At 71.5% G+C, this 57,462-nt stretch carries 48 protein-coding genes (1 of these 48 cut by a window edge); 29 read left to right on the top strand and 19 right to left on the bottom strand.

The annotated features are described in order from the left end of the window. Positions 1-52 precede the first annotated feature (52 nt). A complete protein-coding gene (locus ACWDY5_RS03550) occupies positions 53-1,009 on the bottom strand; it encodes an electron transfer flavoprotein subunit alpha/FixB family protein (protein WP_449720784.1) in 957 nt (318 codons plus the stop codon). 21 nt (positions 1,010-1,030) lie between these two features. Next, positions 1,031-1,813, bottom strand: a complete 783-nt coding sequence (locus tag ACWDY5_RS03545; RefSeq protein WP_449720783.1) for an electron transfer flavoprotein subunit beta/FixA family protein — start codon at positions 1,811-1,813, stop codon at positions 1,031-1,033. A gap of 283 nt (positions 1,814-2,096) precedes the next feature. Here ACWDY5_RS03545 and ACWDY5_RS03540 point away from each other — a divergent pair, with 283 nt between their 5' ends. From ACWDY5_RS03540 to ACWDY5_RS03515, 6 genes are read left to right on the top strand one after another with little or no spacing between them, the layout of a single operon-like run. Further along, positions 2,097-2,921 carry a DegV family protein gene (locus tag ACWDY5_RS03540; RefSeq protein WP_449720782.1) on the top strand — a complete coding sequence of 275 codons (825 nt, stop codon included), beginning with the start codon at positions 2,097-2,099 and terminating at the stop codon, positions 2,919-2,921. Positions 2,922-2,978: 57 nt separating this feature from the next. After that, on the top strand, positions 2,979-4,628 hold the full coding sequence (locus ACWDY5_RS03535; RefSeq protein ID WP_449720781.1) for an alpha/beta hydrolase: 1,650 nt from the start codon (positions 2,979-2,981) through the stop codon (positions 4,626-4,628). A gap of 21 nt (positions 4,629-4,649) precedes the next feature. After that, a complete protein-coding gene (locus tag ACWDY5_RS03530; protein ID WP_449720780.1) occupies positions 4,650-4,958 on the top strand; it encodes a hypothetical protein in 309 nt (102 codons plus the stop codon). 38 nt (positions 4,959-4,996) lie between these two features. Beyond that, the gene (locus tag ACWDY5_RS03525; protein WP_449720779.1) at positions 4,997-5,743 is read left to right on the top strand and encodes a methyltransferase domain-containing protein; all 747 of its coding nucleotides are present in this window, start codon (positions 4,997-4,999) and stop codon (positions 5,741-5,743) included. Next, the gene (locus tag ACWDY5_RS03520) at positions 5,740-7,269 is read left to right on the top strand and encodes a 1,4-alpha-glucan branching protein domain-containing protein (protein WP_449720778.1); all 1,530 of its coding nucleotides are present in this window, start codon (positions 5,740-5,742) and stop codon (positions 7,267-7,269) included. Before ACWDY5_RS03525 ends, ACWDY5_RS03520 begins: the two co-directional genes overlap by 4 nt. A 33-nt stretch (positions 7,270-7,302) precedes the next feature. Continuing rightward, positions 7,303-8,559: a glycosyltransferase family 4 protein gene (locus ACWDY5_RS03515; protein ID WP_449720777.1), complete on the top strand. Its 1,257-nt coding sequence runs from the start codon at positions 7,303-7,305 to the stop codon at positions 8,557-8,559. A gap of 3 nt (positions 8,560-8,562) precedes the next feature. On the opposite strand, the gene ACWDY5_RS03510 is transcribed toward ACWDY5_RS03515, so the two are convergent. Then, positions 8,563-8,985: an excalibur calcium-binding domain-containing protein gene (locus ACWDY5_RS03510; RefSeq protein WP_449720776.1), complete on the bottom strand. Its 423-nt coding sequence runs from the start codon at positions 8,983-8,985 to the stop codon at positions 8,563-8,565. A gap of 121 nt (positions 8,986-9,106) precedes the next feature. On the opposite strand from ACWDY5_RS03510, the gene ACWDY5_RS03505 reads away from it, so the two are divergent. After that, positions 9,107-9,700, top strand: a complete 594-nt coding sequence (locus ACWDY5_RS03505) for an AAA family ATPase (RefSeq protein ID WP_449720775.1) — start codon at positions 9,107-9,109, stop codon at positions 9,698-9,700. Between the two features lie 8 nt (positions 9,701-9,708). After that, a complete protein-coding gene (locus ACWDY5_RS03500) occupies positions 9,709-10,959 on the top strand; it encodes a flavin monoamine oxidase family protein (RefSeq protein WP_449720774.1) in 1,251 nt (416 codons plus the stop codon). Here ACWDY5_RS03500 and ACWDY5_RS03495 read toward each other — a convergent pair. Then, complete coding sequence (locus ACWDY5_RS03495; protein WP_252485034.1) at positions 10,956-11,708, bottom strand: acyltransferase; 753 nt, start codon at positions 11,706-11,708, stop codon at positions 10,956-10,958. The two genes, ACWDY5_RS03500 and ACWDY5_RS03495, sit on opposite strands and share 4 nt — an antisense overlap. A gap of 204 nt (positions 11,709-11,912) precedes the next feature. Here ACWDY5_RS03495 and ACWDY5_RS03490 point away from each other — a divergent pair, with 204 nt between their 5' ends. The 4 genes from ACWDY5_RS03490 (at position 11,913) to ACWDY5_RS03475 (ending at position 16,488) form a co-directional block, all read left to right on the top strand. Continuing rightward, positions 11,913-12,752, top strand: a complete 840-nt coding sequence (locus ACWDY5_RS03490; RefSeq protein ID WP_449720773.1) for a ribokinase — start codon at positions 11,913-11,915, stop codon at positions 12,750-12,752. After that, the gene (locus tag ACWDY5_RS03485) at positions 12,749-13,708 is read left to right on the top strand and encodes a nucleoside hydrolase (protein ID WP_449720772.1); all 960 of its coding nucleotides are present in this window, start codon (positions 12,749-12,751) and stop codon (positions 13,706-13,708) included. Before ACWDY5_RS03490 ends, ACWDY5_RS03485 begins: the two co-directional genes overlap by 4 nt. A gap of 146 nt (positions 13,709-13,854) precedes the next feature. Next, entirely contained in the window at positions 13,855-14,769 is a 915-nt protein-coding gene (locus ACWDY5_RS03480; RefSeq protein WP_449720771.1) for a hypothetical protein, read from the top strand. A 132-nt stretch (positions 14,770-14,901) separates the two neighbouring features. Next, the gene (locus tag ACWDY5_RS03475; protein WP_449720770.1) at positions 14,902-16,488 is read left to right on the top strand and encodes a ricin-type beta-trefoil lectin domain protein; all 1,587 of its coding nucleotides are present in this window, start codon (positions 14,902-14,904) and stop codon (positions 16,486-16,488) included. Positions 16,489-16,513: 25 nt separating this feature from the next. On the opposite strand, the gene ACWDY5_RS03470 is transcribed toward ACWDY5_RS03475, so the two are convergent. The 4 genes from ACWDY5_RS03470 to ACWDY5_RS03455 form a co-directional block, all read right to left on the bottom strand. Then, the gene (locus ACWDY5_RS03470) at positions 16,514-16,702 is read right to left on the bottom strand and encodes a hypothetical protein (protein ID WP_449720769.1); all 189 of its coding nucleotides are present in this window, start codon (positions 16,700-16,702) and stop codon (positions 16,514-16,516) included. Positions 16,703-16,844: 142 nt separating this feature from the next. Then, positions 16,845-17,795, bottom strand: coding sequence for a class I SAM-dependent methyltransferase (locus ACWDY5_RS03465; protein ID WP_449720768.1), 951 nt, complete (start codon positions 17,793-17,795; stop codon positions 16,845-16,847). Continuing rightward, positions 17,785-18,564 (bottom strand): enoyl-CoA hydratase/isomerase family protein, encoded by a 780-nt coding sequence (locus tag ACWDY5_RS03460; protein WP_449720767.1) that lies wholly within the window; start codon positions 18,562-18,564, stop codon positions 17,785-17,787. The genes ACWDY5_RS03465 and ACWDY5_RS03460 overlap by 11 nt, the downstream gene beginning before the upstream one ends. A gap of 76 nt (positions 18,565-18,640) precedes the next feature. Beyond that, positions 18,641-19,405: an ABC transporter ATP-binding protein gene (locus tag ACWDY5_RS03455; protein WP_252485054.1), complete on the bottom strand. Its 765-nt coding sequence runs from the start codon at positions 19,403-19,405 to the stop codon at positions 18,641-18,643. A gap of 172 nt (positions 19,406-19,577) precedes the next feature. On the opposite strand from ACWDY5_RS03455, the gene glgX reads away from it, so the two are divergent. From glgX to ACWDY5_RS03430, 5 genes are all read left to right on the top strand, one after another. Continuing rightward, complete coding sequence (glgX, locus tag ACWDY5_RS03450) at positions 19,578-21,719, top strand: glycogen debranching protein GlgX (RefSeq protein ID WP_449720766.1); 2,142 nt, start codon at positions 19,578-19,580, stop codon at positions 21,717-21,719. A gap of 246 nt (positions 21,720-21,965) precedes the next feature. Further along, positions 21,966-22,496 carry a cysteine dioxygenase gene (locus ACWDY5_RS03445; protein ID WP_449720765.1) on the top strand — a complete coding sequence of 177 codons (531 nt, stop codon included), beginning with the start codon at positions 21,966-21,968 and terminating at the stop codon, positions 22,494-22,496. Then, positions 22,496-22,894, top strand: coding sequence for a rhodanese-like domain-containing protein (locus ACWDY5_RS03440; protein ID WP_449720764.1), 399 nt, complete (start codon positions 22,496-22,498; stop codon positions 22,892-22,894). The genes ACWDY5_RS03445 and ACWDY5_RS03440 overlap by 1 nt, the downstream gene beginning before the upstream one ends. A 307-nt stretch (positions 22,895-23,201) precedes the next feature. After that, the gene (locus tag ACWDY5_RS03435; RefSeq protein ID WP_449720763.1) at positions 23,202-24,347 is read left to right on the top strand and encodes a hypothetical protein; all 1,146 of its coding nucleotides are present in this window, start codon (positions 23,202-23,204) and stop codon (positions 24,345-24,347) included. 42 nt (positions 24,348-24,389) lie between these two features. Further along, positions 24,390-24,896, top strand: coding sequence for a TspO/MBR family protein (locus ACWDY5_RS03430; protein ID WP_449720762.1), 507 nt, complete (start codon positions 24,390-24,392; stop codon positions 24,894-24,896). Between the two features lie 210 nt (positions 24,897-25,106). Here the strand turns inward: ACWDY5_RS03430 and glgP are convergent, their stop codons facing one another. After that, on the bottom strand, positions 25,107-27,692 hold the full coding sequence (gene glgP, locus ACWDY5_RS03425) for an alpha-glucan family phosphorylase (RefSeq protein WP_449720761.1): 2,586 nt from the start codon (positions 27,690-27,692) through the stop codon (positions 25,107-25,109). 273 nt (positions 27,693-27,965) lie between these two features. Here glgP and ACWDY5_RS03420 point away from each other — a divergent pair, with 273 nt between their 5' ends. The 4 genes from ACWDY5_RS03420 to glgB all read left to right on the top strand — a co-directional run bounded on the left by ACWDY5_RS03420 (position 27,966) and on the right by glgB (position 35,365). Then, on the top strand, positions 27,966-29,936 hold the full coding sequence (locus ACWDY5_RS03420; protein WP_449720760.1) for a maltotransferase domain-containing protein: 1,971 nt from the start codon (positions 27,966-27,968) through the stop codon (positions 29,934-29,936). A 79-nt stretch (positions 29,937-30,015) separates the two neighbouring features. Then, positions 30,016-31,812 carry a maltose alpha-D-glucosyltransferase gene (gene treS, locus ACWDY5_RS03415; RefSeq protein WP_449720759.1) on the top strand — a complete coding sequence of 599 codons (1,797 nt, stop codon included), beginning with the start codon at positions 30,016-30,018 and terminating at the stop codon, positions 31,810-31,812. Then, positions 31,809-33,185, top strand: coding sequence for a maltokinase N-terminal cap-like domain-containing protein (locus ACWDY5_RS03410; protein WP_449720758.1), 1,377 nt, complete (start codon positions 31,809-31,811; stop codon positions 33,183-33,185). The genes treS and ACWDY5_RS03410 overlap by 4 nt, the downstream gene beginning before the upstream one ends. Then, the gene (glgB, locus tag ACWDY5_RS03405; RefSeq protein WP_449720757.1) at positions 33,182-35,365 is read left to right on the top strand and encodes a 1,4-alpha-glucan branching protein GlgB; all 2,184 of its coding nucleotides are present in this window, start codon (positions 33,182-33,184) and stop codon (positions 35,363-35,365) included. Before ACWDY5_RS03410 ends, glgB begins: the two co-directional genes overlap by 4 nt. A gap of 778 nt (positions 35,366-36,143) precedes the next feature. On the opposite strand, the gene ACWDY5_RS03400 is transcribed toward glgB, so the two are convergent. Beyond that, on the bottom strand, positions 36,144-36,737 hold the full coding sequence (locus ACWDY5_RS03400; RefSeq protein ID WP_449720756.1) for a transglutaminase-like domain-containing protein: 594 nt from the start codon (positions 36,735-36,737) through the stop codon (positions 36,144-36,146). 332 nt (positions 36,738-37,069) lie between these two features. After that, positions 37,070-37,813 carry a TetR/AcrR family transcriptional regulator gene (locus ACWDY5_RS03395; RefSeq protein WP_283661188.1) on the bottom strand — a complete coding sequence of 248 codons (744 nt, stop codon included), beginning with the start codon at positions 37,811-37,813 and terminating at the stop codon, positions 37,070-37,072. A 94-nt stretch (positions 37,814-37,907) separates the two neighbouring features. Between ACWDY5_RS03395 and ACWDY5_RS03390 the strand changes: the two genes are divergently transcribed. The 3 genes from ACWDY5_RS03390 (at position 37,908) to ACWDY5_RS03380 (ending at position 43,302) form a co-directional block, all read left to right on the top strand. Further along, entirely contained in the window at positions 37,908-39,587 is a 1,680-nt protein-coding gene (locus ACWDY5_RS03390; protein WP_449720755.1) for an FAD-dependent monooxygenase, read from the top strand. Between the two features lie 220 nt (positions 39,588-39,807). Beyond that, complete coding sequence (locus tag ACWDY5_RS03385) at positions 39,808-41,193, top strand: neutral zinc metallopeptidase (protein WP_449720754.1); 1,386 nt, start codon at positions 39,808-39,810, stop codon at positions 41,191-41,193. A gap of 648 nt (positions 41,194-41,841) precedes the next feature. Continuing rightward, complete coding sequence (locus tag ACWDY5_RS03380; RefSeq protein WP_449720753.1) at positions 41,842-43,302, top strand: neutral zinc metallopeptidase; 1,461 nt, start codon at positions 41,842-41,844, stop codon at positions 43,300-43,302. Positions 43,303-43,776: 474 nt separating this feature from the next. Here the strand turns inward: ACWDY5_RS03380 and ACWDY5_RS03375 are convergent, their stop codons facing one another. The 4 genes from ACWDY5_RS03375 to ACWDY5_RS03360 form a co-directional block, all read right to left on the bottom strand. Continuing rightward, positions 43,777-44,775 (bottom strand): tetratricopeptide repeat protein, encoded by a 999-nt coding sequence (locus ACWDY5_RS03375; RefSeq protein ID WP_449720752.1) that lies wholly within the window; start codon positions 44,773-44,775, stop codon positions 43,777-43,779. Positions 44,776-45,089: 314 nt separating this feature from the next. Further along, positions 45,090-45,809 carry a guanitoxin biosynthesis heme-dependent pre-guanitoxin N-hydroxylase GntA gene (gene gntA, locus ACWDY5_RS03370; protein ID WP_449720751.1) on the bottom strand — a complete coding sequence of 240 codons (720 nt, stop codon included), beginning with the start codon at positions 45,807-45,809 and terminating at the stop codon, positions 45,090-45,092. A 77-nt stretch (positions 45,810-45,886) separates the two neighbouring features. Further along, the gene (locus ACWDY5_RS03365; RefSeq protein ID WP_449720750.1) at positions 45,887-47,590 is read right to left on the bottom strand and encodes an acyl-CoA mutase large subunit family protein; all 1,704 of its coding nucleotides are present in this window, start codon (positions 47,588-47,590) and stop codon (positions 45,887-45,889) included. Between the two features lie 64 nt (positions 47,591-47,654). Then, positions 47,655-47,954, bottom strand: a complete 300-nt coding sequence (locus tag ACWDY5_RS03360) for an MTH1187 family thiamine-binding protein (RefSeq protein WP_283661193.1) — start codon at positions 47,952-47,954, stop codon at positions 47,655-47,657. Between the two features lie 87 nt (positions 47,955-48,041). On the opposite strand from ACWDY5_RS03360, the gene ACWDY5_RS03355 reads away from it, so the two are divergent. Further along, the gene (locus ACWDY5_RS03355; protein WP_252484008.1) at positions 48,042-48,545 is read left to right on the top strand and encodes a MarR family winged helix-turn-helix transcriptional regulator; all 504 of its coding nucleotides are present in this window, start codon (positions 48,042-48,044) and stop codon (positions 48,543-48,545) included. On the opposite strand, the gene ACWDY5_RS03350 is transcribed toward ACWDY5_RS03355, so the two are convergent. After that, positions 48,535-48,843 (bottom strand): DUF3817 domain-containing protein, encoded by a 309-nt coding sequence (locus ACWDY5_RS03350; protein WP_252484009.1) that lies wholly within the window; start codon positions 48,841-48,843, stop codon positions 48,535-48,537. The genes ACWDY5_RS03355 and ACWDY5_RS03350 overlap by 11 nt on opposite strands. Positions 48,844-49,074: 231 nt before the next feature. Next, entirely contained in the window at positions 49,075-51,786 is a 2,712-nt protein-coding gene (locus ACWDY5_RS03345; protein ID WP_449720749.1) for a BTAD domain-containing putative transcriptional regulator, read from the bottom strand. A 35-nt stretch (positions 51,787-51,821) separates the two neighbouring features. On the opposite strand from ACWDY5_RS03345, the gene ACWDY5_RS03340 reads away from it, so the two are divergent. After that, on the top strand, positions 51,822-52,988 hold the full coding sequence (locus ACWDY5_RS03340) for a trans-sulfuration enzyme family protein (RefSeq protein WP_449720748.1): 1,167 nt from the start codon (positions 51,822-51,824) through the stop codon (positions 52,986-52,988). Here the strand turns inward: ACWDY5_RS03340 and ACWDY5_RS03335 are convergent. Beyond that, entirely contained in the window at positions 52,985-53,755 is a 771-nt protein-coding gene (locus ACWDY5_RS03335; RefSeq protein ID WP_449720747.1) for a S1 family peptidase, read from the bottom strand. The genes ACWDY5_RS03340 and ACWDY5_RS03335 overlap by 4 nt on opposite strands. Before the next feature lie 134 nt (positions 53,756-53,889). Here ACWDY5_RS03335 and ACWDY5_RS03330 point away from each other — a divergent pair, with 134 nt between their 5' ends. The 3 genes from ACWDY5_RS03330 to ACWDY5_RS03320 are packed head-to-tail and all read left to right on the top strand — an operon-like array spanning position 53,890 to position 56,917. Further along, a complete protein-coding gene (locus ACWDY5_RS03330; RefSeq protein WP_449720746.1) occupies positions 53,890-55,179 on the top strand; it encodes an ABC transporter substrate-binding protein in 1,290 nt (429 codons plus the stop codon). After that, positions 55,176-56,096 (top strand): carbohydrate ABC transporter permease, encoded by a 921-nt coding sequence (locus ACWDY5_RS03325; protein WP_449720745.1) that lies wholly within the window; start codon positions 55,176-55,178, stop codon positions 56,094-56,096. The genes ACWDY5_RS03330 and ACWDY5_RS03325 overlap by 4 nt, the downstream gene beginning before the upstream one ends. Next, positions 56,096-56,917 (top strand): carbohydrate ABC transporter permease, encoded by an 822-nt coding sequence (locus ACWDY5_RS03320; RefSeq protein ID WP_449720744.1) that lies wholly within the window; start codon positions 56,096-56,098, stop codon positions 56,915-56,917. Before ACWDY5_RS03325 ends, ACWDY5_RS03320 begins: the two co-directional genes overlap by 1 nt. Here the strand turns inward: ACWDY5_RS03320 and ACWDY5_RS03315 are convergent. Then, on the bottom strand, positions 56,907-57,462 hold the 3' portion of the coding sequence (locus ACWDY5_RS03315; RefSeq protein ID WP_449720743.1) for an ABC transporter permease. Its footprint extends 176 nt past the window's final position; 556 of the gene's 732 nt are visible here — the last part of the coding sequence; its start codon lies beyond the right edge, outside the window; the stop codon is at positions 56,907-56,909. The two genes, ACWDY5_RS03320 and ACWDY5_RS03315, sit on opposite strands and share 11 nt — an antisense overlap.

Here is a 57,462-nt window from a genome sequence, read left to right as displayed (position 1 = left end):
GAGGTCAACTTCATCCTGTCGGGCTAAGCAGCCGGGCAGGTGGTGGAACGGTTCAGCCCTTGCGCTTGCCGATCTCGTCGGTGAGCTGCGGGGCGACCTTGAACAGGTCCCCGACGATGCCGAAGTCGGCGATCTCGAAGATCGGCGCCTCGGCGTCCTTGTTCACCGCCACGATCGTCTTCGAGGTCTGCATGCCCGCGCGGTGCTGGATCGCGCCGGAGATGCCCAGCGCGATGTAGAGCTGCGGGGCGACCGTCTTGCCGGTCTGGCCGACCTGGAACTGGTGCGGGTAGTAGCCGGAGTCCACCGCGGCGCGCGAGGCGCCGACCGCGGCGCCCAGGCTGTCCGCGAGCTGCTCGACCACGGCGAAGTTCTCCGCGCTGCCCACGCCACGGCCGCCGGAGACGACCACGGTGGCCTCGGACAGCTCGGGGCGGTCGCCGCCGACCACCGGCTCCCTGCCGGTCACCCGGGCGACCCGGTCACCGGCGGCGGGGACCTCGACGGCCTCCTCCGCGGCAGCGCCCTCGGCCGGGCTGGCCTCGATCGCGCCCGGACGCACCGAGATGATCGGCACCCCCGAGGTGACCTGGGACTTCACCGTGTAGGAGCCACCGAAGACGGACTGGGTGGCGGTGCCGTCGGCGGCCACGTCCACCGCGTCGGTGAGCACACCCGAGCCGACCCGGATGGCCAGCCGGCCGGCGATCTCCTTGCCGTCGATGGTGGCCGAGACCAGCACCGCGGCCGGGCTGACCCGGCCGACCAGCTCGGCCAGCACCGCGACCTTCGGGGAGACCAGCACGCTGGCGGCCTCCTCGGACTCGGCCACGTACACCTTGGCCGCGCCGTAGCCGGCCAGCGACTCCTTCAGCTTGGCCGCCGTGCCGGGCGCGCCGACCACGACCGCGCTGGGCTCACCGATGGAGCGCGCCGCCGAGAGCAGCTCGAAGGTCGACTTCTTGATCTCGCCGTCCACGTGGTCGACGAGGACCAGTACCTCGGACATGGGTCTTCCTCCTCCTGCTTCTCAGACGAGCTTCTGCGCGGACAGGTACTCGACGATCTTGGTGCCGCCGGTGCCGTCGTCCTCGACCTTCTGGCCGCCGGAGCGCGGGGGCTTCGGCGCGGCTTCGACGACCTTGGTGCTGGCGTTGGCCAGGCCGACCTCGCCCGCGTCGATCCCGGCGTCGGCGATGGACTTGGTGTCCACCGGCTTCTTCTTGGCGGCCATGATGCCCTTGAAGGACGGGTACCGCGGCTCGTTGATCTTCTCGGTCACGCTGACCAGCGCGGGCAGGTTCGCCTCGACGAAGGCCATGCCCTCGTCGGTGACCCGCTCGACCTTGACCGTGGTGTCGGTCAGCTCGACCTTGCTGGCCTGGGTGATCACCGGCAGGCCGAGCACCTCGCCCACCATGGCGGGCACCGCGCCACCGCGGCCGTCGCTGGACTCGTTGCCCGCGATGACCAGATCAACGCCCTCGATGGAGCCGACCAGCTTGGCCAGCGCCTTGGCGGTGGCCACCTGGCAGGAGCCGTGCAGCGCGGGGTCGCTGAGGTGAACGGCCTTGTCCGCGCCCATGGACAGGGCCTTGCGGATGGCCTCGGTGGTGCGCTCGGGGCCCATGGCGACCACGGTCACCTCGCCGCCGTGCGCCTCCTGGATGCGGAGGGCTTCTTCGACCGCGCGCTCGTTGATCTCGTCGAGCACGGCGTCGGCCGAGTCACGGTCCAACGTGTGGTCGGCATCGGTGAGCTTGCGCTCGGAATAGGTGTCAGGCACCTGCTTGACCAGGACGACGATGTTCATGGGTCCTCTTCGACCTCCGAGACCAAGGACGGCATCCACCTGTGCGGGAGGATCTTGGCGAACCTTCCCACGTCGAAAGCACCTTGTGCACGGTGGCCTCGACCACCTGCATGTTACCCGTGAGTAATCTGCCTGCAAGGCAGCCTCAGCAGGCCCGATTCGTGACAGTGCTCACCTCCCGGGTGCCCACAGGGGCGAGATACCGCACTGAAACCGCTTCCCTGGATGCAAACCTTTAATACGGCGTCTAGCGTGCTCTGCCATGTACCGGCGAGTAGCAGTGGTGACCGACTCGACGGCGTGCCTGCCGAGCGGGCTCGCCGAGCGCATGGGCATCTCCGTGGTCCAGCTACAGCTCCAGGTGGGTGACAAGGCCAGCGACGAGGCCTACCTGCCGCCGGATGAGGTGGCCCAGGCGATGCGCGACCAGATCCCGGTGAGCACCTCGCCGCCGCCGTCGGCCGCCTTCTTCTGGACCTACCAGGAGGCCGCGGCCAAGGGCGCGCAGGCGGTGGTGTCGGTGCACCTCTCCGGTGCGCTGTCCCAGACCCTGAACGCGGCCAGGGAAGCCGCCGCGCAGGCCCGCATCCCGGTGCACATCGTGGACTCGCAGTCCTGCGGGATGAGCCTGGGCTACGGCGCGCTGGCCGCGGCCGAGGCGGCGGGCAACGGCGCGAACGTGGCCCAGGTGCAGGGCATCGCCCAGTTCCGCTGCCACCACGCCAGCGAGTTCATCTACGTGGACACCCTGGACTGGCTGCGCAAGGGCGGCCGGATCGGCGCGGCCTCGGCGCTGATCGGCACCGCGCTGGGCATCAAGCCGGTGCTGACCCTGCACCGCGGCGAGATCGTGCCCTTCAGCAAGGTCCGCGGCACCGACCGGGCGCTGGAGAAGCTGGTGGAGGCCGCGGTGGAGCGGGCAGGCGACCGGCCGGTGGACGTGGCGGTGGAGCACTTCGGCTCGCCGGAGCGGGCGGGCAAGCTGCTCGAACAGCTCCAGTCCCGGATCAGCTACGGCCGGGAGTTCCTGTTGACGCAGGTCAGCTCGATAATAGGAGCACACGTGGGGCCGGGGGCCCTTGGCGTGACCATCTCCCCGCTGCGCTGACGGCAGGAAACTGCCAGCGGCGGCCGGGCCCGGCCGGGTGATCCGAGACTTCCTGGCATGCCGATCGCCGAGCCGTCCAGCCCGCTGTGGGCGCTGGTCCGCCTGCGGGTGCCGTGGCCGGACACCGACGAGGACCAGGTGGACGAGCTGGCCCGGCGCTGGACGAGCAGCGCGGGCAGCCTCGGCCAGACCATCGAGAAGGTCGAGCGCACCGGCGCCGAGGTGACCGGGGTGTGGCCGGACGCCGCCGGTCTGGCGATGTCCGGCAAGCTGCGCGACTCTGCCGAGTTCCGCCGGATCGAGGCCGAGATGACCAAGGTCGCCGGGGACGCGGGCCGGTTCGCCGCCGAGGTGCGCGGCACGAAGCAGGCGATCGCGCAGTACATCGAGGAGAGCACCCCCGGCTTCCTCAAGACCTTCCTGCTGACCGCTCCCGCGCTGGGCGTGGCGGCCCCGCTGATCTACGCCGGGCAGGTCGCCGACCAGGTGGAACAGCTGGTGGCCAGCGCGGCCGAGCGGATCAGCGGCGGGTTCAGCGCGAGCACGGTGCCCGAGCCGCTCGGCGGGCTCACCCCGCCCCCGCCCGGCGGCTCGCCGGAGGCCAACGCGGCCTGGTGGAACGCGCTGAGCAAGCCGGACCAGCAGGCGATCATCCGGGAGCACCCGGAGTGGATCGGCAACCTGGACGGCGTCCCGTTCGCGGCCAGGGACGAAGCCAACCGGCTGCGACTGGACATCGAGCGGGACCGGCTGCTGGCCGAGCGGGCCGAGCTGATCCGGCAGTACGAGACCGGGGACCGGCCGTTCCTGTACTGGGACCGGGAGCAGGCCTACACCGAGCACCAGAAGCGCCTGGCCGCCATCGACGCCAAGCTGGCCTCGGTCGAGGCGGTGCGCGAGGTGGCCGGGCGGGACGGGCGCAGCGTGCTGTTGCTCAACACCCAGGGTGAACGGGTGGAGGCGGCCATCGGCAACGGCGATGTGGACAACGCCAAGCACGTCGCGGTGTTCACCCCCGGCCTGACCAGCACGGTGGACGGCTCGCTGCGCGGCTACGACGAGGACCTGAACGGGCTGCGGGAGCGCAGCCTGGCGGTGCTCAAGCAGAACGGCCGCGAGGGTGAGACGGTGGCCACGGTGACCTGGATCGGCTACCAGGCGCCGCAGCTGACCGGGGACAGCCTGCTGAACCCCAGCCAGACCGTGGGGCTGGACCAGGCGGCCAGGGCGGGCGCGGACAAGCTGGCCCCGTTCCTGCGCGGCATCGACGCGGCCCGCCCGGTGGACCCGGAGCTGACCGCGCTCGGCCACTCCTACGGCTCGACCACCACCGGCCTGGCCCTGTTGCAGGGCACCGGCGTGGACCGGGCCGCGTTCTGGGGCTCCCCCGGCGTCGGCACGCTGGACCCGCGAGAGCTGGGCCTGTCCCCGGACCGGGTGCTGGTGCAGGAGAACCGGAACGACCCGATCGCGGACTTCGGCACCTTCGGCGGCGACCCGTCCCGGCTGCCCGCCATCCACGGCGAGCCCGGCACCGCCCCCTCGCCCTACCCGGGTGAGGCCCCGCGCGTCGTCGGCTCCGGCCACTCCGGCTACAACGTGCGCCACGGCACCTCCGAGCACAACATCTCCGCGCTGATCGTGGGCGAGCAGGACGACATCATCCGCGAGCGCGACCACGAGCCCGACTACCCGTACTGGAACTGACGATGCCCAGCTGGAGCTGATATGCACAGTGCCGACCTGGACCTGGCGGCCGCCGAGGCCGCGATGCGCTCGGTGGCCGGCACCGCCGACGCCTACGAGGCGGCCTGGCACGCCGACCGGGAGGCGCTGGCCGCCGCGACCGGCGCGCTCGGCTCCGGCGTGCTCGGCCAGGCGTTCCGGCCGCGCTACACCGAATCCGAGGCCGCATTGCGGGCCGCCGCGGACCGGGTGCCAGGGGTGTACCGGCGCTTCGCCAAGGCCGGGACCGACTCGGTGGCCGACTACCGGCTGGCCGACGCGGCCAGCGCGCGCGGGTTTGGCGGAGGCTGACCCTCGTACCTGGAGTTACTGACCGGTAGGGTACGGGGGTGACCGCCGAATCGCTGCCGCTCACCGGTGAGCGCACTGTCCCTGGCATCGCCGAGGAGAACTACTGGTTCCGTCGGCACGAGGCGGCCTACGCGGCGCTGCTGCCGCACTGCGCGGGCGCGACCGTGCTGGAGGCAGGCTGCGGGGAGGGCTACGGCGCGGACCTGATCGCCTCGGTGGCCGCGCGGGTGGTCGGCCTGGACTACGACGAGCTGACCGTGGCGCACGTGGCCAAGGCCTACCCGAGGGTGGCGGTGCTGCGCGGGAACCTGGCCGCGCTGCCGCTGGCCGACGGCGCGGTGGACGTGGTGGCCAACCTCCAGGTGATCGAGCACCTGTGGGACCAGCCGGGGTTCCTGGCCGAGTGCCTGCGGGTGCTGCGGCCGGGCGGGCGGCTGCTGCTGACCACGCCGAACCGGATCACCTTCTCCCCCGGCCGGGACACCCCGCTGAACCCGTTCCACACCCGTGAGCTCGCCGGGTCGGAGCTGGACGAGCTGCTGCGCGCGGCGGGTTTCCGGGTGGAGCTGCTGGCCGGGCTGCACCACGGGACCCGGCTGCGCGAGCTGGACGCCGCGCACGGCGGGTCGATCATCGACGCGCAGGTGGCGGTGGTGCTCTCCGGGCAGGCCTGGCCGGAACCGCTGCTGACCGACGTGGCCGGGGTGTCCGTCGAGGACTTCGCCATCCACACCGAGGACATCGACGCCAGCCTGGACCTGGTGGCCGTGGCGGTGCGGCCGTGAGCCGGGCGCCGATCGGCACCTTCAGCCTGGTGCTGCACAGCCACCTGCCCTGGCTGAGCCACCACGGCGTGTGGCCGGTCGGCGAGGAATGGCTCTACCAGGCCTGGGCGCACTCCTACCAGCCGCTGCTGCGCATGCTGGACCGCTTCGCCGCCGAGGGCCGCCGGGACGTGCTGACCCTGGGCGTGACCCCGGTGCTGGCCGCACAGCTGGACGACCCGTACGCGCTGCGCGCCTACCACCACTGGCTCGGCTCCTGGCTCAACCGCGCGCACTACGCCGGAACCCGTTGGCAGCACGGCGATCCGCTGCTGCGGGAGCTGGCCGCGGCCGAGCACCGGCAGGCTTCGGCCACCCTGGCGGAGTTCGAGTCGCGCTGGCGGCACGGCTTCTCCCCGGTGCTGCGACCGTTGGCGGACAACGGAACCATCGAGCTGCTCGGCGGCCCGGCCACGCACCCGTTCCAGCCGTTGCTGGACCCCCGGCTGCGCGAGTTCGCGCTGCGCCTGGGTCTGGCGGACACCGCCTCGCGGATCGGCCGTGCGCCGGCAGGGATCTGGGCGCCGGAGTGCGGTTACGCGCCCGGTATGGAGACCGGGTACGCGGCGGCCGGGGTGCGCCGGTTCCTGGTGGACGGTCCGGCCCTGCACGGCGACACCGCGACCGCGCGGCCGGTCGGCTCCTCGGACGTGATCTGCTTCGGCCGCGATCTTGAGGTGACCTACCGGGTCTGGTCGCCCAAGGCCGGGTACCCGGGCGATCCGGCCTACCGGGACTTCCACACCTACGACCACCCGTCCGGGCTGAAACCCTCGCGGGTCACCGGGAAACAGGTGCCGCCGGAGCAGAAACGCCCGTACGAGCCGGAACTGGCCGCCGCCGCGGTGGCCAGGCACGCCGCGGACTTCGTGGACACCGTGGTGCGGCGGCTGACCGAGCTGGCCGCGCGGGACGGCAAACCGGGCCTGGTGGTGGCCGCCTACGACACCGAGCTGTTCGGGCACTGGTGGCACGAGGGCCCGGCCTGGCTGGAGGCGGTGCTGCGCGCGCTGCCCGAGGCCGGGGTGCGGGTGAGCACGCTGCGCGGCGCGCTGGCCGCCGGTCACCTCGGCGCGCCGGTGGAGCTGCCGGCCTCCTCCTGGGGCTCCGGCAAGGACTGGCGGGTGTGGGACGGCGAACAGGTGGCCGACCTGGTCACCGACGGCGCGGACCTGCAACGCCGGGTACTGTCCACAGTGGACGGACACCTGGCCGGGACCACCCGTGACCCCGCCTTCGACCAGCTGCTGCGGGAGACCCTGCTGAGCCTGTCCAGCGACTGGGCGTTCATGGTGACCAAGGACTCCGCGGCCGACTACGCGCGGCGGCGGGCCAAGATCCACGGCGGGCACGCGCACGAGCTGGCCCGGCTGCTCACCGAGGGCGACCGGGGCCGGGCGTTACGACTGGCCGCCGAGCTGCGTGGACCGGACGGGCTGTTCGGCCACCTCGACGCGCGTGCGCTGCGAGTCCGAGCCGATGGGTAGGTTGTCCGCACACACGGGGAGGAACGGGTCCGCATGCGCGTGCTGATGTTGTCCTGGGAGTACCCGCCGGTCGTGATCGGCGGCCTGGGCCGTCATGTGCACGCGCTGGCGAAAAGCCTTGCCGCCCAAGGGCATGAGGTGGTCGTGCTGTGCCGCCACCCGGCCGGCACGGACGCGGTGACCCACCCCGGCGAGGACGTCCTCGGCGAGGGGGTCCGGGTGCTGCGGGTGGCCGAGGACCCGGCGCACCTGACCTTCGAGCAGGACCTGGTGGCCTGGACGCTGGCCATGGGGCACGCCATGATCCGCACCGGGCTGGCGCTGCTGCGGGACTGGCGGCCGCAGGTGGTGCACGCGCACGACTGGCTGGTCGCGCACGCCGCGATCGCCCTGGCCGAGGCCGCGGACGCGCCGCTGGTCGCCACCATCCACGCCACCGAGGCCGGTCGGCACAGCGGCTGGCTGTCGCACACGCTGAACCAGCAGGTGCACTCGGTGGAGTGGTGGCTGGCCAACTCCTCCGACGGCCTGATCACCTGCTCGGCCGCGATGCGGGACGAGGCAGCACACCTGTTCGAGGTGGAGTCCGAGCTGATCACCGTGCTGCACAACGGGATCGAGCCGCGCCGCTGGCGGGTGGACCAGGCCGAGGTGGCCGCCGCCCGCGCCAGGCACGCCCCCGACGGCGCGCCGCTGCTGCTGTTCTTCGGCAGGCTGGAGTGGGAGAAGGGCGTGCAGGACCTGCTGGCCGCGCTGCCCCGGATCCGCCGCTCGCACCCCGGCGCCCGCCTGGTGGTGGCGGGCAAGGGCATCCACGAGCCGCACCTGGTCGAGGCCGCCCGCAAGCTGCGGATCCGCCGCGCCGTGGACTTCGTCGGCCACCTCTCCGACCGCGACCTCTCCGCCCTGCTGCCCGCCGCCGACGCGGTCATCCTGCCCAGCCGCTACGAACCCTTCGGCATCGTCGCCCTGGAAGCCGCCGCCGCGGGCGCGCCCCTGGTCGCCTCCACCGCGGGCGGCCTCGGCGAGGTGGTCCAGCACGGCCGCACCGGCCTGTCCTTCACCCCCGGCGACCTGGACGGCCTGACCAGCGCGGTGCGCGCGGTGCTGGACGACCCGGCCGCGGCCAAGCGCCGGGCCAGGGCGGCCAAGGCCCGGCTGTCCACCGACTTCAACTGGGACCTGATCGCCGCCGACACCACCGCGGTGTACGCCGCCACCACGCGCGGGCCCCGGCCGGTGCTGGGCCGCCCGAAGATCCCGTCCGGGAACGTCTTCGGCCGGGAGTAGCGGCTACTCGCAGACCTTCCCGTCGTGGTCGGCGTCGCGGTACCAGTGGTACTCCGGGTCGATGCCCAGGTAGTACGGGCCGAGGCCGTGCGACTTGGCCTCCTTGCAGGTCCGGTAGCGGGGGTCGGTCTTGGGCGCGGGCGGCGGCGGTGGCGGTTTGGGTGTGGTCTTCGGCGGGGCCGGTGGCTTGGCCGAGGTGCGCGGGGCCGGTGGCGGGGCGGGCGGTTGGCTCGGCTGCGGCGGAGCGGGCGGCGGCGTGGGTGCCGCGGTGGTGGTGCTCATGGTGGTGGTCGTGGTGCTCGCGGCCGTGGTGACGGAGGTTTCCGGCAACCGCGGTGGTTGCACCGAGGGGGACGCGCCACAACCGGCCAGCAACGCGCCACCGGCGCACAGTCCGGCCAGCAGTCTGAATCGGGGAACAGACACGGTTCACCTCGCACCGCTCATCCCCGACGACGACAGGAACAGGCACCCTAAGCCGCCCTCCGCCGGGTGACACTGGGCCGACCGGGTGATGCCGGATCACGGTCCGGGTAGCTTCGACCTCATGTTGTTGTGGATCAACGGAACCTTTGGCGCTGGCAAGACCCAGGTGGCGCACGAGCTCCAGCGGCGGCTGCCCGGGAGCCACATCGCCGATCCCGAGTTCCTCGGCTTCGGGATGCACCGGATGCTGCCCCGGCAGCAGCGATCCGACTTCCAGGACATTCCGCTGTGGCGCACCGGGACCAGGGAGATGCTCGACCAGATCGCGAAATCGGTGCCAGGAGTGGTGATCGTGCCGATGACGCTGGTGAACCCCGGCTACTACGAGGAGATCATCAGCGGGCTGCGCGGGCTGGGCCACCAGGTCAGCCACTACACGCTGACCGTGCCGGACCGGGAGCTGCTGCTACGGCGGCTGCGCACCCGGGGCGAGACCCGCAACGGCTGGGCGGCGGCGCAGTACGACCGCTGCGCCACCGCGCTGGCCGACCCGCTCTTCGCCGAGCACGTGGCCACCGAGAACCTGACCGTGCCCCAGGTCGCCGAGGAGGTGGCCGGGCGGGCCGGGCTGCGGCTGCTGCCCAACCGGGACAATCCGGTCACCGCGCAGCTGCGGCGGTGGCGGGTGCAGCTCCGGCACCTCCGGTTCGACTGAGGAGTTCGATGTTCGACGCGGATGTGCTCGTGGTCGGGGCCGGCGCGGCCGGGCTGGGCGCGGCGCGGGCGCTGGCCGACGCCGGCAAGCGGGTGCTGGTGGTCGAGGCCAGGGACCGGATCGGCGGGCGGCTGTGGACCGACCGCGCGGCGATGCCGGTGCCGGTGGAGCTGGGCGCGGAGCTGGTGCACGGCAGCCGGGTCTCCACCTGGCCGCTGCTGCGCCGGGTCCGGACCAGGCCGCTGGGCGCCTACATCCGGCGCACCGCCGAGGCGCGGTGGATCTCGGAGAGCTCGCGGCGGGTCTGGCACATGCCGCACGGGCGGCCCGCGCACGACGGCCCGGTGCCCGACCCGCTGCCGGGTGAGGACGCGGAGAGCTACCTGACCAGGGTTGGCCTGCCCAGGGGCAACCTGCCGCTGGCCGTGCTGGCCATGGAGGCCGATCTCGGCTCGCTGCGGGAGCAACCGGCGGGCGAGGGCGTGCTGCTGGCCGAGGCGCTGCTCAACGGACGGCTGCCGGACCTGACCTGGCGGGAGGGCGGCGACTTCCGGGTGCTCGGCGGCTACGACCAGGTGCTCGCGCCACTGGCCGCCGGGCTGGACCTGCGCACCGGGGTGGTGGTGCGGCGGGTCGAGCACGGGCCGGACGGGGTGGCGCTGCACATCGCGGACGGCACGGTGCTGCGCGGGCGGCGGTGCGTGCTCACCCTGCCGCTGGGCGTGCTGTGGGCAGGCTCGGTCGAGTTCACCCCGCCGCTGCCCGAGGACCGCCGGCGCGCCCTGGAAAGGCTTTACCCCTTGCCGGTGGCCAAGATCCTGCTGGAGTTCCCGCGCCCGGTGCTGCCCAAGCGGGGCCACGCCTTCGCCGACTTCTCCGACGGCCCGTGCGCGGTCTGGGACGCCTCGGCCGGGATCCGCGGCTACCGGGGACAGGTCGTGGTGACCTGGGCGGTCGGCGAGGCCGCGCGCGAGCTGTGGGCACTGCCGGAGACCCAGCGCGCGCACCGGGCACTGCTCGCGGTGCGCCGGATCAGCGGGCGGCCGGACATCCGGCACACCAGGGCGGTGTGGCACGACTGGGCTTCGGACCCGTTCGCCCTCGGCGCCTACGTGCTGCGGCCGGAGCCCGCGGCGGCGCGGCTGGTGACCGCGCCGCTGGGCGAGACCGTGGCCTGGGGCGGCGTGATCGAGTCCACTGTGGACAGTGCGCTGGACTCGGGGCGGGCGGGCGCGGAGTGGGTGCTCGGACGGGGCTAGTCGCCCAGGTTCTGCTGCATGGCCTCCTTGGCCTTGCGGGCCATGTCCGCCACCGCGGCGCGCCGGGCCGCGTCTGCCTCGTAGTCCGCGCGCCGGTCCCGCACCACCCGGGCAGGCGCGCCGACCGCGATCGAGTACTCCGGCACATCGCCCTTGACCACCGCGTGCGCGCCCAGCACACAGCCCCGGCCGACCCTGGTGCCGCGCAGCACGGTCACCTTGGTCGCCAGCCAGCAGTCCGGGCCGAGGCGGACCGGGGTCTTCACGATGCCCTGGTCCTTGATCGGCTGGTGGATGTCCGCGGTGACGTGGTCGAAGTCGCAGATGTAGACCCAGTCCGCGACCAGCGTGGAGTCGCCGATCTCGATGTCGAGGTAGCAGTTGACCACGTTGTCCTTGCCGAAGACCGCCTTGTCGCCGATGCGCAGCGAACCCTCGTGGCAGCGGATGGCGTTGCCGTCCCCGATGTGCACCCAGCGCCCGATCTCCAGCCGCCCGTACCCCGGCCGACAGTGCAGGTCGACCTTGCGGCCGAGGAAGACCATGCCGCGCAGGACCACGTGCGGGTTGAGCAGCCGGAAGCGGAACAGCCGCCAGTAGCGGACCAGGTACCAGGGCGTCCAGGCGCGGTTGCGGACCACCCAGCGCAGGGAGTCCATGGTCAGGAACTTCGCCTGCCGGGGGTCCCGCCGTGACTTCCGCCACGAACCCAGACGCGACGCGAGCGGCGCGCCCCACATGCTCGTCATGAATTGGGAACCCTAACGGGCCAGTGCTGGGTGTGTCTGCCCGGTCGTGCCCGCGATAGCCGCGCCGAGCCGGTCGCTGGCGGCACGGCCGGAACGCCCGAATACTCCCGGTATGAGGCCGTTCCGGCCGCACCGCCAGCGACCGGCTCGATCACGACTCTCGCAGACACGACCGGACAGACACACCCAGGGCAGGATAGGCCTGTGCCTGTATCCATCACCGTCGTCGGCAGCGTCAATCTTGATCTCATCGCGCGACTGCCCGCCCTGCCCCAGCCCGGCGAGACCCTCACCGCCACCCACTACGCCCAGGCCCCCGGCGGCAAGGGGGCGAACCAGGCGCTGGCCGCGCGCCGCCTCGGCGCGGACGTGCGGCTGGTCGCCGCGGTCGGCACCGACGCGCTGGCTGCCGAGGCGCTGGCGCTGCTGCGCGCGGACGGGGTCGACCTGTCCGAGCTGACCGAGGTCCCGGGGTCGACCGGGCTGGCGCTGATCGAGGTGGACGAGTCCGCGGAGACCACCATCGTGGTGGTGCCCGGCGCGAACGCCCACCTGGAGGTCACGCCCGCGCAGGTGGCCGGCTCCGACGGGGTGCTCACCGTGCTGGAGGTGCCGGAGGCAGCCGTGGTGGCCGCGGCCGAGCACGCCACCGGCTTCTTCGCGCTCAACGCCGCGCCGGCCCGCCCGGTGCCGGATGCGGTGCTGCGCCGGGCCGACCTGGTCGTGGTCAACCGCGGCGAGTTCGAGGCGATCAAGAACATCGGGCTGGCCCGCACGGTCGCGATCACCCACGGCGCGGCGGGCGCGGAGCTGCGCAGGGACGGCGTGAAGGTGGCCGGGGCCGCGCCGCCGGAGGTCACCGCGGTGGACGGCACCGCGGCCGGGGACGCCTTCACCGCCGCGCTCATGCTCGGCCTGCTGGAGGGCCGCTCCGACACCGAGGCGCTGCGCCGGGCCTGCGCGGTCGGCGCGCTCACCGCCACCCGGCACGGCGCCCAGCCCGCGCTGCCCACCCGCGACGAGGTCGAGGAGGTGCTCGCATGAGCCCCACACCCCTGATCCTGGACACCGACCCCGGCATCGACGACGCAGTGGCCTTCCTGTTCGCGGTGAACAGCCCCGAGCTGGACCTGCGCGCGGTGACCACCGTCTTCGGCAACGTCGGACCCGAGCTGACCAGCGCGAACGCCCTGCGGCTGCTGACCATGCTGGGCCGCACCGACGTGCCGGTGGGCATCGGCGCGGACCGGCCGCTGGTGTACCCGGCGGCATTCCGCGCGGAGGGCTGGCACGGCGCGGACGGCCTGGGTGGCCAGTCCGCGCTGCTGCCCGAGGCCACCGCAGCGCCGGACCCGCGCGGCGCGGTGCAGCTGATGGCCGACACCCTGCGCGAGGCCGAGTCACCGGTGGCCATCGTGGCCATCGGCCCGCTGACCAACGTGGCGCTGCTGCTGGCCAGCTATCCGGAGCTCAAGCCCAAGATCGGCCGACTGTCGATCATGGGTGGCGGGCTGGCCAGCGGGAACACCACCCCGGCCGCCGAGTTCAACATCTGGAGCGACCCGGAGGCCGCGCGCCGGGTGCTGGTCGAGGAGGACGTGCCGACCAGCCTGGTCCCGCTGGACCTGTCGCTGCGCTGCGCCGTGGACGGCCCCTGGCTGGACCGGCTCGCCGCGGCGGGCGGCCCGGCGGCCACGCTGGCCAAGGTGGTGGACCACTACCGGCGGCAGTACCTGGCCTTCTACGGCGTGGACGAGGTCGCCCTGCACGACGTGCTCGCCGTGCTGGAGGTGGCCAGGCCGGGCATGCTGCGGCGGACCGCACTGCCGGTGGAGGTGGACTGCGGCACCGGGCCCGGCCGCGGCGCGACCTTCGGCAACCGGATGCCGGATGCCACCGGCCGCCGGATCGACGTGCTGCTGGAGGCCGACGTGGCCGAGGTCAGCCGGTTCGTGCTGGCACGGCTCACCACACCGGTCGCGTCCGAACTGTCCCGATGAGCTCCGTGCCTCTTCGGCCAGTTCGCCTGGGCACTACAGGCACACTCTCCCCGCGATCCGGTCGCCGCCGCTGGTTCCCGGCCAGCATCATGGGGATGACGGTGAATCAGCGAAGATTCGCAGCGGTGCTTGCCACCCTCTGCGTGGTGCTCGGAATCGGGTTCGTCGGTGTCCCGCCCGCGGTGGCCGCCGGGCAACGGCCGATCTACGCCATCGCGCACCGGGTCAACACGCCGGACGGGGTGCGGGCCGCGATCAAGCACGGGGCCAATGCCATCGAGATCGACATGTGCGCCTGGTGGAACCCGAACGAATGGCGCGCCTGGCACGACTGCTCCTCGGCCGGGAACAACCGGTACGGCCCCAGCGTGGACACCATGTTCGACCTGATCGTGGCCGAGGCGCGGGCCGGCCGGCGGCTGTCCCTGGTCTGGCTGGACATCAAGGACCCCAACTACTGCGGCGAGGCGCCCAACCGCACGTGCAGCGTCGCCGGGCTGCGGGACAAGGCGCAGAAGCTGACCGCGGCAGGCATCCAGGTGCTCTACGGGTTCTACGAGTACCACCCCGGCAGCAACCCGGACGTGGGCGGCCGGGGCTGGCAAAGCCTGCAGGGCAAGCTCGGCAACCTGGAGGGCATCGTCACCACCGGATCCCTGGGCACGGTGCAGGGCGTCTACGCCAAACACGGCGCGGGGCTGCCGAACGGCCGCCGGGCGATGGACTACGGCGACTCGGACATCCGCAAGGGGTTCGGCAACTGCACCGAGGCCACCTACTACACCTGCACCGAGCTGAAGAAGGCGGCCAGGTACCGCGACTCCGGCGCGCTCGCGGCCACGTTCTCCTGGACCACCGACTACGACGACCCCTGGTACGTGGACAAGCTGCTCGGCGAGGCCGGCGTCAACGGCATCATCGCCGGCTGGGCCAAGCACCGGGTGACCGAGTACAACGACGGCTGGGAGTGCTCGCAGTCCATCGCGGCGGTCCGCAACTGGGTCAGCCGGCACGGCGGCACGCACCGCATGGCCAACCCCGGCGACCGGCTGTTCCGGTAGGCCCGGCGCCCCGGCTACGCGCTGACACTTGTCCCGGCAACGGTCAACCGGCCGGGTACATGCGTGGAACCCTCGGGTGACCCGGCGTCCCCGAGGGTTCCGCCGCCGTGCCGGACGTGCGACAAGGATGGGGTGTTCACGACCGCCCGTCGCACCGCCCGCATCCGTGCCGCCGCCGTTCCCCACCGACTGCTGAGCCTGTCCCTGCTGCTGACCTGCCTGGCCGGGCTGCTCGCCATCCCGGCCGTCCCCGCTTCGGCCCGCGTCCGCGCGGTGCAGGAGCTGCCCACGGATCTGGAGAAGATCCGCGCGGGCGAGTCGACCTCGCTGTACGGCAGCCCGGAACTGCGGCCGCTGGAACAGCGCAAGTCGTCGGTGGTCAGCCTCGGGGACAGCCAGGTCTCGGGTGAGGGCGTCGGCAACTACGAACCGGGCACGGACGGTCCGCTGAACTTCTGCCACCGCTCGGTGGACGCCGCGGTGCACCAGGCTCGGTTCGACACCGACCTGCGGTTCAACCTGGCGTGCTCCGGTGCGGAGAGCACGCACCTGGTGTACCGCAGCGGCGCCAAGCAGTTCGACGAGCTCAACCAGGGCGACAGCCTGGCGATCAAGGCCCGCAACAGCAGGGTCAGGCTGATCTGGCTGATGTCGGGGGCCAACGACACCGGTGGGCTGGAGTTCGGGCCGCTGGCCAGGGACTGCGCCGGGCGCAGGCTGCTGCTGGTCGGCAACTGCTGGCCGACCTACACCGACGGCATGCAGCAGCGGGCCAACGGCACCCAGGCCGCGCTGGAGAAGGGCATCGCCAGCCTCCGGCAGACCATGCGGGACGCCGGCTACGGCGACGGCGACTACCAGCTCGTCCTCGGCAGCTACCCGAGCCCGCTGGGCCCCGACGTGGAGGACAACCCGAAGTTCCCCGGCTGGAACCAGGGCGGCTGCCTGCTCTACCTCAAGGACCAGGCCTTCGCCCGGAACAAGGTGGTGCCGATGGTGGAGCGCGCGATCCGGCAGGCCGCGAAGAACACCGGCGTCCGCTACCTGGACACCAGCCGCCTGCTGCACGGGCACGAGGTGTGCTCGGACCTCCCGTGGGCGCGCGGGCTGACCTTCCTGGGCAGCCAGCAGTCCTTCCACCCCAACGAGGCTGGCCACACCGCCTACGGCGACTGTCTGACCGCCTTCTACGCCAACCCGAGCTGGCCGGAGGGCACCTGCGTGGACCCGGCCAGCACCGGCACCGCCACGCTCTACCGCGGCCTGCTGGACTTCCGGCAGCTGCGCAACGCCAAGACCAGCCTGTGCGCCGACGCCGAGGGCTACTCCACCAGGGTCGGCTACAAGCTGCTGGCCTGGAACTGCACCGGTGGTGGCAACCAGGGCTTCTGGCGGGACCCGGCCACCGCGGCGCTGCACATCGAGCTGAACCACGACCGCTGCCTCGGCCCGGCCGGTCCGACCCTGGCCCCCGGCGCGGCCATCCAGCTGCAGGAGTGCACCGGCGCGGCCAACCAGCGCTGGGCGCTCGTGGAGGGCCTGCTGCGCTCCACCGCCAACCCGGCGGTCTGCCTGGCCCCGGCGAACGGGACCGCGGGCGCGGCGATCCAGCTGGCCAACTGCAACCCGGCCGACCCGGCCCAGGGCTGGAGCTTCGAGCCGCAGACCGGCGGCACCGGCTTCGGTCACGCCGACTGGATCCCCAGCAGCGCCTACTGACTCACCTGGCGGCGCCGCGGAACTCTCACATCGGCGCGCCGCAGAACTGGCAGATGGGCGCGCCGGTGGCGGACTGGCAGTGCCTGCCGTCCGGGCTGACCGGGCACTCCGGGCGGGCCGCCGGCGCGGCGCGGCCCCGGGTCGCGCCGCCGGGCAGCGCCCGCCGGATCCGCGTCAACACCTCGTCGGCCGTCCCGGCCCCCGCCTCCCTCATGCCGTCAGGGTGCCCAGCCGGGCTGTGGGTTGTCCGTGGATCACCCGGCCCGTGCGCCGAGCGGAGGCTGTGCGTCGGGCGGCGGCCGTCACCCCACGGTGAGCGGCAACTTGCCACCCACCGCGAGGTCGCGGCTCACCAGCTAGGGCTTGGTGCCGGTGATCAGCACGTTGTAGAAGGCCTCCCGGGGGATGATCCCGGTGAGCAGCTTCTCGTCCACCCAGGACAGTCGCTGCCAGGTGCGGTAGGCGAACATCGCCCAGTTGAAGCCGAGCTTCTCCCTGGGCACCGCGGCCTCGAAGGTGCGCACCGGCCAGCCGAACAGGGCCGCGGTCAGCTCCTCGGTGCTCGCCTTCACCCCGCTCGCGCCGGCCGCGCGGGCCATCCGCTCCAGCTCGGTCGGGTCGAAGGTGTGCAGGTCCACCACGGCCTCCAGGGCCGCGGCCCTGGACGACTCGTCCAGCTCGGCCTGCGGGCGGCGCCAGGAGTCCAGCACCGGCAGCTTGGTCAGGTTGGTGGTCAGCCACCAGGTCAGGCGGCCGAGGCGGCGGGCGTAGAAGTCGCCGACCTTGGTCGGCTCACCGGCGAAGACGAACCGGCCGCCGGGCTTGAGCACCCGCAGCACCTCGGCGAAGGCGGCCTGCACGTCCGGGATGTGGTGCAGCACCGCGTGCCCGACCACCAGGTCGAAGCTCTCGTCCTCGTACGGGATCCGCTCGGCGTCGGCGACCCGGCCGTCCACGTCCAGGTCCAGGTTCTTCGCGTTGCGCAGCGCGACCTCGACCATGCCCGGTGAGAGGTCGGTGACCGAGCCCTTCTTGGCCACCCCGCCCTGCATCAGGTTGAGCAGGAAGAACCCGGTGCCCGAGCCCAGCTCCATGGCGTGCTCGTACGGGCCCGCGTCACCGGCCGCGGCCTTGAACCGGCCGACCGCGTAGTCGATGCAGCGCTCGTCGTAGGAGATGGACCACTTCTCGTCGTAGGTGCCCGCCTCCCAGTCGTGGTAGAGCACGTTGGCGAGCTTGGGGTCCCGGAAGGCCGCCTCGACCTCTTCGGCCGTGGCGTGCGGGTTGGGGGTGGGGTCAGCGGCCAACGAACTTCGCCTTTCCGGGACCGTTCTCCACGAACGAACGCATGCCGATCTTCTGGTCCTCGGTGGCGAACAGCGCGGAGAACAGGTGGCTCTCCAGCTTCAGCCCGCTGCCGAGGTCGTTGTCCAGCCCGCCGTCGATGGCGGCCTTGGCCGCGGCCAGCGCGGCGGCCGGACCGCTGACGAACTGCCCGGCGTAGCGCAGCGCGGCGGCGTAGACGTCCTCCGGCCCGACCACCTCGTCCACCATGCCGATCCGCAGCGCCTCCTCGGCGCCGACGAACCGCCCGGTGAACACGATGTCCTTGGCCTTGCTCGGCCCGACCAGCCTGGCCAGCCGCTGGGTGCCGCCCGCGCCGGGGATGATGCCGAGCAGGATCTCCGGCTGCCCCAGCTTCGCGTTGTCCCCGGCGATCCGCCGGTCGCAGCACAGCGCCAGCTCGAACCCGCCGCCGAGCGCGTACCCGGTGATCGCGGCCACGGTCGGCTTCGGGATCTGCGCCACCGCGGTGAACGCGGAGCTCAGTGCCCCGGCCCGCGCGGACATCTCCGCGTAGGACGTGTCCGCCATCTCCTTGATGTCCGCACCGGCCGCGAACACCTTCTCGCCGCCGTAGACGATCACCGCACGGACGTCGTCCCTGGTGGCAGCCTCGGTCGCGGCGGCCCGGATCTCCTCCTGGACCTGCTTGTTCAGCGCGTTCATCGGCGGCCGGTCCAACCGGATGGTGCCCACCCCGCCGTCGACTTCGAGCCTGACGAACTCACCCACGCTGGTGCCCTCCTCGCGCTGACCACAGGCTTACGAGAAGAAGGCTACCGCGCAGTAACCCGCCTGGCGCCACCGCTCACTTGCGCCAGGCGAAGAAGCGGTCGCCGTCGCGCCGCAGGGTCAGGTTCTGGCCGAAGGCGGCCGAGAGGTTCTGCTCGGTCAGCACGTCGTCCAGCAGGCCCTGGGCCACCACGCCGCCCTCGCGCAGCAGCAGCGCGTGCGTGAAGCCCGGCGGGATCTCCTCCACGTGGTGGGTCACCAGCACCATGGCCGGCGCGTCCGGGTCCATGGCCAGCTCGGAAAGCCTGGCCACCAGGTCCTCCCGGCCGCCCAGGTCCAGGCCGGCGGCAGGCTCGTCGAGCAGCAGCATCTCCGGGTCGGTCATCAGCGCGCGGGCGATCAGGGTGCGCTTGCGCTCGCCCTCGCTGAGGGTGCCGAAGGTCCGGTCGCCCAGGTGCGCGATGCCCATGGCCTTGAGCAGCTCGTCGGCGCGGCGGGTGTCCTGCTGGTCGTAGTCCTCGCGCCAGCGGCCCAGCACCGCGTACCCGGCGCTGACCACCAGGTCCCGCACCAGCTCCTCGCCGGGCACCCTGGCCGCCAGCGCGGCGGAACAGAAGCCGATCCTGGGCCGCAGCTCGAAGACATCGGTGCGGCCGATCTTCTCGCCCAGGACGTGCACCGTCCCGTAGGTCGGGTGCATCTCCGCGCCTGCCAGGCGCAGCAGGGTGGTCTTGCCGGCCCCGTTCGGGCCGAGCACCACCCAGCGCTCGTCCAGCTCCACTTGCCAGTCAATCCCGCGGACCAGCGTGGTGCGCCCTCTTCGGACACCCACGGTGTCCATGCGCACCACCAGATCGGTTACATCGACACCGTTGGCCCCGCTGGCCGGCAGCCCGCCGTGCTCGGTCACGGACCCCATTCTTGTCATCCCGCTCGCGGGCCCGTCCACCGGGGAGGCAGGCTGTCCCCTCGACGCTCCCGCAACCGGCCCCGGAGGAGGCAAGATCAAGGGCATGACTGCCGACGACGAGACCCAGGTGCTCGCCGGCGCGCCGTTCCCGCTCGGCGCGCATCCGGAACCCGGCGGAGTCCGCTTCGCGGTGGCGTCGGCATCCGCCGAGGCAGTCGAGGTGTGCCTGGTGGACGACGGGCCGGACGGCCGCCTGGTGGAGCGGCGGTTCGAGCTGACCCAGCGGACCTTCGGCGTCTGGCACGGCCTGATCCCCGGCGTGGCGCCCGGCCAGCGCTACGGCTACCGGGTGCACGGGCCGTACGAGCCCTACCGGGGAGTGCGCTGCAACCCGGCCAAGATCCTCCTCGACCCCTACGCCAGGCGGATCAGCGGCACAGTCACCGATATGGACGCAACGCTCGGCCATCTGGGTGAAGACCCGATGATGGGGGTTCCGTCCGCCGTGGACTCCCTGGGCAGCGTGCCGCTGTCGGTGGTCACCGCGCCCGGCGGGCCGGCGACCGGTCCACGGCCGAACGTGCCGTGGGAGGAGACCGTCGTCTACGAGCTGCACGTGCGCGGCTTCACCCAGCGCCACCCCGCGGTGCCCGAGCACCTGCGCGGCACCTACCTCGGCCTGGCCCACCCGGTGGTCGTCGAGCACCTGGTGCGGCTGGGCGTGACCGCGGTGGAGCTGCTGCCGGTGCACTCCTTCGCCGACGAGCCCGCGCTGGCCCGCGCCGGGCGGCACAACTACTGGGGCTACTCCACGCTGGGCTTCCTGGCCCCGCACGCGGCCTACGCCAGCGAGCCGGGCCGGGAGGTCGAGGAGTTCCGCACCATGGTCGCCGCGCTGCACGAGGCAGGCATCGAGGTGCTGCTGGACGTGGTGTTCAACCACACCTGCGAGGGCGGCTTGGATGGCCCGACGCTGAGCTTCCGCGGCCTGGACGCCCCCGCCTACTACCTGCACGGCCCCAACGGCGGCGGTTACGACCTGACCGGCTGCGGCAACACCCTCGACGCCGGTTCGCCGACGGTGGTCCGGCTGGTCACCGACTCGCTGCGCTACTGGGCGGGCGAGCTGGGCGTGGACGGGTTCCGGTTCGACCTGGCCAGCGTGCTGGGACGGCCCGGCGGCGGTGCGTTCGACCGGCACGCGGCGCTGCTCACCGCGATCACCACCGACCCGCTGCTGTGCCAGACCAAGCTGATCGCCGAGCCGTGGGACGCCACCGGCGAGGGTTACAAGGTCGGTGACTTCGGCGTGCAGTGGGCGGAGTGGAACGGCCGGTTCCGGGACACCGTGCGGGACTTCTGGCGGGCCAGCACCGACGTGCGCGACCTGGCCTACCGGCTCACCGGCTCCTCCGACCTCTACGCCGACGACGGCAGGCGGCCGTGGCAGTCGGTGAACTTCGTCACCGCGCACGACGGCTTCACCCTGCGCGACCTGGTCTCCTACAACGACAAGCACAACGAGGCCAACGGCGAGGACAACCGGGACGGGGCCAATGACAACCGGTCCTGGAACCACGGCGTGGAGGGCGAGACCGCCGACGGCGCGGTGCTCGCGCTGCGCGCCCGGCAGGCCCGCAACCTGATGGGCTCGCTGCTGCTGTCCACCGGGGTGCCGATGCTGACCGCGGGCGATGAGCTGTGGCGGACCCAGGGCGGCAACAACAACGCCTACTGCCAGGACAACGAGACCTCCTGGCTGGACTGGACCGGCCCGACCGTGCCCGGCTCACCGGCCTTCGCGATGCTCGCCTTCACCAGGCGGGTGATCGGGCTGCGCAGGGAGTGCCCCGCGCTGCGGCAGGCCGAGTTCTTCGAGGGCCGGACCACGCCGGAGGACGAGCCGGACCTGGTGTGGCTGCGCCCGGACGGGCAGGAGATGGCCGAGACGGACTGGTTCGACGGGTCCCGGCACACCCTGGGCATGTGGATCGACGGCGCGGACTGCCGCAGCCACACCCGCTCCGGCGCGCAGGCCGAGGACCACTCCTGGCTGCTGGTGCTGCACGCCGACGCCGCGCCGGTGGAGTTCGTGCTGCCGGGGCCGAGCTACGCGAGCTGCTTCGAGCAGGTGCTGGACACCGGCTCGGCCGACGGCGCGCCCACGCTGCCCGGCCCGCTGGCGCCGGGCACGCCGCTGACGGTGCCCGGCCGGACATTGATGTTGCTGCGGGCCACCAGGTGAGACGCCGCTGACAACCGGGTCAGGTTTCTGGCACCATCGAGCCATGATCTGCCCGCCGCTGTGGCGTGACCGCACTGTCGACCTGCTCCGGGTCGCCAGCTGCGTGTGTCCGCTGACGCGGCGCGGCCGCTGAGCTCCTCTCCGCTCGGCGTCACCCTCTCCACTCGCTGGTTCCCGCGTCCGGGACCAGCGCCGCGCCGCGTCCGGCTCCGCACCCCGAAGCCACCCGCGACCTGGAGCGAGCACGTGACCACTTCCCTGTTCCGGCCCGATGTCCACCCCAAGCTGGACCTGCCCTACCTGCACGACCTGCTGCACCCGCGCCGCCCGCTGTGGACCCCGCAGGAGCTGCGCTCACTGACCAGCACGGTGGCCAGCGAGCTGACCACGCCACTGCTGGAGGTCCTGGAGTTCGGCCAGCAACAGCGCTGGTGGGCGCGGCTGGCGCTGACCGAGGGCGTGGAGCTGTGGCTGCTGTCCTGGGCCCAGGACCAGGGCACCGCGCCGCACGACCACGGCGGCGCGTCCGGCTCGTTCACCGTGCTGCTGGGCGAGCTGCGCGAGGACTACCGCTACCCGGGCGGCCCGGTCCGCTCGGCCACCAGGGCCACCGGCGACACGGTCGCCTTCGGCCGCGGCCGCGCGCACCAGGTGCGCAACCTGGGCGCGATCGGCGCGGCCAGCGTGCACGCCTACTCGCCGCCGCTGCTGCCGACCACGGAGTACGCCAGCCTGACCGAGTACACCGCGGTGCCCGAACCCCGAAAGGACTCCTGATGACCGCGACCGCAGAGGACCTGCTCGCCGAAGCCCGTGCCGTGCTGGACCGGGTGGAACCGGCCGCCGCCGAGGAGCTGCGCCAGGCCGGCGCGCTGGTGGTGGACATCCGCCCGATCGCCAACCGGGCCGCCGAGGGCGAGATCCCGGACGCGGTGCCGGTGGAGCGGATCGTGCTGGAGTGGCGGCTGGACCCGCACGGCGAGTTCCGGCTGCCCGGCCTGACCGCGGACCGCCCGGTGATCATCGTGTGCAACGAGGGCTACGCCTCCAGCCTGGCCGCCAGGGACGCCCAGCGGCTGGGCCTGCGCCGGGCCACGGACCTGGTCGGCGGCTTCCGCGGCTGGCAGGCGGCCGGGCTGCCGGTGGTGCCGGGCGGCACGCCCGCGGTGCCGTGAACGATGTCCAGCGCTTTTCCCCCTGGCCGCGGCGGACCCGCCCGATCGGGCGGCAAACCGGTTGCGGCCCAGGGATATCGGTGGCCTGAGTCGGCCCTGACCAGTTCCGGTCCGGCCAGGCCCAGCTCCGGGGCATGCGCCCGCCGGCCGTCCGGCCGCCCGAAAGGGCAGGTGGGTGCGGGACGGCGTTAGCACGCCCACGCGCACCGGCAAGGACCGCCACTGCCCGATCGGGCGGACCTTGCCACCCTCGCATACGTCCTGACGCCCGACGGAACCCCCGCGTACCGCGTACCGTCTCGAAAGCATGGGCTCCCTGACTCGCCCGATCCGACCCGGACGGATGTTCACCGCCTCCGCAGCCATCGCCGTGGTGGCCGTGGAGCGTGCCCTCGATCCGGCGGTCGCCGGGTTGCTCGGCGCGGTGGCCGGCATGCTGGCCGAACTCATGGCGCTGCAGCTGGGCCTGCTGCTCGGCGCGCTGGCGCTGCGGGTGCGGGTGCACGACGTGGTGGTGGGGCTGGGCGCCAGGGTCTACGAGCTGCGCACGCCGCGGCGGACCGTGTCGGTGCGGCTGCTTCCGATCATGCTCGGCGTCTCGGTCGGACCCGGCGCGGCGCCCGCGCGGTGCCGGATGTGGCTGGCCGGCGTGGCCTCCGCGATCGGCGGCGGCACGGCCGTGCTGGCCATGACCACCGTGCTTGACACGCCGTTCGGGCGCGGGTTGCTCATCGGCGCGCTGGCCACCGGCGCGCACTGCCTGCTGCCGCGCCGTGACGCGGGCACCACCTCCACCGGCTGGCTGCTGTTCCAGCTGCCGAAGCTGCCCAGGCACCGGGTCGCGGAATGGCAGTCCGCGCCGCTGGTCAACGAGGCCATCGACGCGGTCAACGGCGGCGACCTGGAGACCGCGGAGGCGCTGACCGCCGAACTGTCCAGGGAGCACCCGGGGCGGCGCACCACCACCGCGACCCGGATCGCGCTGCTGGAGGCCCGCGGCCGCTACGCCGAGGCGCTCGCGCTGACCATCGGCCTGGTTTCCGACCCAGCCCAGGAACCACGGGACCTGGCCTTCGCGCTGGCCTCACTGGCCGCGCTGACCGCGAACGCGGTGGAGGTCGGCCAGCTGGACGCGGCTACCGGCCTGCCCACCGCCCGCCAGGCCGTGGACGACGCCGAACAGCTCGGCTACCCGGGCTTCAAGCTCACCGGCACCAAGGCCCTGCTGGAGCTGCTGGCCGGCAACGCCGACCGCGCGGCCACCCTGGCCCGCTCCGGCGCCCGCAACAGCGGCGCCACCCTCAGCCGCGCCGACGACCTGGCCACCCTGGCCAGGGCCCTGATGGCCACCGGCGACAACCGGGCCGCCCGGCTGGCCCTGGACGAGGCCGAGACCCTCGCGCCGTGGTGGCCGAGGGTGGCGGGCACCCGGGCGCGGCTCAGCGTGTCCTGACCCGGCTTGCCGCCTCCCGCCGGATGCGGTCTGCTGTGGGCCATGCCGCTCCGCGCCTCCTGGACCTCCGGACCGCGCAGCGTGGTCGTCCTGATCGGCTTCCTGCTGGCCAGCTACGTGGTCGCGGGCGTGGCCGGAATCTCCGCAAGGGCGGGCGTCGCGGCCTGGTACAACGCCGCGCCCAAGCCCTTCTTCACCCCGCCGAACTGGCTGTTCCCGCCGATCTGGACGCTGATGTACGGCCTGATCGCCCTGGCCGCCTGGCAGCTCTGGCAACACCGGGACACCCACCCGCTGGAGGTCAGCCGCGGCCTGTGGCAGTGGTGGACCCAGCTGATGTTCAACCTGGCCTGGACCCCGGTCTTCTTCGCCATGAAGTGGCTCTGGCCGGCGCTGGCCCTGATCGTGATCTTGGACGTGATGGTCTGGGTGACCCTGTGCAGCGCGGCAAAAGTGAGCAGGGCGGCCACCTGGTTGCTCGTGCCGTACTTCGCGTGGCTGTTGTACGCCACAGCACTCAACCTGGGTGTCGCCCTGCTCAGTGTCTGATTGGCGCGCTCCGCGCGCGGGATTTTTCGCTCTTCAGTCGCCTCGTCGTGTACCCGCCGCACGCGAAGCAAGCTTCGGATGCGTCGGGCACACGACAAGGCGACGCGAAAAATCAACCCCACCGCCTGGTCAAGAGCCCGGCGTGTCGCTGGCGCGCCACGCCTCTTCCGCGAGCCGTTCTTGGGCTCTTGCGCCCCAACCCGTGAGCCCTCAGCCCGCCAGGACCACCCGGCCCAGCTCGGCCGCCGAAGCCAGCAGCGGGTGTCGCGGCAGCACCCGCACCGTGTACCCGGCCGAGCCCGCGTACGGCAGCTCTACCTCGGCGAAGTACCGCCCGTCGCCGTCGTAGCGCATCGGCACGGTCACCACGTCGCGCAGCTCGTCCGCGTCGTCCACCCGGCCGACCACGGCCTGCACCTCGACCTCGGCCGGTTCCAGCCCGGCCAGCTCGACCCTGGCGGTCACCGGCACGGTCGCGCCGAGCACCGGGGTGGCCGAGCTGCCGTTGCTGGCGAACTCGGTGTCGAGCACCTTCACCCTGCTCCACGCGGCCTGCATCCGGTGCCGGTAGTCGGTCAGCTCCCTGGCCCCGGCGAAACCGTTGTCCCGCACCGCGTGCGCGGAACGGCCGGCCGGCGCGTAGTAGTTCTCCACGTACTCCTTGACCATCCGGGAGGCCTGCACGTTCGGGCCGAGCGAGGCCAGCGTGTGCCGCACCATGGCCATCCACTGCGCGGGCACGCCGTCCTCGCCGCGGTCGTAGAACAGCGGGGCCACCTGGTTGCCGAGCAGCTCGTAGAGCGCGGTGGCCTCCAGGTCGTCGCGGCGGTTGGGGTCGCTGATGCCGTCCGCGGTGGGGATGGCCCAGCCGTTGCTGCCGTCGTGGAACTCGTCCCACCAGCCGTCCCTGATGGACAGGTTGAGGCCGCCGTTGAGCGCGGACTTCATGCCGGAGGTGCCGCAAGCCTCCAGCGGGCGCAGCGGGTTGTTCAGCCACACGTCGCAGCCCCAGTACAGGTACCGGGCCATGGACATGTCGTAGTCGGGCAGGAACACGATCCGGTGGCGCACACCCGCGTCGTCGGCGAAGCGCACGATCTGCTGGATCAGCGCCTTGCCGCCGTCGTCGGCCGGGTGCGACTTGCCCGCGACCACCAGCTGCACCGGGCGTTCCGGGTGCAGCAGCAGCTCGCGCAGCCGGTCGGCGTCGCGCAGCATCAGGGTGAGCCGCTTGTAGGTGGGCACCCGGCGGGCGAAGCCGACGGTGAGCACCTCGGGGTCGAACACCGAGTCGGTCCAGCCCAGCTCCAGCGCCGAGGCCCCGCGCTGCAGCCAGGACGCCTTGACCCGGCGGCGGATCTCCTCCACCAGGCGGGAGCGCAGCGTGCAGCGCAGCTCCCACAGCAGCGCGTCGGTGACCGGCTCGAAGCCGCGCAGGCCGACGCCACTGTCCACTTCGGACTCACCGAGCAGCTTGCTGATCTCGGTGGCCGCCCAGGTCGGGCCGTGCACGCCGTTGGTGACCGAGCCGATCGGCACCTCACTGACGTCGAAGCCCGGCCACAGGCCGCTGAACATCTCCCGGCTGACCTTGCCGTGCAGCTGGGAGACGCCGTTGGCGCGCTGGCCCAGCCGCAGGCCCATGTGCGCCATGTTGAACATGCCGGGGTTCTGCTCGGCGCCCAGCGCGAGCACCCGCTCGGACGGGATGCCGGGCAGCAGCCCGGCCGACTCGTTGCCGGGCGCGCCGAAGTAGTGCTGCACCAGGTCGACCGGGAAGCGGTCGATACCGGCCGGCACCGGGGTGTGCGTGGTGAACACGGTGCCCGCGCGCACGGTGGACAGCGCCTGGTCGAAGTCCAGATTCTCGCTGGTGACCAGCTCGCGGATGCGTTCCAGGCCCAGGAAGCCTGCATGGCCCTCGTTGGTGTGGAAGACCTCGGGCTGCGGGTGCCCGGTCAGCTCGCAGAAGACCCGCACCGCGCGCACCCCGCCGATCCCGGCCAGGATCTCCTGCCGGATGCGGTGGTTCTGGTCGCCGCCGTAGAGCCGGTCGGTGACCCCGCGCAGGTCGTCGTCGTTGTCCTCGACGTCGGAGTCCAGCAGCAGCAGCGGCACCCGGCCGACCTGCGCCTTCCAGATCCGGGCGCGCAGCACCCGGCCGGCCGGCATGGCCACGTGCACCAGGATCGGCGCGCCGGAGGGCTCGGTGAGCGGCTCCAGCGGCAGGCCGCGCGGGTCCAGCACCGGGTAGTGCTCGACCTGCCAGCCGTCCAGGGACAGCGACTGGCGGAAGTAGCCGGAGCGGTAGAGCAGCCCGACGCCGATCAGCGGCACGCCCAGGTCGGAGGCGGCCTTGAGGTGGTCGCCGGCCAGCACGCCGAGGCCGCCGGAGTAGTTGGGCAGCGCCTCGGTGACGCCGAACTCCATCGAGAAGTAGGCGACGGAGCTGGGCAGGCCCTGCTCGCCGAGGCCCTGGGCGCCCTCGATCTCCTCCTGCCGCCGCTGGTACCAGCGCGGCTGGCCGAGGTAGCGCTGCAGGTCGTCGTCGATGGCCCTGGTGCGGGTGAGGAAGCTCTCGTCGGTGGCCAGCCGCTGGAGTCGTTCGACCGGCACCTGGGCGAGCAGCCGGATGGGGTCGCCGCCGGTCTCCTGCCAGATGGTCTCGTCGACCGCGGCGAACAGGTCCTGGGTCGGTGGGTGCCAGGCCCAGCGGAGGTTGGTCGCCAGTCGCCCCAGTGCGGCGATCGGCTCGGGCAGACTGGCGCGGACGGTGAAGCGACGCAGAGCTCTCACGGACGCGGACCATATCCCGCACCCCCGCACCGATGGCAACATTCCCAGCGCAGCCTGCAAACAATTGCACCATCCACAGGCTGAAATCTGTCCACAAGGCCCGGGTTTGCCGACTGGACCGCTCGGGGGATCCCACTCATGATGAGTGTGCGCCAGCGCACAACTGGCTAACCAATACGTGTGATTCAGCCACCAGGCCCGGTGAACGTGAGCTGGATCGAGTCAGGCAGACTGCAACTACCCAAATCCCCAGCGTGACGAAGGGCGGCGCCGGTGACTGGTCGGCTCGGTATCGACGAGGTCTCCCCCCTGATCGACTGCGGACGATTCCCCGCCAAAACCGTTGCCGGCGAACATGTTCCGGTGCAGGCCACGGTCTGGCGGGAAGGCCACGACGCGATCGCCGCGACCGTGGTGTGGAAGGGCCCTGGCGACCGGGTGGCCCGGCAGACCCGGATGGTGCCCGAGGGCGTCGGCCTGGACCGCTGGGCGGCGGTGATCACGCCCGACCGTCCCGGCATGTGGACCTTCCGGATCGACGCCTGGAGCGACCCCTGGGCCACCTGGCGGCACGCGGTGGAGGTCAAGGTCGGCGCTGGTCAGGCCGCGGCCGAGCTGGACAACGACCTGGAGATCGGCGCCCGGCTGCTCGAACGGGTGGCCAAACGACCCGATCGGCGTAACGACCGGGCCCAGCTGATGTCGGCCGCGCTCGGCCTGCGGGACACCGCCCGGCAGCTGCCGGAGCGGATCGCGGCCGCGCTGTCGGAGCCGGTGAGCCGGATCATGCACGAGTTCCCGGTGCGCGAGCTGCTGACCAAGGGCAAGTGGCAGCAGCTGTGGGTGGACCGGCAGCGCGCCAGGTACAGCTCCTGGTACGAGCTGTTCCCGCGATCCACCGGCGGCTGGGACGAGTTCGGCAAGCCGGTGCACGGCACCTTCACCACCGCCACCGCGGCGCTGGACCGGGTCGCGGGCATGGGCTTCGACGTGGTCTACCTGCCGCCGATTCACCCGATCGGCCGGGTCAACCGCAAGGGCCCGAACAACAGCCTGGTCTCCGTGCCGGAGGACCCCGGCTCGCCGTGGGCCATCGGCGCGGAGGAGGGCGGCCACGACGCCATCCACCCGGACCTGGGCACCCTGGAGGACTTCAAGGGCTTCGTGCACCGGGCAGGCGAGCTGGGCATGGAGATCGCGCTGGACCTGGCGCTGCAGTGCGCGCCAGACCACCCGTGGGCCAAGGAGCACCCGGAGTGGTTCACCGTGCGCCCGGACGGCACCATCGCCTACGCGGAGAACCCGCCGAAGAAGTACCAGGACATCTACCCGGTCAACTTCGACAACGACCCGCAGGGCATCTACGCCGAGGTGCTGCGGGTGATGCTGCACTGGGTCGAGCACGGGGTGCGGATCTTCCGGGTGGACAACCCGCACACCAAGCCGCCGGACTTCTGGCACTGGCTGATCTGGCAGGTCAAGCAGTCCCACCCGGACGTGCTGTTCCTGTCCGAGGCGTTCACCCGCCCGGCCCGGATGTACGGCCTGGCCCGCCGCGGCTTCACCCAGTACTACACCTACTTCACCTGGCGCACCGCCAAGCAGGAGCTGATCGACTTCGGGGTCGGCCTGGTCGAGCACGCCGATGAGGCCACGCCGAACCTGTTCGTCAACACCCCGGACATCCTGCACGAGTCGCTGCAGCACGGCGGCCCGGCGATGTTCGCCATCAGGGCCGCGCTGGCCGCGACCCTGTCCCCGAGCTGGGGTGTGTACTCCGGTTACGAGCTCTACGAGGGCACCGCGGTGCGCGAGGGCAGCGAGGAGTACCTGGACTCGGAGAAGTACGAGCTGCGCCCGCGCGACTTCGCCGCCGCGCTGGCCGAGGGCCGCTCGCTGGAGCCGTGGCTGCGCCGCCTCAACGGCATCCGCCGCGCGCACCCGGCCCTGCACCAGCTGCGCACGCTGCACTTCCACCACGTGGACAACGACGCGCTGATCGCCTACTCCAAGCAGGACCCGGCTTCCGGGGACACCGTGGTGGTCGTGGTCAACCTCGACCCGGACAACGGCCAGCAGGGCACGCTGTGGTTGGACCTGCCCGCTTTGGGTATGGACTGGGGAGAGCGTTTTGTCGCGCGCGATGAGGTCACCGGGGACATCTGGGACTGGGGCCAGGGGAACTTCATCCGCCTGGAGCCGCACCACGCGGTCGCCCATGTCGTGACGATCCAACGCTACTGAGCCGAAACCTGTTGATCACGTAGTTGACGAAGGCTGGTCGTCATTGCCCAAGCCCACCCAAACCCGCGTGGAGGCGTCCATGACCGTAGTGCCCGGCCTGGCGGGTGTCCCGCACACCGGTGAGACGCTGACCGCGGACGGCCATCTGGTCGAGCCCCAGGCGGAGGACTTCCGGCATGCCCGGCTGGCCCCGCGTGAGCCCGGCTGGTTCCAGCGCGCGGTGTTCTACGAGGCGCTGGTGCGGGCCTTCTCCGACTCCAACGGGGACGGTTCGGGGGACCTGCGTGGGCTGGCCAGCAGGCTGGACTACCTGCGCTGGCTCGGGGTGGACTGCCTGTGGCTGCCGCCGTTCTACGCCTCGCCACTACGCGACGGCGGGTACGACATCAGCGACTACCGCGCGGTGCTGCCGGAGTTCGGCGACGTGGACGACTTCGTCTACCTGCTCGACGAGGCGCACCGGCGAGGCATCCGGGTGATCACCGACCTGGTGCTCAACCACACCTCGGACGCGCACCCGTGGTTCCAGCAGTCCCGCAGCGACCCGGACGGGCCCTACGGCGACTTCTACGTCTGGAGCGACGACGACTCCCGCTACGCCGACGCGCGGATCATCTTCGTCGACACCGAGACCTCGAACTGGACCTACGACCCGGTGCGCGGGCAGTTCTACTGGCACCGGTTCTTCTCCCACCAGCCGGACCTCAACTACGAGAACCCCGCGGTGCAGGAGGCCATGCTGGACGTGCTGCGGTTCTGGCTGGACCTCGGCATCGACGGTTTCCGGCTGGACGCGGTGCCCTACCTGTTCGAGGAGGAGGGCACCAACTGCGAGAACCTGCCCAAGACGCACGCGTTCCTGCAGCGCTGCCGCAAGGTGGTCGACGACGAGTACCCGGGCCGGGTGCTGCTGGCCGAGGCGAACCAGTGGCCAGCCGACGTGGTGCCGTACTTCGGCGACACCGAGCTGGGCGGCGACGAGTGCCACATGGCCTTCCACTTCCCGCTGATGCCGCGGATCTTCATGGCGGTGCGCAGGGAAAGCCGTTTCCCCATCTCGGAGATCCTGGCCCAGACCCCCGCGATCCCGTCGGGCTGCCAGTGGGGCATCTTCCTGCGCAACCACGACGAGCTGACCCTGGAGATGGTCACCGACGAGGAACGCGACTACATGTACGCCGAGTACGCCAAGGATCCTCGGATGAAGGCGAACATCGGCATCCGGCGACGGCTGGCCCCGCTGCTGGAGAACGACCGCAACCAGCAGGAGCTGTTCACCGCGCTGCTGCTGTCCCTGCCGGGCTCGCCGGTGCTGTACTACGGCGACGAGATCGGCATGGGCGACAACATCTGGCTCGGCGACCGCGACGGCGTGCGCACGCCGATGCAGTGGACGCCCGACCGCAACGCCGGGTTCTCCAAGTGCGACCCGAACCGGGTCAACCTGCCGGTGATCAACGACCCGGTGTACGGCTACCAGGCGGTCAACGTCGAGGCGCAGCTGAACAACACCTCCTCGCTGCTGCACTGGACCCGGCGGATGATCGAGGTGCGCAAGGAGCACCCGGCCTTCGGGCTGGGCACCTTCACCGAGCTGGGCTCCTCCAACCCGAGTGTGCTGGCCTACCTGCGGCGCTGGACCCCGGAAGAGGAGACTGAGCCGGAGGACGTGGTCATCTGCGTGAACAACCTCTCCCGGTTCCCGCAGCCGGTGGAGCTGGACCTGTCCGCGTACGCGGGCTGCACCCCGATCGAGCTGACCGGCGGTGTGCACTTCCCGGCGATCGGTGAGCTGCCGTACCTGCTCACCCTGCCGGGGCACGGTTTCTACTGGTTCCAGATCGCCGCCACGGCAGAAAGTGGTGACGCCCGTTGACCTCAGCCCGGCTCGACCTCACCGTCCTCCCCGAAGCCCTGACCGGCGCGCTGCCCGACTGGCTACCGGGGCAGCGGTGGTTCGCCGGCAAGGACCGGCCGGTGCTCGGGGTGCGCGCGCAACGGCTCACCCCGCTGCTGGCCGACGACCCCACACTGGTGCTGGCCATCGTGGAGGTCGACCAGGGCCTGGCGCCGGAGCGCTACCAGCTGCTGCTGGGCGCGCGGCCCGAACTGCCGGACTGGCTGCTGCCGCACCGGGTCTGCGACTGGGACGGCTGGCACTGCTACGACGCCAGCCAGGACCCGGAGCTGGCCGGTGAGCTGCTCACGCTGATCGCGGCCAACCGCGAGGTCGAGGACCTGCGGTTCACCCCGGAGCCGGGGGTGGAGCTGAGCACCGGCCTGCGCGGCCGGCCGGTGGGCGCGGAGCAGAGCAACACCTCGCTGGTCTACGGCAGCCAGTACATCCTCAAGCTGTTCCGCAAGCTGGTGCCCGGCGAGAACCGGGACCTGACCCTGCACCGGGCGCTGGCCTCGGTCGGCTGCGAGCACATCGCGCCGCCGCTGGGCTCGATCAGCGCACCCGACGGCACGCTCGGCCTGTTGCAGTCCTTTGTGGAGGGTGCGGCGGACGGTTGGGCGATGGCCACCGCGAGCGTGCGGGACCTGATGGCCGAGGCGGATTTACACGCCGACGAGGTCGGCGGCGACTTCGCCGGCGAGGCCCAGCGACTGGGCCACGCGGTGGCCGAGGTGCACGCGGACCTGCGCCGCGCGGCGGAGAGCAGGCTGGCCACGGCCGAGGAGCTCACCGCGCTGGTCGCGGCGATGCACCGCAGACTGGACACCATGCTGGAGTCCGTGCCGGAGCTGGCCGAGCACGCCGAGGCGCTGCGCAAGGCCTTCGACGCGGCGCTGGACGCCGACCAGCCGGTCGAGGTCCAGCACGTGCACGGTGACCTGCACCTTGGCCAGTGCCTGCGCACGGTCACCGGCTGGGTGCTGATCGACTTCGAGGGCGAGCCCGCCGCCCCCGCGGCCGAGCGCGCCAAGCTGCGCTCGCCGCTGCGCGATGTCGCGGGCATGCTGCGGTCCTTCGACTACGCCGCGCACCAGCGGCTGGTCGGGCACGCCGACGACCACCAGCTGACCGTGCGCGCGCTGGAGTGGGCGCAGCGCAACCGGACCGCGTTCTGCGCGGGCTACGCCGAGGTCGCGGGCGATCCGAGGGAGCACGCCGAGCTGTTGCGCGCGCTCGAGTTGGACAAGGCCGTCTACGAGGTGGCCTACGAGCACGCCAACCGGCCGGAGTGGCTGCCCATCCCGCTGTCCTCCATCGCCAGGATCACCTCAGGAGAGGAACCGTCGTGACCAGCCTGGACGTCTGTGCCCCGCCCCCGGACGAGGTGCGGCGGCTGCTGACCGGCTCGCACCACGACCCGCACTCGGTGCTGGGCGCGCACCCGCACGAGGACGGGACGGTGGTGCGCGCGCTGAAACCGCACGCCAGCGCCGTCGCGGTGCTCCAGGACGGCGGCCGGTACCCGCTGACGCCGGTCGGTGACAACGGCCTGTTCTCCGGCCAGGTGCCGCACCCGCCCGGCGACTACCGGCTGGAGGTCACCTACGGCGACCACAGCGAGACGGTGGACGACCCGTACCGCTGGCTGCCCACCCTCGGCGAGCTCGACCTGCACCTGATCGGCGAGGGCAGGCACGAGCGGCTGTGGGACGCCCTGGGCGCGCACTACCGCCGGTACGAGACCCCCAACGGCCTGGTCACCGGCACCTCGTTCGCGGTGTGGGCGCCCAATGCCCGCGGCGTCCGGGTCTGCGGCGACTTCGACGGCTGGAGCGGCCTGGCCACCCCGATGCGCTCGCTGGGCTCCAGCGGCGTGTGGGAGGTCTTCGTGCCGGGCGTGCAGCCCGGCACCAAGTACAAGTTCAAGCTGCTGGGCCGCGACGGCTCCTGGCACGAGAAGGCCGACCCGCTGGCCTTCGCCGCCGAGGTGCCGCCGGCCACGGCCTCCGTGGTCACGGTCGACCGGCACGAGTGGGTGGACGCGGAGTGGCTGGTCAAGCGTGAGGCCACCGACTGGAGCCGCAGCGCGATCAGCGTGTACGAGGTGCACCTGGGTTCCTGGAAGCCGGGCCTGGACTACCGCGAGCTGGCCAAGGAGCTGGGCGACTACCTGGAGCAGACCGGCTTCACCCATGTCGAGCTGATGCCGGTGGCCGAGCACCCCTTCGGCGGTTCCTGGGGCTACCAGGTCACCAGCTACTACGCGCCGACCTCCCGCTTCGGCTCCCCGGACGACTTCCGCTACTTCGTCGACCACCTGCACTCCCGCGGCATCGGCGTCATCGTCGACTGGGTCCCCGCCCACTTCCCGAAGGACGCCTGGGCCCTGGCCCGCTTCGACGGCGAGCCGCTGTACGAGCACGCCGACCCGCGCCGCGGCGAACACCCCGACTGGGGCACGCTGGTCTTCGACTTCGGCCGCACCGAGGTCCGCAACTTCCTGGTGGCCAACGCGCTGTACTGGATCGAGGAGTTCCACATCGACGGCCTGCGCGTGGACGCGGTCGCCTCGATGCTGTACCTGGACTACTCGCGCGAAGAGGGCCAGTGGCTGCCCAACGCCCACGGCGGCCGGGAGAACCTGGACGCGGTGCAGTTCCTGCAAGAGCTCAACGCCACCGTCTACAAGCGACACCCCGGCATCCTCATGATCGCCGAGGAGTCCACCTCGTGGCCGGGCGTCACTCGCCCCACCCACCTCGGCGGCCTGGGCTTCGGCTTCAAGTGGAACATGGGCTGGATGCACGACACCCTGCGCTACCTCCAGCACGACCCGGTGCACAGGTCCTACCACCACAACGAGGTCACCTTCGCCCTGGTCTACGCCTGGAGCGAGAACTTCGTGCTCCCCCTGTCCCACGACGAGGTAGTGCACGGCAAGGGCTCCCTGTGGACCCGCATGCCCGGCGACAACTGGAACAAGGCCGCCGGCCTGCGCACCCTGCTCGCCTTCATGTGGGCCCACCCGGGCAAGCAGCTGCTGTTCATGGGCGGCGAGTTCGGCCAGATCGCGGAGTGGTCGGAGTCGCGTTCCCTGGACTGGCACCTCCTGGAAGACCCCCTGCACGCGGGCCTGCAGCGCCTGGTCGCGGACCTCAACCACACCTACCGCGCCCACCCGCCCCTGCACACCCAGGACACCAGCCCCGAAGGCTTCGCCTGGATCGATGCCAACGACTCGGCGGGCAACGTCCTGAGCTTCCTCCGCTACGACACCCACACCGGCAACCCCGTCGCCTGCATCACCAACTTCGCGGGCAACCCCCACCACGACTACCGAATCGGCCTCCCCCTGGCCGGCCACTGGCGAGAAGTCCTCAACACAGACGCCGAAATCTATGGCGGCTCCGGCGTAGGAAACCTGGGCGGAGTCCAAGCCACCCTCCACCCCCACCACGGCCGCCCAGCCTCCGCCAAACTCCAACTCCCCCCCAACGGCGTCATCTGGCTCGCCTACGAAGGCGCCTAACCCGAGGTGATCGGGGGGGGCACCACACCACCAACCCCCCAATCACCCACCCCACCCGCCGCCGCACCCCAAGGCCACCCGCCTCGGCTCACACGCTCCGGGCTCTACTCCCAGCCCTGCCCCATCCGGGCTCCGCTCCGTGCCGCCCAGCCACCCGCGCCAAGCCCGCCTTGCGCTCGCTCGTACCCGGCCCGCACCACGTCACCCAGCCCCGTTCCGGCAGCTGCCCCACGCCGCACCACGCAACATCGCTCCGCACTGGCCCAGGCGACACCACACATCGTCGCTCCGCGTTCGCCCCGCGTCACATCGCGCGCCGTCGCTCGTGGGCCGCCCCGCCACGCCGCGCAACATCGCTCCGCACTCACCCGCGTCACACCAGGCAACATCGCTCCACAATCACCCGCGTCACACCGCGCAAAGCCGCTCCGCATCCGCCCGCGTCACAGTGCGCGGCGTCGCTCATGCGCCCCCGCGGCACACCGCGCAGCGTCACTCGTGCACCGCCCCGCCACACCGCGCAGCGTCGCTTGTGTGCCCGCCTCACGCCACGCTGCCCGAGCCCCCTGGCCAGCCGTCCGCCTCGTCGGCCCCGCCTGCCAGCCACTCCACCAGTCGGCCCCGCCTGGCCAGCCATCCGCCTGCTCCACCCTCGCCCGGCCTCCAGCTGATCCAGCCTTGCCCTGCCCACCTGGTTCAGCGCTGCCCTGGCCCGCCGTAACCCAAAATCACTCTCCCCAGGCCTCTCACGCCCCAACGCGCCCTGCCCCTGCCCTCGTCACAGCTCCCCGGGCAGCCCACCCGCGCACAGCTCCACACAATCCGAACTGTTCTTCAACGCCCGCACAACCACGGGATGCCCCGACACGTACACGGTCGGATAGTCGACCTCCCCCGCCGCCTCATCCACGACGTACGCAACCCGCTCTTCCCCCAACGAGTACTCGGTCCACACCCCCGGCTTGTTCCCCCGAGGATCCACCCGAGCCCAACGCCCCTCCCCCGCCACCCAAACCCCAACCAACCCGTGCAACACAAACCTCCCGGCCCCATCAGCCAACCGCTGATAGCAAAGCCCAGCCGGAATCCCGTTCCCCCGCAACAAGGCCACCAGCAGATGCGACTTGGCGTAACAAAGTCCAGTCCCCACCGCCGCCACATCCGAAGCCCGCCAGGTGACCCGCCGATCCCCGACATCCATCGAATGCGTCACCGCATCCCGAACCCACTCAAACGCCGCCCGCGCATACCCATCCCCGTGCGACTCACGCAACCGCTCCACCACCGAGCCCACCACCGGACTACGAAAGTCGATCACCTCGTCGTCACCCAGATACGCCGCCAGCCCCGCCTCAGCCACAAACCCGGCCACCGCCACCCCTCCCAGTCGCAAGCGGCCGTCCAGTAGCCGCGCAGGCATCACACCAGCCGCAATCGGCCAGCAGCCAGCGAAATACCCACACCCCAGCCGCCCGGCCCTTCACCGCAAGCGGCACCGAGCCCCGCTCCACGGACTCACTCGGGCTCACCATCAAGCCCGCACTCCGGCATCGCCCCAGCGCGCACTCCAGCCGCGCCCGGGTCAGCTGCATGCCGAGTCAGGCCGTCATGGCCCGCAGCCCGCAGCCCGCAGCCCGCAGCCCGCAGCCCGCAGCCCGCAGCCCGCAGCCCGCAGCCCGCAGCCCGCAGCCCGCAGGGAGGATGCTAAGCCTGCTGACCAGCGCCGATCCGCGCCGCGATGCCGTTCAACAGCAACTCAAGCCCAAGCTCGAACTGCTGCTCATGCGTCCGGTCCACTGCGTCCAGCACCCGTCGCGTGACCTCCGGATACCGGCCGCTCTCAACCACCTGCTGGATGTACGGCTGCACGGTCTCGCGCCACTGCCGCTCGTCCTGGCCACTACGGCGCTGAGCCTCTCGCTCAGCGACCTCATTCACCACTCCGCCGAGCACCATGCTCGACACGGCGTCGACCAGCCCGCTCGCCTCGGTGGCGTCCTCCGTTGCCCCGCGCGCCGCCGCGAGTGCGAAGTCCATGTACCGCAAGGCGTTCGGCCCGATCGGCGGACGGCTGCCGACCACGGACACAAGCCAGGAGTGCCGGAGCATCAGCTGACGTCCTTCAGTGGCGACCAGGCTCAGGTCTGTCCGCCAGTCACCGGAGGGCTGCTCCGGCAACGCGCATTCGCCGTAGACGCTGTCGACCATCAGTTCAAGCAGATCCTCCTTTCCGGACAGTTGCCGGTACAGCGATGTCGTACCTGTCTCCAACTCGGTGGCCAGGCGCCGCATCGACACCGCGTCCACCCCTTCGGCGTCCGCGACCCGCACTGCCGCGTCCACCATCCGTTCCACCGTCAGGCTTGGTCGGCGGACCCGCTCCACCACCACCGGGATCCGGGTCCACACCACGTCAGCCCTGGGCAATGGGTTGTCCGCACCACTCATTGCTCGTCCTCAGTCCAGCCGGGTTGACAGCCACCCTAGCCGACGGGCACAGTGTTGCCAAGTCGGAAACACCGTGCCCAAAGTGAGGATGGACATGTTCAACGAGGAAGTCAACGTGCTGGTGACCGGCGCGGGCACGGTCGGCCTGTCAATGGCGGTTTTCCTTGCCAGACAGGGGATGAAGCCGTTGGTCGTCGAACGAAGAGCGGGCTTGTCCAACCATCCGCGCGCGCTCGGCGTGAGCTTGCGAGGCCTCGAGCCCCTGCGTGCGGCCGGTCTCGAACCGGCGATCCACACCACGCCGCGACGACCGCCGCCGACCGGCCGGGTCACCGTCTCCACCCTCGCCGAGGTAGCCGCGCTGGGTCCGCCTGAGACCACGGGGTCCGGGTTCTTCGGCTTGGAAGCCACCGCCGAGGAGATCAGTCCGGCCACCGGCGGCGACCGCGCGCAGGACCAGTTGGACCCGGTGCTGTTCGAGGCCGCGGTCAGCCAGGGCGCCTCCGTGCGGTTCGGCGTCGAGGTGTGCGCGATTGAGCCGGACGAGCAGGGCGTGACCGCGATCGTCCTCGATCACGCCACCGGCGAACGCGGCCGGATTCGCGCCGGCTACCTGGTGGCCGCGGACGGCGCGCACAGCCGCATCCGCTCCTGGACCGGCATCACCACCACCGGGCCGGGCCCGCTGGGCGGCCACATGATCAACATTCTCTTCCGCGCCGACCTGGGCTCGCTGCTGGCCAACCGGCCAGGTGGTCTCTACGACATCAGGAACCCACGGGCGTCCGGCCCACTGTTCTCGGTGGACGGCCAGGACCGGTACGCCTTCCACATCCCGTACGACCCCGCGAACGGCCAGAGCCCAGCTGACTTCCCGCCGGAGCGATGCCTGGAGCTGGTCGAAGCGGCGATCGGCCAGGCCGGCGTCCCGGTCGAGATCCTCAGCGTGCTGCCCTGGCAGTCCACCGCGCTGGTGGCCGACCGCTTCTCCACCGGACGGGTGTTCTTGATCGGCGACGCCGCCCACGTGCTCCCGCCAACCGGCGGCTTCGGCCTGAACACCGGGATAGCCGATGCGGAGAACCTCGCGTGGAAGCTCGCGGCGGTGCACCGCGGTCAGGCGGGGCCGGCCCTGCTCGACACCTATGACGTCGAACGCAGGCCACTGGCGCTGTTCACCATGGAGCAGGTCCTCTTACGCAGCATCAACCGTCGCCTGCACTGGGACTTCAGCAAGGTCACCGAGCGCAGCGAGCTCGGCATCGCGGAGATCCTGGTGGCGCAGGTCGGCCACCACTACGCGGCCGGGGCGGTGATCGCACCACGCACCGACCTGCCGTCACTGACCGAGGTCGTCCTCGACGGTTCCCCTGGCACCAGGGCGCCACACGTCTGGGTAAGCCACAACGGGACCCGGGTCTCCACGCTTGATCTGGTGGAGTCCCAGTTCACCGTCCTGACCGGCCAGGCGGGACACACTTGGTGCGTTGCCGCGGAGGCAGCGGCCGACTCCCTCAACGTGCCGGTGACAGCACAGCTGCTGCACCCGCACCACGGTCCAGTGATCGATGAGAACGAAAAGTGGCTCGCCGCAACCAAGCTTTCCCCGGACGGCGCGTTGCTCATCCGCCCGGACGGCTTTGTCGCCTGGCGCGCCGACACCGCACACTCCGACCCGACCGCGGCGCTGACCACCGCCCTGCGACGCATCCTCGCCAGAGAGGAGGTGACCGACACGCCCGAGACCCCAGCTCACGCAGCCCAACCAGCCTGACCTCCGCCAGTAGACGCCGCGGCTGAGGAGTCCACCACACTCGCCAGCCACATCGCGCCACAGGCCGTGTCCATTCAGGTTTCCGCCGCTTCCGCCAGCAGTCCGCACCTCTGGCGGAGCGCCTGAGCAGACCGGCCAGCCGGGCCACTAGCTGGACGCGGCGAATGTTCGTGGCCACCGCATCGGCCACAACAGCCGCCGTTCTCGGCACAATGGTCTAGTGCGGCCACCACTCCGGCGTCGATCGTTGCGGCCCAGTCTCGCCGTGCTCGCCCTGACCACGGCGCTGCTCGCCGGGTGCACCGTGGCCGTGGCGGGCAGTCCGGTCGCCGCCACCAACTCGGTCGCGGTGGATCCCGGATTTGTCCGCGGCACCGACGGCGGGCTGGTCGACCGGCTGGCCGCGACGGCGGTGACCGACATCGGCGAGTACTGGCGGCAGGCCTATCCGGCCACGTTCGGCAAGCCGTGGCAGGAGCTGGCCGGCGGTTACTACTCGGTCGACACGACCGACCGGTCCGCCAAGCCGCCACCCTGTGCGTCGCAGGCCATCGAAGTGGAGGGCAACGCCTTCTACTGCGCCTCGGTGGATGCGATCGCCTGGGACCGCTCGGCTCTGCTGCCGGTGCTGCGGGACAAGTACGGCGACGCCGCCGTCGTACTGGTCCTCGCACACGAGGTCGGGCACGCCGTGCACCACCGGGCCGGGGTGGGCGCGGAGGAACAACGCAAGCAACCCGAGCAGTACCCGACGATCCTCATGGAGGCCATGGCCGATTGCTACGCCGGAACGTTCGTCCGCTGGGTGGCCGACGGCAAGGCTCCGCACCTGCGGGTCACCTCCGACCAACTGGACGCCGCACTGCAAGCGTTGATCAGTTTCCGGGACCCCGTGGGCACCTCGGAAAGCGACGACGCGGCGCACGGCAACGCCTTCGACCGGGTGTCCGCCTTCCAGGACGGCTACCGGGAAGGGGCCGCGCTGTGCGGACGGATGACCGCGCAGAACCGCCAGTTCACCCAGCGAGCCTTCACCGACTTCGTGGACCGGGCGCGCGGCGGCAACCTGCCATTCAAGGACATGCTTGACGCGGTCACGCCGAACCTGTCCGCCTTCTTCGGCAACCTGGTCACCAAGGCCGGCCGCACGTGGCAGACGCCCTTGGTGCGGCGGGGCACGGTGAACGGCGAGTGCTCGCCTGGAACACAAGGTCCGATCGCCTACTGCCAGGACGGGTCGATCGCGATCGACATGGACCGGGCGACCGCGCTGCACAACGACATCGGCGACTACGCCACCGGCATGTTGCTGGCGACCCGGTACGGCCTGGCCGCGATAGCGGCTATGGGCCGCCCGGTCGGTGAGCAGCGGGCCGGGCAGCAGGCGCTGTGCCTGGCCGGGGCGTACACCGGTTCGGTGCTGCGACCGTCCGACAGCTCCTTCGGCCTCTCGCCGGGCGACCTGGACGAGGCCGTGCAGGTGTTGCTGGGCTTCGACTACGCGGCCCGGGACACCGGCGGTCACGGGCTGCCGACCGGCTTCGAGCGGGTCGGAGTGTTCCGCACCGGCACCCTCCAGGGCGCGGACGCCTGCGGCGTGTCCTGAACTCGGGCAAGCGCGTCCAGCTCCGCGGCGCGCTGTGGGCCAGCCGGGCACGCAAGTCGCCACACGCGCCGACGGACGCGTTGTGCACGCTCGAACAGTCAGGCAGGCGTGGGCACCCGAGTCTCAGCACATCAGGCCGGTTGTGCCGAGTTGCGCTGCGGCCTGCGGGAAGGCTAGGCGACTACCGGGCCGGATCACCGCTTGAGCGGGCGACCAATGGGCGAGCGACCGCTGGGCGGACGACCAGAGTGCGGTGATCACCGGGCAACGACCGCTGCGGCGAGTGGCGGCCGGGCGGTAGACGGCGGCCGCGCAGTAGGCGGCCGCTGGGCAGCGGCGGTCGCTGGGCGGTGGATAGCTACTGGGCGGTGGATGACCGCTGGGCACTGGGAGCTGCTGGGCGGCGGCGCGGACCTGGTCGTCCGCTTGGGCCGGGCCGGGCTTGTGGCTGGTTGCGCGTCGGGTGAACCGGCGGGGGTGGGGGTGCGTCGGTGTGGGTGGGGCTCGGGAGAGGGCCTTGTGGGTGGGGCTTCGGGGCTGGGTCGCGGTTGGGGTTCTCAGGGCTGGGGCGGAGGTTGTCCGAATCATGACCGGAGGTGAGGGGTGCTCGCGGTACGGTCTGCGGAGTCGGTGAGAAGGAGCTTCTGGGTGGTCAGGCCCTCGGTTCGGCACGCGGTCTTGCGCGCGGTGGGCGCGTTGGCGCTGGTGGCGCTTGTTGGTGGGTGCGCCGTCAAGGTTGGTGGGGAGGCCAAGCGGGCTGGGGCCGTTCTTGATTCCGGCAAGGTGGCCGGGCTGCCCGTCACCGAGGGGCCCAGTGGGGCTCGGAGTGGCGCGCCGGCGGCCACCATCCAGGTGGACAACAGCGACAGTGGGCCGATCGACACGTTGGCGCGCAACGCGGTCGCCGATGTCCAGGACTACTGGATCGAGCGGTTTCCGAAGGACTTCGGCAAGCCGTTCCAGGCGGTGTCGCGGTACGTCTCCTACGACTCCGACGGGGCGAACCTCCAGCTGTGCCGGACCAATACCAAGGAAATGGTGAACGCGTTCTTCTGTCCGTCCGAGGACACCATCGCGTGGGACCGGGGGCAACTGCTGCCCCAGCTGGCCGATCGGTTCGGCGAGTTGGCCGTGGTGACCGTGTTGGCGCACGAGATCGGGCACGCCGTGTCGCAGCGGGCGGGGCTGGCGAAGCCGGGGACACCGACGATCGTCAGTGAGCAGCAGGCCGACTGCTTCACCGGGGCCTTCTTCAAGCACATGGCTGACGGCAAGACCCCGCACTTCGTGGTGTCCACCGGCGAGGGCCTGAACAACGTGCTGCAGACGATGTTCTCGTTGCGGGACCAGGTCGGCTCCTCCTTCACCAACAAGAACGCGCACGGCAACGCCTTCGACCGGGTATCGGCCTTCCAGTTCGGGTTCAGCCAGGGGCCGGTGCGGTGCGCGCAGATCGATCCGGCGGAGATCCAGCGGCGGATCACCGAGCTGCCGTTCAAGGCGACGGACAGCTTCCGCGGGAACCTGCCGATCACGGCGGAGAACCTGCTGACCATCGTGGAGAACCTCAAGCTGGTGTTCAAGGAGTCCGGGGCGCAGCCGCCCGACGTGCTCAACGGCTCGGTGAGCTGCCCGGACGGCAAGGTGACCCAGCCGGCCTCCTACTGCCCGGCGACCAACTCGATCAGCCTGGAAGTGGAGCAGCTCGCCCAGATCGGCGCGGCGCCACAGCGCGGGGCGAAGAAGGGCATGGCGATCGGGGACTTCGCGGCCTTCGCCGAGGTGGCGTCGCGGTACGTGCTCTCGGTGCAGAAGGCGACCGGGTTCCCGCTCAGCGACACCAACGCCGGGCTGCGCACCGCCTGCCTGGTTGGCTCCTGGGCCGGGGCGTTGCTGGAACGGCCCAGCGGGGGGCGCAACCCAGTGGGGACCATCCGGATTTCGGCGGGGGATCTGGACGAGGCGGTGGCCGAGCTGCTGTCCGGGAAGAGCCTGATCGCGGCGGATGTGAACGGGACGCATGTGCCGTCCGGGTTCGCGCGGATCGAGGCGTTCCGGATCGGGTTCATGGAGGGCAGCTCGCCGTGTGTCGAGGACTTCGGAGCCTGAGCGGGGCAAGCCGGGCCAGGTAAGCAACGGACTGGAGCCGGGCCGGGGCTGGGGATGGGCCGCCGCCGGGGCTCGGCTGGTGCCGGGCCGGGCCGGGCCGGAGCTGGGGCCGGGGCTCGGCTGGTGCCGAGCTGGAGCTGGCGCCGAGCTGGAGCTGGAGCTGGAGGCAGGCTGGGCTGGGGCCAGCGCCGGGTTGGGCCGGGCCGGTTTGGGGGCGGGCCGGTTTGGGGGCGGGCCGGGGTTGGGGGCGGGCCGGGGCCGGGCCCGAGTTGGGCTGCGGCCAGGCTGCGGCTGGGGCCGGGCTGGGCGGAAGCTGCGGTCAGAACGGGTTCGGGCCAGGCTGGGCTACAGGCCGCGCGGGCTGGGGCCAGTCGAGGTTGGGCTGGCTGGGTGGCTGGCTAGCGGGACGCCTGGGGCTGGGCATGGGAATCCCCCGGGTGGGCCGTGGGTGGCTCCCGGGGGATGTCCGCTGGGTCAGAACAGGGCGCTGGCCAGGTTTCGGCGGGCCTTCATCACTCGGTCGTCGGCTGGGTCGAAGAGCTCGAACAGGTCGACGAGGTGTTTGCGGGCTCGGTCTCGGTCTTCGCCCGCGGTGCGGCGGACCGCGTTGATCAGGCGGGTGAAGGCCTCCTCGACCTGGGAGGTGGCCAGTTCGGCGTCGGCGGCGGCGAGCTGGGCGTCCAGGTCGTCTGGGGTGGCGTCGGCCTTGGCGATGGCGGAGGGGTCCGCCGACTCGGCGCGAGCCGTGAAGCGGACCTGGGCGAGGGCGGCCTTTGCCATCTCGTTGGCCGGTTCGGCGGTGAGGATCTCCTGGTAGGCGGCCTCGGCGGCGGCGTAGTCGCCCTGGTCGAAGGCTTCTTCGGCGGCGACGAAGCGCGGGTCTTCCGGCTCCTCTTCCGCCGGCTGCTCGGCGGCGGCGCCTCGGTTGGCCTCAGCGGCGGCGATGCCGGGCAGGCGGTCGCGCAGGGCGTCGATCAGGGTAGTCAGCCACTCGCGGATCTGCGGTTCGGGCAGCGCTCCGGCGAAGGCGTCGACCGGCTGGCCGCCGGCGATCGCGACCACTGTGGGCACCGACTGGACGCCGAAGAGCTGGGCGATCCGGGGGTTGGTGTCGACGTCGACCTTGGCCAGCAGCCAGGTGCCGCCGCTGGCCTCGGCCAGGCGTTCCAGCACCGGGGACAGCTGCTTGCACGGGCCGCACCAGGTGGCCCACAGGTCGACCACGACCGGGATCTGGAGTGAGCGCTCGACCACCTTGGCCTGGAAGTCGGCCTCGGTGACGTCGATGACCCACTCGCCACCGCCACCACCGCCGGCGGCCGCGGGGGCGCCGGGCTCGGACTGGGCGGGGCCGGCCGGCTGACGGGCTGCCGCGTCGGCCCTGGCCTTGAGCGCGGACAGGTCCACCGCTCCGGCGAGCGCGGCGGACAGTGCGGCGGTCTTACGAGGATCGGGCCTTGTCACGGTTTCCATCCTGACACGACCCGGGTATGTCGCGCCGCCCGCCCGGCGATCCGGGTTGGCGGCGGCGGGGTCGCCTGGTGGTTCGGCCGCTCGCCGCGGTGCGCGGAAAGGGCGCTGAGCGGCAATTCGCGGTGGGCGGGGTGTGGGTTTCCGGGAAAATCAGACCGCACCCGGGGAATCGGAATCGGCCGGGTGCGGTTGGTCATGCTCGGTACTTTTCCATGCCTTCGCGAGAGGAGTTCACGGGCGGGAGTTGATGACTGGCCGGAATGGCCGGATCGGCACCGGGATGGAATTGTGTACGGTCGGCACTATGACGGTTGTCACTCCTGCGGGGGCAGCTTCTTCGGCAGACTGACAGAACCGGCAGTTTTGCCAGTCACCCTCGGGGTGAACGGACACACCCAGTCGGGCTCGGTAAAACGACCCCCGTAATGCCTGGACTCATCCTCGTAGGCCAGGAAGCTGGGGTTGACCGACCCGTGGAACTCCATCTCACGCTCGCGGATCCGCTCACGCATGGTGAAGAACTTCTCACGCAGCGCGTTGAACTGCACGTGGGAGTTGAACACCACGGCAGGCCGGGGGAACCGGCGGCCCGGCCGGGAGGCGTTGGGGTGCATGCCGATGACGAAGAACGGGTGCCCGCCGACGCAGTAGGCGAAGTCGCTGCTACCAGGGTCGCTGCTGTACAGGCGGTACCAGCGCGTGCCCTGGGCCACGTCGTAGTCGTGCAGCGCCTGCAGCTGCCCCCACAGCAACCGCTCGAAGTGCTGCTCGCTGGGACACTCCAGCTCGTCGAAGGTGGCCAGGAAGCTCGCGAAGCTCTTGTTGCTGAACTTCGTCTCCTTCGCGTAAGTGACCAGGTCGTGATGTAGAGCTGCGATTTCGGACACGTCACCGAAATCCCCGTAGTGGTGGTGCGTAATGGCGTTCTTGCGCAGCGCCGCCCGAGCGCCGAGACAGGCGAAGTCCTCGGCCGAGATGTGGTCGACCACCGCCTGGTAGGCGAGCGCTACCGGATCTGCTGTGCGAGGAGGCATGCCTCCATTAAGCCGGGGGTGACGCCCCGACTACAAGGAGCTTCCAGGAGGTGGAAGTGGCGCGGTAATGGCTCTGATCAGAACCGGGCGGGCTCGGTATAGGTGCCCCATTCCTCGCGGAGCACGTCGCAGATTTCCCCGAGAGTGGCCTCGGCGCGGGCCGCGGCGAGCATCGGTTCGATCAGACTGCCTTCACCCCTGGCGACCGCGCGGAGTTCGGCAAGGGTCCCATCAACGGCTGACCGGTCGCGCTGGGCGCGGCGTTCGGCCAGGGTTTGTCTCTGTTCGATTTCAACCTCGTGACTAACCCGCAAAATCTCCAGAGAATCCGCGGTGACGTCGGTGTGCACGTTGACCCCGACCATTTTCTTGTCACCCTTCTCCAGCGCCTGCTGGTACTCGAAGGCGGCGTCGGCGATCTCGCCGGTGAAGTAGCCGTCCTCGATGCCGCGCAGGATGCCCGAGGTCATCTCGCCGATCGGGTGGTTGCCGGAGGGCACGGCGAGCGCGGCCAGGTCCTTGATCCGCTGGAAGACCCGCTCCGCCTCGGCCTCCAGCCGGTCGGTGAGCGCCTCCACGTACCAGGAGCCGCCGAGCGGGTCGGCCACATTGGTCACCCCGGTCTCGGCCATGATCACCTGCTGGGTGCTCAGCGCGATCTGCGCGGCCCGCTCACTGGGCAGGGCGAGCACCTCATCCAGCGCGTTGGTGTGCAAGGAGTTGGTGCCACCGAGCACCGCGGACAGCGCCTCGATCGCGGTGCGCACGATGTTGTTGTCCGGCTGCTGCGCGGTCAGCGACACCCCCGCGGTCTGGGTGTGGAAGCGCAGCCACTGCGCCTTGTCCGTCTTGGCCCCGTAGACCTCGCGCAGCCAGCGGGCCCAGATCCGGCGGGCGGCGCGGAACTTGGCGATCTCCTCGAAGAAGTCGATGTGCGCGTCGAAGAAGAAGCTCAGCCCCGGCGCGAACTTCTCGATGTCCAGCCCCCGGGACAGGCCCAGCTCCACGTAGCCGAAGCCGTCGGCGAGGGTGAAGGCCAGCTCCTGCGCGGCGGTCGAGCCTGCCTCGCGGATGTGGTAGCCGGAGACCGACAGCGGCTTGTAGGCCGGGATGTTTTCCGCGCAGTAGGCCATCAGGTCGCCGATGAGCCGCAGGTGCGGCTCGGGCGCGAACAGCCACTCCTTCTGCGCGATGTACTCCTTGAAGATGTCGGTCTGCAGGGTCCCGTTCAGCCGCCCGAGGTCCGCGCCCTGGCGCTCGGCGGCGACCAGGTACATGCAGAACATCGGCACCGCGGGCCCGGAGATGGTCATCGAGGTGGTGACCTGCTCCAGCGGGATGTCCTCGAACAGGATGTCCATGTCCGCGGCGGAGTCGATGGCCACCCCGCAGTGCCCGACCTCGCCGAGGCTGCGCGGGTCGTCGGAGTCCCGGCCCATCAGCGTGGGCATGTCGAAGGCCACCGACAGCCCGCCGCCGCCCCTGCGCAGGATCATCCGGTAGCGCTCGTTGGTCTGCCTGGCGTTGCCGAACCCGGCGAACTGCCGGATGGTCCACTCCCGGCCGCGGTAGCCGGTCGGGTACAGGCCGCGGGTGAACGGGTACTCGCCCGGCCAGCCGATCCGCTCGAAGCCCTCCACCTGATCGCCTGGGCGCGGCCCGTACACCGGGTCCACCTCGAGGCCGGACAGGGTGCTGAAGTCAGCGTCCCTGACCTGGCCCTTCCGCTGTGCGTCCGCGTAGCGGTGCACCCAGCGCTCACGTCCGGCTCCGATGTCCATCCGCGCCTCCAGACCGTGGTCGGCAATCCAATAGTAGGACGACCGACCATGGCCGACCAGCGGGTCAGCCCTCGGTCAGGTGGGCCTCGACCCGTTCGACCTTCGCGGTGAGCTGGCCGGTGAAGCCGGGGCGGATGTCGGCCTTGAGCACCAGCGAGACCCGGGGACCGTAGGCGGCCACCGCCTCCACCGCGCGCTTCACCACGTCCATCACTTCGTCCCAAGAGCCCTCAATGGTGGTGAACATGGACGAAGTTTCGTTGGGCAGTCCCGATTCCCGGACCACCTTGACCGCGGCGGCGACCGCCTCGCTGACGCCACCGCCCTCACCACCGGACGGGCTGACACTGAACGCGACGAGCATCGGCTGGGCCTCCCTGGGTTCCACGGTGTGAAAAAAGATCCATCTCGGGCTGCTACCGCTGAGTACGCACTGCTAGTTTCAGAAGTCATGACCGGCCATCCGCTCCCATTCGACCCGATCGCGCGGGCCGCCGAATCCTGGACCCAGCGCATCGGGCCTTCCGAGACGATGGCCGCGGTGACCAGCCTGATGCGGGTTCAGCAGATCGTGCAGTCGGCGGTGGACGCCTCGCTGAAGCCGCACCGGCTGACCTTCGCCAGGTACGAGGCGCTGGTGCTGCTGACCTTCTCCCGGCGGGGCAGCCTGCCGATGCGGGTGATGGGCGAGCGGCTGCAGCTGCACCCGACCAGCGTGACCAACATCGTCGACCGCCTGGAGAGCGACGGCCTGGTGCAGCGCGAGCCGCACCCGACCGACCGCCGCACCACCCTGGTGGCGATCACCGACGCCGGCCGGGACCGGATGAAGGTGGCCACCGAGGCGGTGGTGGAGGCCGGGTTCGGCCTGCAGGGGCTGAGCGGACCGGAGACGGTCCAGCTCACCGCCCTGCTGGCCAAGGTCCGGCTGGCCACCGGCGACTTCACGGAGTGACCGCGGCCGCCGTCCGCTTGTTCACCCAGCGCTCGAACACGATGGTGCCGAACGGCGGCACGCTCGCGATCAGCGCCCAGGTCGTGGTGCGCCCGTCCCAGTTCAGCGGCTCACGCACCATGAGCACCACGAACAGGTAGAGCACGAAGATCACTCCGTGCACCGGGCCGAAGATCTTCACGCCCAGGTCGTTGAAGACCATGACGTACTTGAAGAACATGCCGACCAGCAGGCCGGCCCAGGAAAACGCCTCGGCGATGGCTACCGCTCGGAAACGCGCTGTGGGCGTAGCGAACACGCCGCTCCCTCCCTCGGGTGAAATGTCCGCTCTCCAGTGTGGTTGGTGATCGCGGTCACCCGGTCGGCGGGCGGTGCCAACGAGCGTGAGCTGGGAGTTCCAGGAACGCGCAAGGTTCCCGCAGGGACGCGCGGGCACGGTGGAGGCCGTGTGGCGAACGGACGTCGAGGGAGTCGAGGGGGCGTTCGCCCACCCGGGACCGGGCCCTGCGCAGCAGCAGGGCCCGGCTCGTCACTTGGCAGGCGGGAACATCTCGTGCACCGCGTCCGGCAGGTCGAGCCGGTCGCGCAGCTCCCGCACCGAGCGCTCGTGGTGGCCCGCCTGGTCCGGCTCGCCGCGGTCCTGGTGCAGGACGGCGAGCAGCTGGTGGGTGCGGGCCTGCTGGTACCCGTCGCCGATCTCCAGCGCGGTGGCCAGGCCCTGCCGCAGCGGGGCCAGCGCGCCCGCCGGGTCGCCCGCCCGGTGCCGGGCCAGGCCGAGGCAGGTCAGGCTGTGCGCCTGGGCGTACCGGTTCTCCCGCCGGCGGGCCAGCGCCAGCGCCCGCTCGTGCTGCGCGATCGCCTCCGTCAGCCGGTCGAGGCCGACGCAGGCGATGCCGATTCCGTTGCGGGCGTGGCATTCCAGGTCCGCGTCGCCGGTGGAGTCCGCCACCGTGACCGCCATCCGGTGGTGGCTGAGCGCGGACGGGTAGTCGCCGAGCCACTGGGCGGCGAAGCCGATGCCGACCAGCGCGTAGCCCTCCACGTGCGGGATGCCGGCGGCCCGGCCCAGTGCCAGCGCCTCGGTGTGCCGGGCCAGCGCGGTGGCGCTCTCGCCCAGCCGCCAGTGGGACAGGCCGAGGCCGTTGAGCGCCTGCCCGGTGACCAGGTCGTCGGCGCGGCGGCGGCCGACCTCCAGCGCGCGGGTGAAGCTGGTGATCGCCGGCTCGAAGTCGCCGCGGCGCCAGCGGGTCAGGCCGATGCCGATGTGCGCTGGCCCTTCGAGCTCGGCGTGGCCGGTGCCCAGCAGCAGGGTGTGCAGAGCGAGGGCGGCGTCGTAGTGGCCGCGTTCGTCGAGGTGGCGGGACAGCCGGGCGGACAGCGCGGTCAGCTCGGGCAGCCAGTCGCGCTGGGCGGCCAGCTCGGTGGCGGCGAACAGGTTCGGCCACTCCACGGCCAGGTCGTCGGCGTGCAGGTAGTGGGTCAGCAGGCGGCGCAGCGCGGGCTCGTCGGGGGCGGCGCGTTCGGTGGCGTGCAGGCGGACCAGGTCGTGCATGCGGTAGCGGGATGGGGCGTGTTCCTGGACCAGGTGCAGGGCGGTGAGCTCGCGGAGCAGGGCGCGGGTGGTGGGCTGGGACGCGGTGGCGGCGGGCTGGGGGTCCGCCGCCATGGCGAGCAGGGCGGGGCGGCTGAGGTCCGGGCCTGGGGCGTGCGCGATCAGGCAGGCGAGGGTGACCGCTTCGGGGGTCAGCGCCTGGTAGGTGGTGGCGAAGACGGCGCGCAGGCTGGCGGTCAGCTCGCCGGAGTCCAGCGCGGTCAGGCGGTCCTCGCGCAGCTCCTCGGCCAGCGCGGAGAGCGGGAAGCCGGGATGGGTGGCGGCGCGGGCGGCCACGATGCCCAGGGCCAGCGGCAGCCGGGCGCAGCGGTCCAGCAGCGCGGTGACCGCCTCGGGTTCGGCGGCCAGCCTGGACTCGCCGAGGTACCGGGAGAGCAGGTCGCGGGCGTCGGGGTCGGCGAGGGCGTCCAGCGGGACCGGGCGGGCGCCGTGGGTGGCGAGCAGGCCGTCCAGCCGGTGCCTGCTGGTGATCACCACGGTGCAGGACGGGCTGCCCGGCAGCAGTGGGAGCACCTGTTCGGAGTCGCGGGCGTTGTCCAGCACCACCAGCAACCTGCGGCCGGTGACCAGACTCCGGTACAGCGCGGCCTGCGCGTGCTCGTCCACCGGCACCGCGGCGGGCAGCACGCCGAGCGCGTCCAGGAAACCGCGCAGCGCCACCGCGGGCGGCATCGGCGGGCTGGACGGGTCGAAGCCGCGCAGGTCCACGTAGAGCTGCCCATCCGGGAAGGCGGCCAGGTTGGCGTGCGCCCAGTGCAGTACCAGCGAGGTCTTGCCGATCCCGCCGATCCCGCTCACCACACTGGTGCCGTCCACGCCCAGCCCGGCCAGCTCGGCGGCGCGGCCGGTGAACAGCCTCGGCGCGGCAGGCAGCTGGGCCGGGGTGGTGCCGGTCGGCGGGGTGAGGCCGGGGTCGGCGGTGAGGATGCGCTGGTACAGCTCGCGCAGCCGGGGGCCGGGGTCGATGCCGAGCTCCTCGGCCAGCCGGGCGCGCAGCTCGGTGTAGCGGGCCAGCGCGTCCGCCTGGCGGCCCAGGCGGCACAGCGCGAGCATCAGCTGGCCCGCGCGGCGCTCGTCCAGCGGGGCGGCGGCCGCGGCGGTGGTCAGCTCGGGCAGCAGCTCGGCGTGCCTGCCCTCGGCCAGCAGCAGCTCATCGCGGTCGAGCTCGGCGGTGTGGCGTTCCTGGGCCAGCGCGGTGCGCAGCGGTTCCAGGCCGGGCGCGTCCAGGTCGGCGAAGGGCTCGCCGCGCCACAGCGCGAGGGCCTCGGCCAGCAGCGGCAACGGTTCCGGCGCGGTGCGGGCCTTGGCGCACAGCGCGCGGAAGCGGTGCAGGTCCACCGCGGACTCCGGCACGCTCAGCGTGTAGCCGCCGTTGCCGCGGGTCAGGGTCACGCCGGTGGGCGCGAGGGTGCGGCGCAGCCGGGACAGGTAGCTGCCCAGGGTGTCCCGCGCGGTGTCCGGCAGCCGCTGCCCCCACACCCGGTCCAGCAGCACCGCGGCCGGTACCGGCCGGTTGGCCTCGGTCAGCAGCACCGCGAGCACGCTGCGCTGCCGCGCGTGCCCCAGTGCCAGAGCGCGCCCCGCCCAGGTGGCCTCCACCGCGCCGAACAGGCGGAACTCCACCGTCATCGCCTCACCCCTCCCCCGGAGTAGCCTTCGCGTTCGTGTCCGATGTGTACAGCGACGACTGGATCTGCACCCGGTTGGGTGAGGATGCCCAGCACTTCCTCGGCGCGGTGCACCCGCCGGTCTACGAGAACTCGCTCTTCACCTTCCCGAACGCCGCCGCGCTCGGGAAGGCGCTGCGCGCCGAGGACGAGAACTTCGTCTACTGGCGCGGCACCAACCCGACCGTGGCGCTGTTACAGGACAAGCTTGCCGCGCTGGAGCGGGCCGAGCGAGCGAAATGCTTCGGCTCCGGCATGGGCGCGATCTCGGCGACCCTGTCCTCCAGGGTGGCCGCGGGCGACCACGTGCTGGCGGTGGGCGCGATCTACGGGCCGACCACGAGTTTCCTGCGCTACCTGAGCAAGTTCGGCGTCACCCACACGCACGCCGCCGACCTGGCGCAGGCCCGCGAGCTGATCCGGCCGGAGACCTCGGTGGTGTACTTCGAGTCGCCGACCTTCATGGCCTTCCGGGTGCAGGACATCGCCGCGGTGGTCGAGCTGGCCCGCGCGCACGGCGCCACCACCATCATGGACAACACCTGGGCCACCCCGCTGTACCAGAAGCCGATCACCATGGGCGTCGACCTGGTGCTGCACTCGCTGTCGAAGTACATCGGCGGGCACAGCGACCTGGTCGGCGGCGTGGTCTGCGGCTCGGCCGAGCTGGTGCGGCCGCTGGCGCTGACCGAGTACCAGCTCTACGGCGCGGCGATGTCCCCGCACGACGCGGCCAAGGCGGTCAAGGGCCTGCGCACGCTCGGGGTGCGGATGGCCGCGCACGGGGAGCGGGCACTGCGGGTGGCCGAGTTCCTGGAGTCGCACCCGAGGGTGCGCACGGTGCGCTACCCGGGGCTGCCCTCGCACCCGGACCACGAGCTGGCCAGGCGGCAGCTCGCCGGCTTCTCCGGTCTGTTGGCCTTCGAGCTGGACACCGAGAACCCGTCGCTGGTGGAGCGGTGGGTGGACGCGTTGCAGCACTTCAGGATCGGCGTGTCCTGGGGCGGCTACGAGAGCCTGGTCAACGCGCCGGCGGTGACCGTGGAGGAGTCGGTGCGGGCCACCATGGGCATCCCGGTCGGCCTGGTCCGGCTGTCGGTGGGCCTGGAGGACGGCGAGACCCTGGTGGCTGATCTCGCCGCCGCGTTCGAGCAGCTGGGTTAGCGGATCACGGAGTTGATCCAGGCCACCTCCGGGGCCACGTCGGTGTAGGCGCTGAAGTGGTTCGGGCTGCCGCACTGGTAGGGCTTCGACGCATCCTTCGGCCCGCCGCCCGAGGTCACCCCGGCCAGCCGCCAAACCCGTGAGGTCCGCACCAGCGCGGGCCCGCCGGAGTCACCGGAGCAGGCCCCCTTGCCGTCCTTGGCAGGCAGGCACAGCGCCTTCGGGTTGTCCTTGCCGCGGAAGCACTCGGCGTCCGGGGCCACCGGCAGCGCGATCTGCTGGAGCCGGTCCGGGTACGTGCAGTCCGGGTTGTCCGAGCAGGTCAGTCCCCAGCCGAACAGGTCCAGCCTGGTGCCGGCGCCCGGCGAGTCGCCGGTGAGCCGCATGGGCGGCAACGACACCGGGCGGTCCAGCCGGACCAGGGCCAGGTCGACGCCGCTGAACCCGGTGGCCGGGTCGAACTTCGCCGAGGGGTGCTTGACCACCTCGACCGGCTTGGCCACGACACCGCCGCGGAGGCGGTCGCGGCCGCCGATGCGGAGCAGGTCGCCGCCGCCGTTCTCGGCGACGCAGTGGAAGGCGGTCAGCACCCACTGCGGGGCCACGAGGGTGCCGCCGCATTCGTGCTCGCCGGCGCTCTGCAGCGAGACCATCCACGGGGTGGGCACCCGCGCGTTGTCCCCGTTGGTGATCGCGCCCGCGGGCACCGCGGTGAGGCCGAGCAGGGCCGCGGTGGTGGCGAGCAGGAGGAGTAGCCGTTGTCTCATGTGGACTTGGTAGCGGGAAAGGGGTTTCCAGAAGGTCTCCACCCAGCTAATGACCCTGGACAGCGGCTCGGGGGCTCGGCTACGTTCGCCGGACTCGACCAGGGTTGACAACGTTGACACGTCTCGGGGGCGGCATGCGCAGACCACGATCCGCCGTGTTCGGGCTGGTGGCCCTGGTGCTGACCTCGGTGCTGACCGGTTGCGGCCCTGGCGGCGGGACCACGCTGCGGGTGATCCAGAGCCTGACCAGTCCGGAGCGGACCGCGTTGCTGCGGGACATGATCACCGCCTTCGAGACGGCCAACCCGGACGTCGACGTGCGGCTGATCTCGCCGCCGTTGCAGAGCGCGGACCAGAAGATCGCGCAGGTGCTCAGCGCCAAGAACGACGTGGACCTGGTGGAGGTGCGGGACTACACGGTCAAGCAGTTCGTCAACAACGACAGCCTGCTCGACCTCTCCCCCTACGTCTCGGGCTGGCCCGGCTGGCCGGAGCTGACGCCGCTGGCCCGGCAGAAGGCGGCCTCGGTGGGCGGCAAGCCGTACCTGGTGCCGTACGGGTTCTTCCAGAACACCCTGTTCGCGCGGACGGACCGGTTGGCGGAGAAGGGAATCGCGCCGCCGGCCACGTGGCCGGAGCTGATCGACGCGGCGGTGCAACTGACCGAGCCCGGCAAGAACCGGTTCGGCTACTCCTTCCGCGGCGGGGCAGGCACCTTCCACTACGCGGTGTCCATCATCTCCGCCTACGTCGGGCCGAAGGTCGATCCAGCGCAGGGGTTCTGGCGCAAGGACGGCGGCACGATCTTCGCCGCGCCGGAGGCGGCCACCGCGATGGAGGCCTTCCTCAAGCTGTTCAAGACCGGGTCGCCGCCAGGGTCGCTGGGCTGGAGCTACCCGGAGATGGTGCAGGGCTTCACCTCCGGGGTGACCTCGCTGCTCATCCAGGACCCCGAGGTGATCAAGACGACCGAGCGGGCCACCGGGCTGCCCAAGGGATCGTGGACCACGCTGCCGATTCCCAAGGGGCCCAGCGGACTCGCGTTGCAGCCCACCGGTTACGCGGGCTGGGGCGTGACCTCGTTCAGCCGTAACCGGGACGCGGCGGTAAAGCTGCTGGAGTTCCTCAGCTCGGCCGAACAGGGCCTGCGCTGGGCCAAGGAGCACTCGCTGATCCCGGTGCACACCGCGGCGGCCACTGACCCGCAGTTCACCACCGGCGCGTTCAAGGCCTACCTGGACATGGCCAACGACCCCGCGCAAGTGGTGGTGGAGCGGCCGATCCAGTACCCGGGCTGGGGTCGCTGGCAGAAGCAGGCCGACATCGACGTGCAGTCGCTGCTGGTCGGGGAGGAGTCGGTGGCCGAGGTGCTGAGTTCCTGGGACGAGTTCTGGGCCGAGCAGAAGAAGGCCGGTGGCGCGTGACGACCGAGACCGCCCCGCGCCCGTCCTTCCTGCTGCGCCGCAACCGTGGGCTGTTCATCACCGCCTGCCTGGCGCCCGCGCTGCTGCTGGTCGGGCTGTTCACCTACTACCCGATGATCCGCGGCGGGGTCATCTCCTTCCAGAACTACACCCTGTTCGACCTGTCCAGCACCGACTTCATCGGCTGGGGCAACTTCGAAAAAGTCCTTGCCGAGCCAGGGTTCTGGACCGCGCTGGCCAACACCGGGATCTGGGTGCTGTTCTCCCTCACCGGCCAGTTCGTGCTCGGTTTCGCGCTGGCCCTGTTGCTGCAGAAGGCTTTCCGCGGCCGGGGGCTCTACCAGGCGCTGGTGTTCTTCCCCTGGGCCATGTCCGGGTTCCTGATCGGGCTGGTCTGGCGGTGGATGTTCAACGCCGAGTTCGGCGTGGTCAACGACCTGCTGCTGCGGCTGGGCGTCGTGGACGCGCCGATCGCCTTCCTGGCCAGTCCGGAGTGGGCGCAGACCGGGCAGATCATCGCCAACATCTGGTACGGCGTCACGTTCTTCTCGATCATGATCTTGGCTGCCTTGCAGTCGGTGCCGCAGGAGCTGCACGAGGCGGCCCGGCTGGACGGCGCGAGCTACACCCAGGCGCTGCTGCGGGTGGTGATCCCGTTCATCCGGCCCACCCTGGTGCTGGTGGTGCTGCTGCGGGTGATCTGGATCCTGAACTTCCCGGACATCATCTACGCGATGACCGACGGCGGCCCGGCAGGCAAGACGCACATCATCACCACCTACATGATCAACAAGATCATCGGCGCCCAGGACTACGGGCAGGCCTCCGCGGTCGGGCTGATCGTGCTGGTGCTGCTGTTCGCGTTCACGGTCTTCTACCTGGCCGCGACCAGGCTGGAAAAGAGCAGGGACTTCTGATGCGCGCAGCAGCCTTCGCCCGCTTCGCCGTGCTCGGCGTGTGGCTGGTGGTCACCATCTTCCCGCTGTACTGGATCGTGGTCACCTCGCTGAAACCGCAGGGCGACATCTTCACCCTGCCGCTGACCTACCTGCCCGGCTCGCCGACGCTGGCCAACTACGAGCGACTGTTCGGCTTCGCCAGCTTCGGCACCTACATCGGCAACAGCCTGCTGGTCTCGCTGGCCGCGGCCGCGATCGTGCTGCTGATCGGGCTGCTGGCCGGGTACGTGCTGGCCAGGTTCACCTTCCGCGGGCGCGGGCAGGTGATGCTGGCTTTCCTGGTGACGCAGATGATCCCGCTGTTCATCGCGCTGGGTCCATTGTACCTGCTGCTGAACTCGCTCGACCTGCTGAACCGGTTGCCGGGACTGGTGCTGGTGTACGTGGCGATGCTGATCCCGTTCTGCACCATCATGTTGCGCGGGTTCTTCGAGCGGATCCCGGTGGCCATCGAGGAAGCGGCCATGATCGACGGCTGCGGGCGGTTGCAGGCGCTGTTCCGGGTGGTGGTGCCGGTGATGCTGCCGGGCATCGCGGCCACCTTCGTCTTCGCCTTCATCCAGTGCTGGAACGAGCTGTTCCTGGCGATCATGTTCATCGACGACGAGGAGGCCAAGACCATCCCGGTGGCGATGAACTCCTTCATCACCCAGTACGACATCGACTGGGGCTCGATGTCGGCGGCCACCGTGGTCTCGCTGGTGCCCTCGATGATCCTGTTCGCCTTCGCCCAGCGCTACATCGTGGAAGGTCTCTCCGGCGGCGCGGTCAAGGGCTGAGGCGGCAGCGCAGCAGCGCGAGCCCGCCGAGCACCGCGGCAAAACCGAGCAGCACCGCCACCGGCCAGACCGGCCCGGTCTCGCTGAGCGCGCTGAGCAACCCGTTGCGCTGCACCCGCATCGGCAGCACCGCGACCGCCGAGTGCACCCAGGCCGGGGCGTCGGTGATGAAGGTGCCACTGGTCACGCCCATCGGGATGAGGATCAGCATGGTCACCGCGGCGGCCTGCTCCGCGGTGGCGGTGAGCGCTCCCACGAGTAGTCCGAGCGCGGCGAAGGCCAGCGTGCCGGCCACCAGGTACAGCGGCGGCGGCCACCAGCGCACCGGCCGCAGGCCCAGCGCCACCGCGATCGCCAGCTGCGCCGCGACCTGCCAGGCGGTGTGCCCGAGCAGGGCGAGCAGCCTGGCCAGCAGCACCGTTGGCCAGCCTGCCGGGCTGCGCCGGATCTGGCGGAGCAGGCCGGAGCGCCGCCAGGCGGCCAGTGGGACCGCGGCGCCGAGCGCGGCGGAGCTGGCGATGGTCCAGCCGAGCACGCCGGGGGCG

It is taken from the genome of Crossiella sp. NPDC003009, from assembly GCF_053591555.1.
Note: the sequence above shows the minus strand (reverse complement) of the source record. Positions and strands in the feature narration are given on the sequence as shown.

Bases quoted from the DNA above. Each gene is read 5' to 3' on its own strand.
- ACWDY5_RS03550 (WP_449720784.1), bottom strand. From the start codon at position 1,009: ATGTCCGAGGTACTGGTCCTCGTCGACCACGTGGACGGCGAGATCAAG.
- ACWDY5_RS03545 (WP_449720783.1), bottom strand. From the start codon at position 1,813: ATGAACATCGTCGTCCTGGTCAAGCAGGTGCCTGACACCTATTCCGAG.
- ACWDY5_RS03535 (WP_449720781.1), top strand. From the start codon at position 2,979: ATGCCGATCGCCGAGCCGTCCAGCCCGCTGTGGGCGCTGGTCCGCCTG.
- ACWDY5_RS03530 (WP_449720780.1), top strand. From the start codon at position 4,650: ATGCACAGTGCCGACCTGGACCTGGCGGCCGCCGAGGCCGCGATGCGC.
- ACWDY5_RS03515 (WP_449720777.1), top strand. From the start codon at position 7,303: ATGCGCGTGCTGATGTTGTCCTGGGAGTACCCGCCGGTCGTGATCGGC.
- ACWDY5_RS03505 (WP_449720775.1), top strand. From the start codon at position 9,107: ATGTTGTTGTGGATCAACGGAACCTTTGGCGCTGGCAAGACCCAGGTG.
- ACWDY5_RS03500 (WP_449720774.1), top strand. From the start codon at position 9,709: ATGTTCGACGCGGATGTGCTCGTGGTCGGGGCCGGCGCGGCCGGGCTG.
- ACWDY5_RS03495 (WP_252485034.1), bottom strand. From the start codon at position 11,708: ATGACGAGCATGTGGGGCGCGCCGCTCGCGTCGCGTCTGGGTTCGTGG.
- ACWDY5_RS03485 (WP_449720772.1), top strand. From the start codon at position 12,749: ATGAGCCCCACACCCCTGATCCTGGACACCGACCCCGGCATCGACGAC.
- ACWDY5_RS03470 (WP_449720769.1), bottom strand. From the start codon at position 16,702: ATGAGGGAGGCGGGGGCCGGGACGGCCGACGAGGTGTTGACGCGGATC.
- ACWDY5_RS03455 (WP_252485054.1), bottom strand. From the start codon at position 19,405: ATGGACACCGTGGGTGTCCGAAGAGGGCGCACCACGCTGGTCCGCGGG.
- glgX (WP_449720766.1), top strand. From the start codon at position 19,578: ATGACTGCCGACGACGAGACCCAGGTGCTCGCCGGCGCGCCGTTCCCG.
- ACWDY5_RS03440 (WP_449720764.1), top strand. From the start codon at position 22,496: ATGACCGCGACCGCAGAGGACCTGCTCGCCGAAGCCCGTGCCGTGCTG.
- ACWDY5_RS03435 (WP_449720763.1), top strand. From the start codon at position 23,202: ATGGGCTCCCTGACTCGCCCGATCCGACCCGGACGGATGTTCACCGCC.
- ACWDY5_RS03430 (WP_449720762.1), top strand. From the start codon at position 24,390: ATGCCGCTCCGCGCCTCCTGGACCTCCGGACCGCGCAGCGTGGTCGTC.
- treS (WP_449720759.1), top strand. From the start codon at position 30,016: ATGACCGTAGTGCCCGGCCTGGCGGGTGTCCCGCACACCGGTGAGACG.
- ACWDY5_RS03395 (WP_283661188.1), bottom strand. From the start codon at position 37,813: ATGAGTGGTGCGGACAACCCATTGCCCAGGGCTGACGTGGTGTGGACC.
- ACWDY5_RS03390 (WP_449720755.1), top strand. From the start codon at position 37,908: ATGTTCAACGAGGAAGTCAACGTGCTGGTGACCGGCGCGGGCACGGTC.
- ACWDY5_RS03375 (WP_449720752.1), bottom strand. From the start codon at position 44,775: ATGGAAACCGTGACAAGGCCCGATCCTCGTAAGACCGCCGCACTGTCC.
- gntA (WP_449720751.1), bottom strand. From the start codon at position 45,809: ATGCCTCCTCGCACAGCAGATCCGGTAGCGCTCGCCTACCAGGCGGTG.
- ACWDY5_RS03365 (WP_449720750.1), bottom strand. From the start codon at position 47,590: ATGGACATCGGAGCCGGACGTGAGCGCTGGGTGCACCGCTACGCGGAC.
- ACWDY5_RS03360 (WP_283661193.1), bottom strand. From the start codon at position 47,954: ATGCTCGTCGCGTTCAGTGTCAGCCCGTCCGGTGGTGAGGGCGGTGGC.
- ACWDY5_RS03355 (WP_252484008.1), top strand. From the start codon at position 48,042: ATGACCGGCCATCCGCTCCCATTCGACCCGATCGCGCGGGCCGCCGAA.
- ACWDY5_RS03345 (WP_449720749.1), bottom strand. From the start codon at position 51,786: ATGACGGTGGAGTTCCGCCTGTTCGGCGCGGTGGAGGCCACCTGGGCG.
- ACWDY5_RS03335 (WP_449720747.1), bottom strand. From the start codon at position 53,755: ATGAGACAACGGCTACTCCTCCTGCTCGCCACCACCGCGGCCCTGCTC.
- ACWDY5_RS03330 (WP_449720746.1), top strand. From the start codon at position 53,890: ATGCGCAGACCACGATCCGCCGTGTTCGGGCTGGTGGCCCTGGTGCTG.
- ACWDY5_RS03320 (WP_449720744.1), top strand. From the start codon at position 56,096: ATGCGCGCAGCAGCCTTCGCCCGCTTCGCCGTGCTCGGCGTGTGGCTG.